The sequence below is a fragment of the Paenibacillus xylanivorans genome (genome assembly GCF_001280595.1).
Taxonomy (GTDB): domain Bacteria; phylum Bacillota; class Bacilli; order Paenibacillales; family Paenibacillaceae; genus Paenibacillus; species Paenibacillus xylanivorans.
In genome coordinates this window covers 143,455-201,125 of sequence record NZ_LITU01000078.1, presented here as the reverse complement: position 1 = coordinate 201,125, position 57,671 = coordinate 143,455, and the positions used below count along the sequence as shown (strand labels likewise).

The 57,671-nt window shown below is 44.6% G+C and carries 49 protein-coding genes and 1 pseudogene; 9 read left to right on the top strand and 41 right to left on the bottom strand.

Translation table 11 applies throughout. The features are described 5' to 3' along the window. Nucleotides 1–172: 172 nt before the first annotated feature. On the bottom strand, nt 173–349 hold the full coding sequence (locus AMS66_RS25640; protein ID WP_053783520.1) for an H-type small acid-soluble spore protein: 177 nt from the start codon (nt 347–349) through the stop codon (nt 173–175). Between the two features lie 2 nt (nt 350–351). Beyond that, nucleotides 352–648, bottom strand: a complete 297-nt coding sequence (locus AMS66_RS25635) for a hypothetical protein (protein ID WP_053783472.1) — start codon at nt 646–648, stop codon at nt 352–354. Nucleotides 649–845: 197 nt separating this feature from the next. Here AMS66_RS25635 and ku point away from each other — a divergent pair, with 197 nt between their 5' ends. The 5 genes from ku to ligD all read left to right on the top strand — a co-directional run bounded on the left by ku (nt 846) and on the right by ligD (nt 6,234). Beyond that, a complete protein-coding gene (gene ku, locus AMS66_RS25630; RefSeq protein WP_053783471.1) occupies nt 846–1,757 on the top strand; it encodes a non-homologous end joining protein Ku in 912 nt (303 codons plus the stop codon). Nucleotides 1,758–2,059: 302 nt separating this feature from the next. Beyond that, the gene (locus AMS66_RS25625) at nt 2,060–2,929 is read left to right on the top strand and encodes a VOC family protein (protein ID WP_053783470.1); all 870 of its coding nucleotides are present in this window, start codon (nt 2,060–2,062) and stop codon (nt 2,927–2,929) included. A gap of 210 nt (nt 2,930–3,139) precedes the next feature. Continuing rightward, the gene (locus AMS66_RS25620) at nt 3,140–4,237 is read left to right on the top strand and encodes a GerAB/ArcD/ProY family transporter (protein ID WP_053783469.1); all 1,098 of its coding nucleotides are present in this window, start codon (nt 3,140–3,142) and stop codon (nt 4,235–4,237) included. Nucleotides 4,238–4,296: 59 nt separating this feature from the next. Beyond that, nucleotides 4,297–5,262, top strand: coding sequence for an ATP-dependent DNA ligase (locus AMS66_RS25615; RefSeq protein ID WP_053783468.1), 966 nt, complete (start codon nt 4,297–4,299; stop codon nt 5,260–5,262). Between the two features lie 81 nt (nt 5,263–5,343). Further along, the gene (ligD, locus tag AMS66_RS25610; RefSeq protein WP_053783467.1) at nt 5,344–6,234 is read left to right on the top strand and encodes a non-homologous end-joining DNA ligase; all 891 of its coding nucleotides are present in this window, start codon (nt 5,344–5,346) and stop codon (nt 6,232–6,234) included. 58 nt (nt 6,235–6,292) lie between these two features. Here ligD and AMS66_RS25605 read toward each other — a convergent pair whose 3' ends face one another. Next, nucleotides 6,293–7,237 carry a YitT family protein gene (locus AMS66_RS25605; RefSeq protein ID WP_407944572.1) on the bottom strand — a complete coding sequence of 315 codons (945 nt, stop codon included), beginning with the start codon at nt 7,235–7,237 and terminating at the stop codon, nt 6,293–6,295. 311 nt (nt 7,238–7,548) lie between these two features. Then, nucleotides 7,549–8,988: a cardiolipin synthase gene (gene cls / locus AMS66_RS25600; protein WP_053783465.1), complete on the bottom strand. Its 1,440-nt coding sequence runs from the start codon at nt 8,986–8,988 to the stop codon at nt 7,549–7,551. A gap of 376 nt (nt 8,989–9,364) precedes the next feature. Between cls and AMS66_RS25595 the strand changes: the two genes are divergently transcribed. Continuing rightward, the gene (locus tag AMS66_RS25595) at nt 9,365–10,711 is read left to right on the top strand and encodes a hemolysin family protein (RefSeq protein ID WP_053783464.1); all 1,347 of its coding nucleotides are present in this window, start codon (nt 9,365–9,367) and stop codon (nt 10,709–10,711) included. A 139-nt stretch (nt 10,712–10,850) separates the two neighbouring features. Here the strand turns inward: AMS66_RS25595 and AMS66_RS25590 are convergent, their stop codons facing one another. The 27 genes from AMS66_RS25590 to AMS66_RS25460 all read right to left on the bottom strand — a co-directional run bounded on the left by AMS66_RS25590 (nt 10,851) and on the right by AMS66_RS25460 (nt 38,867). Further along, nucleotides 10,851–12,443: an alpha/beta hydrolase family protein gene (locus AMS66_RS25590; protein WP_236703629.1), complete on the bottom strand. Its 1,593-nt coding sequence runs from the start codon at nt 12,441–12,443 to the stop codon at nt 10,851–10,853. 49 nt (nt 12,444–12,492) lie between these two features. Further along, nucleotides 12,493–13,593 (bottom strand): DUF1648 domain-containing protein, encoded by a 1,101-nt coding sequence (locus AMS66_RS25585; RefSeq protein ID WP_053783463.1) that lies wholly within the window; start codon nt 13,591–13,593, stop codon nt 12,493–12,495. A gap of 21 nt (nt 13,594–13,614) precedes the next feature. Next, nucleotides 13,615–14,010, bottom strand: coding sequence for a GntR family transcriptional regulator (locus tag AMS66_RS25580; protein WP_053783462.1), 396 nt, complete (start codon nt 14,008–14,010; stop codon nt 13,615–13,617). Between the two features lie 316 nt (nt 14,011–14,326). Beyond that, entirely contained in the window at nt 14,327–15,400 is a 1,074-nt protein-coding gene (locus AMS66_RS25575) for an AI-2E family transporter (RefSeq protein WP_236703628.1), read from the bottom strand. Between the two features lie 220 nt (nt 15,401–15,620). After that, nucleotides 15,621–16,415: an ABC transporter permease gene (locus tag AMS66_RS25570; RefSeq protein WP_053783460.1), complete on the bottom strand. Its 795-nt coding sequence runs from the start codon at nt 16,413–16,415 to the stop codon at nt 15,621–15,623. After that, nucleotides 16,408–17,316 (bottom strand): ABC transporter ATP-binding protein, encoded by a 909-nt coding sequence (locus AMS66_RS25565; RefSeq protein ID WP_053783459.1) that lies wholly within the window; start codon nt 17,314–17,316, stop codon nt 16,408–16,410. Before AMS66_RS25565 ends, AMS66_RS25570 begins: the two co-directional genes overlap by 8 nt. 527 nt (nt 17,317–17,843) lie before the next feature. After that, on the bottom strand, nt 17,844–18,362 hold the full coding sequence (locus AMS66_RS25560) for a hypothetical protein (protein WP_053783458.1): 519 nt from the start codon (nt 18,360–18,362) through the stop codon (nt 17,844–17,846). A gap of 87 nt (nt 18,363–18,449) precedes the next feature. Continuing rightward, entirely contained in the window at nt 18,450–19,040 is a 591-nt protein-coding gene (locus AMS66_RS25555) for a VanZ family protein (RefSeq protein WP_053783457.1), read from the bottom strand. A 20-nt stretch (nt 19,041–19,060) separates the two neighbouring features. After that, the gene (locus AMS66_RS25550; RefSeq protein ID WP_053783456.1) at nt 19,061–19,978 is read right to left on the bottom strand and encodes an LCP family glycopolymer transferase; all 918 of its coding nucleotides are present in this window, start codon (nt 19,976–19,978) and stop codon (nt 19,061–19,063) included. A 39-nt stretch (nt 19,979–20,017) separates the two neighbouring features. Beyond that, nucleotides 20,018–21,349, bottom strand: a complete 1,332-nt coding sequence (locus AMS66_RS25545; RefSeq protein ID WP_053783455.1) for a UDP-glucose dehydrogenase family protein — start codon at nt 21,347–21,349, stop codon at nt 20,018–20,020. Beyond that, complete coding sequence (locus AMS66_RS25540) at nt 21,346–22,734, bottom strand: sugar phosphate nucleotidyltransferase (protein ID WP_053783454.1); 1,389 nt, start codon at nt 22,732–22,734, stop codon at nt 21,346–21,348. The genes AMS66_RS25545 and AMS66_RS25540 overlap by 4 nt, the downstream gene beginning before the upstream one ends. A gap of 48 nt (nt 22,735–22,782) precedes the next feature. Continuing rightward, entirely contained in the window at nt 22,783–23,748 is a 966-nt protein-coding gene (locus tag AMS66_RS25535) for a polysaccharide pyruvyl transferase family protein (RefSeq protein ID WP_236703627.1), read from the bottom strand. Further along, nucleotides 23,741–25,132 carry a lipopolysaccharide biosynthesis protein gene (locus AMS66_RS25530; RefSeq protein ID WP_053783452.1) on the bottom strand — a complete coding sequence of 464 codons (1,392 nt, stop codon included), beginning with the start codon at nt 25,130–25,132 and terminating at the stop codon, nt 23,741–23,743. The genes AMS66_RS25535 and AMS66_RS25530 overlap by 8 nt, the downstream gene beginning before the upstream one ends. Continuing rightward, on the bottom strand, nt 25,132–26,028 hold the full coding sequence (locus tag AMS66_RS25525; protein ID WP_053783451.1) for a glycosyltransferase: 897 nt from the start codon (nt 26,026–26,028) through the stop codon (nt 25,132–25,134). The genes AMS66_RS25530 and AMS66_RS25525 overlap by 1 nt, the downstream gene beginning before the upstream one ends. After that, the gene (locus AMS66_RS25520; protein ID WP_053783450.1) at nt 26,025–27,227 is read right to left on the bottom strand and encodes a glycosyltransferase family 4 protein; all 1,203 of its coding nucleotides are present in this window, start codon (nt 27,225–27,227) and stop codon (nt 26,025–26,027) included. The genes AMS66_RS25525 and AMS66_RS25520 overlap by 4 nt, the downstream gene beginning before the upstream one ends. A gap of 42 nt (nt 27,228–27,269) precedes the next feature. Continuing rightward, entirely contained in the window at nt 27,270–28,415 is a 1,146-nt protein-coding gene (locus AMS66_RS25515) for a glycosyltransferase family 4 protein (RefSeq protein WP_053783449.1), read from the bottom strand. A 39-nt stretch (nt 28,416–28,454) separates the two neighbouring features. Then, on the bottom strand, nt 28,455–29,537 hold the full coding sequence (locus tag AMS66_RS25510; protein ID WP_053783448.1) for a glycosyltransferase family 4 protein: 1,083 nt from the start codon (nt 29,535–29,537) through the stop codon (nt 28,455–28,457). Continuing rightward, the gene (locus AMS66_RS25505; RefSeq protein WP_236703625.1) at nt 29,530–30,684 is read right to left on the bottom strand and encodes a glycosyltransferase; all 1,155 of its coding nucleotides are present in this window, start codon (nt 30,682–30,684) and stop codon (nt 29,530–29,532) included. The genes AMS66_RS25510 and AMS66_RS25505 overlap by 8 nt, the downstream gene beginning before the upstream one ends. A gap of 5 nt (nt 30,685–30,689) precedes the next feature. Then, nucleotides 30,690–31,994: a hypothetical protein gene (locus AMS66_RS25500; protein ID WP_053783447.1), complete on the bottom strand. Its 1,305-nt coding sequence runs from the start codon at nt 31,992–31,994 to the stop codon at nt 30,690–30,692. A 1-nt stretch (nt 31,995) separates the two neighbouring features. Beyond that, a complete protein-coding gene (locus AMS66_RS25495) occupies nt 31,996–33,189 on the bottom strand; it encodes a glycosyltransferase family 4 protein (protein WP_053783446.1) in 1,194 nt (397 codons plus the stop codon). A gap of 25 nt (nt 33,190–33,214) precedes the next feature. Further along, nucleotides 33,215–34,177, bottom strand: coding sequence for an NAD-dependent epimerase/dehydratase family protein (locus AMS66_RS25490; RefSeq protein WP_053783445.1), 963 nt, complete (start codon nt 34,175–34,177; stop codon nt 33,215–33,217). Between the two features lie 33 nt (nt 34,178–34,210). Beyond that, nucleotides 34,211–34,879: a sugar transferase gene (locus AMS66_RS25485; RefSeq protein WP_201782223.1), complete on the bottom strand. Its 669-nt coding sequence runs from the start codon at nt 34,877–34,879 to the stop codon at nt 34,211–34,213. Next, nucleotides 34,876–35,784 (bottom strand): UTP--glucose-1-phosphate uridylyltransferase GalU, encoded by a 909-nt coding sequence (galU, locus tag AMS66_RS25480; protein ID WP_053783444.1) that lies wholly within the window; start codon nt 35,782–35,784, stop codon nt 34,876–34,878. The genes AMS66_RS25485 and galU overlap by 4 nt, the downstream gene beginning before the upstream one ends. Nucleotides 35,785–36,047: 263 nt before the next feature. Beyond that, complete coding sequence (locus AMS66_RS25475) at nt 36,048–36,731, bottom strand: CpsD/CapB family tyrosine-protein kinase (RefSeq protein WP_053783443.1); 684 nt, start codon at nt 36,729–36,731, stop codon at nt 36,048–36,050. After that, nucleotides 36,712–37,464 carry a YveK family protein gene (locus tag AMS66_RS25470; RefSeq protein WP_053783442.1) on the bottom strand — a complete coding sequence of 251 codons (753 nt, stop codon included), beginning with the start codon at nt 37,462–37,464 and terminating at the stop codon, nt 36,712–36,714. The genes AMS66_RS25475 and AMS66_RS25470 overlap by 20 nt, the downstream gene beginning before the upstream one ends. Nucleotides 37,465–37,523: 59 nt before the next feature. After that, the gene (locus AMS66_RS25465; protein WP_053783441.1) at nt 37,524–38,282 is read right to left on the bottom strand and encodes a tyrosine-protein phosphatase; all 759 of its coding nucleotides are present in this window, start codon (nt 38,280–38,282) and stop codon (nt 37,524–37,526) included. 150 nt (nt 38,283–38,432) lie between these two features. Then, nucleotides 38,433–38,867, bottom strand: coding sequence for a hypothetical protein (locus AMS66_RS25460; protein ID WP_053783440.1), 435 nt, complete (start codon nt 38,865–38,867; stop codon nt 38,433–38,435). Nucleotides 38,868–39,200: 333 nt separating this feature from the next. Here AMS66_RS25460 and AMS66_RS25455 point away from each other — a divergent pair, with 333 nt between their 5' ends. Then, entirely contained in the window at nt 39,201–39,569 is a 369-nt protein-coding gene (locus AMS66_RS25455; RefSeq protein WP_024632898.1) for a helix-turn-helix domain-containing protein, read from the top strand. A 103-nt stretch (nt 39,570–39,672) separates the two neighbouring features. On the opposite strand, the gene AMS66_RS32845 is transcribed toward AMS66_RS25455, so the two are convergent. The 4 genes from AMS66_RS32845 to AMS66_RS25440 form a co-directional block, all read right to left on the bottom strand. Next, nucleotides 39,673–39,828, bottom strand: coding sequence for a hypothetical protein (locus tag AMS66_RS32845; RefSeq protein ID WP_160319736.1), 156 nt, complete (start codon nt 39,826–39,828; stop codon nt 39,673–39,675). Nucleotides 39,829–40,049: 221 nt separating this feature from the next. Then, the gene (gltB, locus tag AMS66_RS25450) at nt 40,050–44,648 is read right to left on the bottom strand and encodes a glutamate synthase large subunit (protein ID WP_053783439.1); all 4,599 of its coding nucleotides are present in this window, start codon (nt 44,646–44,648) and stop codon (nt 40,050–40,052) included. Nucleotides 44,649–45,323: 675 nt separating this feature from the next. Further along, nucleotides 45,324–47,606, bottom strand: a complete 2,283-nt coding sequence (locus tag AMS66_RS25445) for a YhgE/Pip family protein (protein ID WP_053783438.1) — start codon at nt 47,604–47,606, stop codon at nt 45,324–45,326. Between the two features lie 206 nt (nt 47,607–47,812). After that, the gene (locus tag AMS66_RS25440; protein ID WP_053783437.1) at nt 47,813–48,394 is read right to left on the bottom strand and encodes a TetR/AcrR family transcriptional regulator; all 582 of its coding nucleotides are present in this window, start codon (nt 48,392–48,394) and stop codon (nt 47,813–47,815) included. A gap of 359 nt (nt 48,395–48,753) precedes the next feature. Between AMS66_RS25440 and AMS66_RS25435 the strand changes: the two genes are divergently transcribed. Next, nucleotides 48,754–49,974: an MGDG synthase family glycosyltransferase gene (locus AMS66_RS25435; RefSeq protein ID WP_053783436.1), complete on the top strand. Its 1,221-nt coding sequence runs from the start codon at nt 48,754–48,756 to the stop codon at nt 49,972–49,974. Nucleotides 49,975–50,251: 277 nt separating this feature from the next. Here the strand turns inward: AMS66_RS25435 and AMS66_RS25430 are convergent, their stop codons facing one another. Both AMS66_RS25430 and thpR read right to left on the bottom strand, forming a co-directional pair. Further along, entirely contained in the window at nt 50,252–51,109 is an 858-nt protein-coding gene (locus AMS66_RS25430; RefSeq protein WP_053783435.1) for a cell wall hydrolase, read from the bottom strand. Nucleotides 51,110–51,239: 130 nt separating this feature from the next. After that, the gene (thpR, locus tag AMS66_RS25425) at nt 51,240–51,842 is read right to left on the bottom strand and encodes an RNA 2',3'-cyclic phosphodiesterase (protein ID WP_053783434.1); all 603 of its coding nucleotides are present in this window, start codon (nt 51,840–51,842) and stop codon (nt 51,240–51,242) included. Nucleotides 51,843–52,031: 189 nt separating this feature from the next. Between thpR and AMS66_RS25415 the strand changes: the two genes are divergently transcribed. Beyond that, the gene (locus AMS66_RS25415) at nt 52,032–52,988 is read left to right on the top strand and encodes a D-2-hydroxyacid dehydrogenase (protein WP_053783432.1); all 957 of its coding nucleotides are present in this window, start codon (nt 52,032–52,034) and stop codon (nt 52,986–52,988) included. 135 nt (nt 52,989–53,123) lie between these two features. Here AMS66_RS25415 and AMS66_RS25410 read toward each other — a convergent pair whose 3' ends face one another. From AMS66_RS25410 to AMS66_RS34160, 4 genes and pseudogenes are all read right to left on the bottom strand, one after another. Further along, on the bottom strand, nt 53,124–54,101 hold the full coding sequence (locus tag AMS66_RS25410; RefSeq protein WP_053783431.1) for a TRM11 family SAM-dependent methyltransferase: 978 nt from the start codon (nt 54,099–54,101) through the stop codon (nt 53,124–53,126). Nucleotides 54,102–54,141: 40 nt separating this feature from the next. Then, nucleotides 54,142–55,854, bottom strand: coding sequence for a methyl-accepting chemotaxis protein (locus AMS66_RS25405; RefSeq protein ID WP_053783430.1), 1,713 nt, complete (start codon nt 55,852–55,854; stop codon nt 54,142–54,144). A gap of 363 nt (nt 55,855–56,217) precedes the next feature. Further along, nucleotides 56,218–57,216, bottom strand: coding sequence for an MsnO8 family LLM class oxidoreductase (locus AMS66_RS25400; protein ID WP_236703624.1), 999 nt, complete (start codon nt 57,214–57,216; stop codon nt 56,218–56,220). A 30-nt stretch (nt 57,217–57,246) separates the two neighbouring features. Beyond that, a pseudogene (locus AMS66_RS34160) lies at nt 57,247–57,671 on the bottom strand (deoxyguanosinetriphosphate triphosphohydrolase family protein); the annotation flags it as partial.

Here is a 57,671-nt window from a genome sequence, read left to right as displayed (position 1 = left end):
AGCCGCCTGAGTTCACTTTGAACCTTATTATATCGGTCCCATTCTTCCCCCGCAACATCGAAGGAACAGAAGAAGGTCAGAAGCCAAGCCAACATTCACACGAATGACAAATAAACCGGCCCCTGACGGCACCGGCCTTTCTTGGACATCCCACAGCATGTCCTTTCGCCTTCTATTCTTCCAAACGATCTACACGCACAGTCTGGGTATTCCCCGGTCTGCTGCCTACCTGCACCGTTGCCATGCCATTGGCTTCATCCACATTTTCGATCCAGACCGGATCTCCTTCCAATGTAACTGCAATCGTATCTTTGGAATCATAAATGGCTTTCGCGCGTTTCACATCCAACATTATTCATACTCCCCTTCCGGATCATCATGCGATTCCCGCACCATGCTATCTGTCGTACTTTCACCGATATAACCGTTATCTTCCGTGACTTGTCCACCGCCCAGACCCTCATTCACCATCCGGTCAATGTCCAGCATGAAAGACTCCCTGTCAAGCGGCAGCTCTTCTGATGTGACAGCCTCCCAGTTAACCGCTGTTGCAGGTGTATGAAAACCTTCAGACCCTTCCGACTTGGCACGAGGATACGGAGAGAACGTATGGGCATGAGCTTCAGCTTCGTCTCGTTTGTTCTTCATAGGAGTACCTCCTGACGTGATAGTTGATAACTAACATCATCCTCTTTCAAAACCAGCGTTTTACATCGCAGATCTTAAGGATGTTTCTGTTATCATCCCCCACTCTTTGTGAAGCATACCGCTTCCGAGGAAATACGGTTATCCCGCCCGTGAAATGCCCATACTATTCATAAAATGTTCTCGGAAAGGAGCCGTTTATGCATACGGTCTGGAAAGGTGCCATTAGCTTTGGTCTGGTTCATGTTCCTGTCAAAATGTTTTCGGCTACCGAAGACAAAGACATCTCCATGCGTTATATTCACAAAGTCTGCGGCAGCCCACTTGCTTATGTACGTAAATGTCCTTCCTGCGAAGTTGAGGTTCAATGGGAAGAGATCACCAAAGGATATGAGTATGAGAAAGGCAAATTCGTCTTGTTCGAGAAGGACGAACTTGAGGCGTTAAATGATTCCAGCAGCAAAACCATTACCATTCTGGATTTTGTGGATTTAACAGAGATTGATCCGATTTATTTTCAAAAAACGTATTACCTCTCCCCCGATCAAGCCGGTGGAAATGCATATCAGCTGTTAATGACTGCCATGCGCGATACAGGCAAGATTGGCATCGCCAAAATATCCATTCGTTCCAAAAGCAGTTTGGCTGCGATCCGTGTACTGGACGATTGCCTCTCCATGGAAACCATTTTCTATCCGGACGAGATCCGTCCCGTCTCTCAGGTTCCCAACCTGCCCGAGGTTCTGAACGTAAACGAGAAGGAATTGACGATGGCAAAACTGCTGATTGATCAATTATCTACTCCTTTTGAACCCGGTAAATATACAGACGACTACCGTGCCAAACTGCTGGATCTGATCAATCACAAAGTTGCAGGTGAAGAAATCAAGATCGCTCCAGCCAAACCGGAAGCCAATGTCATGGATTTAATGGCAGCACTGCAAGCAAGTATAGAAGCTGTGAAGCCCATTCCAACCGATCCCGGAACCACCACAGCCAAACCCAAGAAACGTGCTCCCAAGAAAACTTCGGTACAAGCGACAGCTGGGGGAGAAACAGAGACTCCTGCTCCTACCAAAAGAAAGAAGGCTGCGTCTAAGCCCAAGGCGTAAGCGGCAAGCAGCAAAGAGTTTCGCTTTGCCTCAACATCAACATTGGAGATCCGGCCCTGAAGCCGGATTTTTTTTAGTCCATCATTGCAGTAATACTCACACCAAAATGATCACACCAAAACCGAAAATACAATTGACGAAAGTTGATTTATATTTTATATTAACTTATGAAAAGTAACTTATTTATGAATGTACAGTTGAGCCTCATATCAACATGAGCAAGACATTACAATAGCTCTATTACATTGCCTAGGACAGAATCTAAACAATCCAACTAAACTTGTTTTCAGGAGGAACTCATTATGACTACTACTTATCAAATTCCTGCTACAACCCATCTGGGTGAAGTAAGTCTGCGAATCAGCAATTTGGAACGATCCATTCAATTTTACACCGAGGTTGTCGGGCTGAAACTGCTTGAACGCAGTGAAAAAATCGCTACATTGACAGCCGATGGAAAGCAGTCCCTTCTGCGCCTTGAGAAGTTAACCGATGCAGTGACGATGCCTGTTCGCTCCACTTCAGGCCTATATCACTTCGCCATCCTGCTGCCTGACCGCAAATCACTGGGCCTTGCCCTCCGTAATCTGGCTGAATCCGGCATCGAAATTGGTCAGGGTGATCATCTGGTCAGTGAAGCATTCTACATTTCCGACCCGGATCAGAACGGTATCGAAATCTATGCAGATCGTGCCCGGGACACCTGGAAACGGGATGCAGACAATAACTACATTATGTCAAGTGATCCCATTGATGTAGATAGCCTGTTCGCTCTGGCCGCAAACGAGCCATGGCAAGGTCTGCCTGCCGGAACAGTCATTGGTCATGTTCATTTCCATGTACGCAGTCTGGAAGAGTCACGTCGTTTCTATACGGGAGTGCTTGGTTTTGATATCGTTGGTAACTTCGCCAACATGTCCGCCCTGTTTGTGTCCGCAGGCGGTTATCACCATCACATCCGGCTAAACATTTGGGCTGGTGCAGGTGCACCTGTAAATCCGGACAATGCGACGGGAATTGACTACTTCACCATCATTTATGACGGAAAAGAACAATTGGAACAAGCCGTAGAACAACTGCGTCAATCGAATACTTCTATTGAACAGCAAGGTAAAGACTGGTTTACTGTAGATCCACAGAATATTCGCATTCGCTTGACCACTACGAGCTGACACGGGAATCCGTGACGTGAATGCTGTGCGTAGAGTACTCTAACTAGCCCGAACACAAATTTCCTCTCTTCATCTGGGGAAATTAGTTGTCCGGGCTTTTTTGCCCACCTTTTTTATGTTGATATATGCCTTTATCCATTTCCTAATAAAATTGGTGTAATTGGTGCATCCTAACCAAATATCTAGATCGACATGCGAAGGAGAACCCACATGATTGAAAAGGGGCATTTAACTGTAAGACAACTGGGCTCCCTGATGTTCTTATGCACGATTGGTGAACAGATTATCGTCTTCCCCTCGATGATCACATCGTATGCGCATCAGGATGCATGGTTGTCCGCATTATTGGGCGTTGCTGGAGGAGCCGGGGTCTTGTCCATCATGCTCGTTGTATACAAACTGCAGCCCCGAATGAATCTGATTCAACATGCACTGCATACTCTTGGGCCCTGGATCGGGGCTTTGATCAGCTGTTTTTATCTATTCTATTTTCTAATGGGTACCTCCGCGTTCATAAGAGAAATTGGGGACTTCATGACGACACAGATCCTGCCTGAATCCCCGCTCCTAATTGTGAATTTGCTCTTTGTTTCTACCCTTGCTTTGGGACTCCTTTCTGGTCTGGAACCTATCGGCAGGAGTGCCGAGATATTTCTTCCCCTGATCGTGCTGTTCCTGCTCATTCTGACTGTCTGTCTGTTCCCACATTCACATCTGGACAACATCAAGCCCGTTCTCGCGGAAGGCTTTCTAAATCCCTTTAAAGGCTTTGTCGCTGTGCTTACCTATCCTTATTGTGAATTGTGCATCTTTCTTATGCTCTTTCCTTATGCCAAAAAGGAAGCACATTGGGAAAAGGATATCCTTCTGGCAGCCATCATAGGAGGATTGATGCTTACCCTAACGCTAACCATCTGTCTGCTGGTCATGGGTCCATTTATGACGCAGCACCATTGGTTCGCAGCATTTAATCTGTCGCTGAAGATCAATATAGGCAACTTTTTGCAGCGCATTGAGGCATTTATGGCTTCCGTCTGGATTATTGCCGTCTTTTTCAAAAGCATTCTGTTCTTCTATAGCTTTGTACTCGGAATCACCCATCTCTTCAAATTGTCCAGCTATCGTCCACTCATTTTTCCTTGTGCCATGTTGATTCTGGCCATGTCCATTGTTCTAGCTCCCAACGAAAATTTCTATCTCAAAGTTGTTATTCCGTATTGGATTGATTGGGACCTGACCTGTGGCATCGGGATTCCTTTGCTGCTCATTATGGTACATAAACTAAAGACACGACTGCGGAAGGGTTAAACTTGCACTAGGGGATCAACCTCCATACACATTTGATAGAGGAAAGGAGTTTTCAATACATGTTCAATCCCCTGGTTCCTTTTGAACCTATTTCCCGAGATGTGATTCCTATCGGGCCAAACTGGATTGCCCAAATCAAATGGGATGGGGTCCGCATGCTTGCTTACGAGGACGGACAGGGAATTCAGTTGATTAATCGCAGATTACACAACCGAACTGCACAATATCCTGAGTTGGTCCAGCCACGCAATCTGTGCTCCGTCCCTTCTTATATTTTGGATGGAGAGATTATTGCCCTTGACCCGGATACGGGAAAACCGTCCTTCTATCACGTGCTGCGGCGAGATCGCATGAGCAGACCGGATGGCATTGCCCAAGCTGTAAACCAGATTCCGGTGACTTATATGGTATTTGATATTCTTTTCTGCGATGGGGTATGGGTCACAGATCAGCCTCTTGCAGAACGCCAACGTTTGCTGCATCAAGTTCTGAATGCTGCTCCCCATGTTCAGGAGGTGACCAACACGCCAGATCCAGACGCCCTGCTCACTGTGATGAGACAGCACCAGATGGAGGGAATTGTATGTAAAGACCTTTCCAGTACCTATGGAATCAACGGTAAGGATCAACGCTGGCAGAAGGTCAAAATTTTCCACGATCTATATGCGATGATTGGCGGGGTCACCTACCGCAGCGGTATCGTCAATGCAATCGCAGTCGGTGTATACGATGGGCCTAACTTTGTCTATATTGGTCATGTCGGCACTGGTAAACTGAACTCGGACTCCTGGCGTGAACTAACCGAGGAAGTACAGTCTCTCATTCGCCAGGACAGACCGTTTTATAATGTACCCGAGAGAAGCGCGGAGACGACATGGATCGAACCACAGATCGGTGTCAAAGTGCAATTCATGGAACTTACCCATCATCGAACACTACGCCATCCCAGTATCCAGACTTTTGCTTCAGTAACACATGAGGAGTGTCAGATCAGCCAGATCAGTCATCTTGTTCCTGAACAATAGACCACTTTTTCCATCCGCCTGAGATAGTAAGAGGGCTTTCCATTTATAAATCATACTTGTTCACCACAGGAGGTGTTCTTCATGGCCCGCACGATAAAAGGCACCATAACCATTAATGGAATGGAACTTACCGTGACCAATCCGGACAAGCTGTTATGGCCGGAAGCAGGTGTAACCAAGGCCATCTATTTACAAAAGTTGGCTGCACTGGCTCCCTATCTACTTACTTACACCCGAAATCGACTGCTCACCACGATACGTTATCCACATGGTGCAGGCGGTGAGTTTTTTTATCAGAAAAATGCACCAGAGCCCGTTCCCGAATTTGTACGAACGGAGATGCATGACGGGATACGATATGTGGTGATGAACGACCTGCTTGATCTGCTATGGCTTGGCAATTTGGCCGCGCTGGAGTTTCATCCTTCCTTGCATGCCATAGGCAGCCACCTGCCTTGCGAGTGGATGATTGATCTCGATCCTTCACAGGAAGAAGAGCCTCGCATCATGCAGGCAGCCCTGATCGTGGGGGAAACGCTGACCTCGCTGGGTCTGAGATCGGTACCGAAAACCTCCGGTGCCACAGGTATCCAGATTATTGTTCCGATCCGCCAAGGTGTAACCTTCGATGAATTAAGGGACATCGGTTATTTTGTAGGCAAATACGTGACTCAAAAACATCCGAATCTATTTACACTGGAACGACTAAAAAAAGACCGGGGGGACCGTATTTATTTTGATTACCTTCAGCATTACGGTGGCAAAACGCTCGCAGCTCCCTACACTCCCCGCGCCAAACCAGGCGGTACGGTGTCTACTCCGCTCACATGGGATGAGGTTCGGAACAACGTATCGATTAAGGATTACCACTTGATGAACATCGTGGAACGCCTGATACAGACCGGGGATCTGATCGCAGCTGTTGAACCCCAACCTGTTGAACTGATTATCCAGCATTTAAAACAAAAATAGCCGGTACCCTCAAACCAAGGGTACCGGCTATTTTTTCGTTTACGCGCGATGAGATTCGCTAATGTATACCTTTTTTCTTGAAACGTCCGCCCTTCACATCGTGGATGTTACCAATCGCCACAAAGGCATGTGGGTCCCAATCTTCAACAATGGACTTCAACTTAGCTTCTTCCAAACGGGTAATAACGACAAAGATAATTTTCTTCTCGTCTCCGCTGAAGCCGCCCTCTCCATCCAGGAAAGTGACACCACGGCCAAGACGGTCGGTCAAGGCTGACCCAATATCACGATACTTCTCGCTAATAATCCATACCGATTTGGATTGATCCAATCCTTCATTCACAATATCAATCATCTTCATTGCAATATAATAAGCAATCATGGAATACAGGGCGTTTGGCCAGCCAAATACAAAACCTGCACCAGCAAAAATAAATACGTTAATGAACAGTACGATCTGACCTACGGACAATGGTGACTTCTCGCTAAGCAGAATAGCAACAATCTCCGTACCATCCAGTGAACCGCCAGAACGAATGACGAGACCAACACCAACACCCAAGATCAATCCGCCAAATACCGCTCCAAGCAGTGGTTCACCTGGCGTCAGTGCAGGAACATGGTGTAACAATGACGTTCCAATGGACATCACAACGATCCCGAGCAGTGTAGATAACGCAAACGTTTTACCAATTTGTTTATACCCCAGAATCAGGAAAGGCAAGTTAAGCAAGGTTAGGAAAATTCCGAGTGGCAGATGTGTAAGCTCTGACACCATAATCGAGATCCCTGTTATTCCCCCATCAATAACGCCATTTGGCACGAGAAATACTTCGAGTGACACAGCCATCAGTGCAGCACCGACCAGAATCATCACAATGCGCTGCAGAAGCTTCAATGAAAACACCGAGCTCTTAACATTGCGGTCCGGCTTGGATGTTAGTTCTTTAACCGATACATTGGACATGGTATCCCCCCCGTTTTGATCAATATGTGAATCCATTTCATAAATCATTTAAGTACCTAAGAGGAACCCTGCATACAGAGGAACAACACCGTTCCAAAGCTCTATGCACCCCGTTATAAAAGCACCTAAAGGCTATATGAAATGTATTCAAGGTTGTCTTAATTCCGGTTGACACTTCCAAAAGAGAGCAAAAGGGAGCCTGTTTTCCCGCAGACTCCCCTCCTTCGCCAAGACATAATTTATATAAACATTATATCATAAAAGATCAAATTTGAGCAAAATAGTTAGCAAAAAGAAGATAAATTCACAAAAAGTGAACTTATCTTGATAAATCCGCCCTATAACGGCTAAAGCAGCGGAGAAAGCATGCGAGAAAGCATTTCTGCCCCTTTTTGCCACCGTGAACGCTGCTGAAACACCTTCACCTCAATCTGACTGCATTGGTCCAGATCACGTTCAAAGTCTTCGGTCAGTCTCTCCATAGATGACATCTCGAACAATACGGCAGTCAACTCGAAATTGCAGAAAAAACTGCGCATATCCATATTGGCTGTGCCTACCGTCGCAAGCAAATCATCCACAATCAAGACCTTGGCATGCACAAAACCTTTGCGATATTGATAAAACTTCACTCCCGCACGCAACAATTCTTCCACATAGGACATAGAAGCCAGATGCACAAGCCGGGAATCCGATTGATACGGAATGATGATTTTCACATCCACCCCACTGACTGCAGCCGTCTTGATCGCTTCGTACAATGCGGGATCGGGAATGAAATAGGGTGTTGTGATGTATATGCGTTCGCATGCCACAGAAATCGCCCCAAAGCACATTTCCTGAATGGCATCCCAGTCCTGATCCGGTCCACTGGCCAGAATCTGAATCCGCTCATTCCCGCTGCAAATATGTGGCGGGAACAGTTCTGTCAGTTGAGGCTCAGTAATCTGCTCGCCGGAAGCGAGCTTCCAGTCGTTCAAGAACGTATTTTGCAGGAAATATACGGCATCCCCCTCGATCTGTACATGGGTATCACGCCAGAATCCAACCTCCGGATATTGTCCGAGATAATCATCTCCTATATTAATACCACCCACAAATCCAATCCTTCCATCCACCACAACAATTTTACGGTGATTCCGGTAGTTCACCCTTCGGTCAATCGTTGCAATGAGCGGTGGCAGAAAATAATGAAACTCCACTCCTGCATCCTGAAATTTGCGGATAAAGCTCCAACTCATCTTGTGACTGCCGAGTCCATCGCAAATCAACCGCACTTTGACGCCTTCTTTCGCCTTGCGAATCATCACGTCCTGAAATTTTGTACTGATGACATCATCCCGAAAAATATAAAATTCAACATGCAGATGGTGCTTTGCCTGCTCCATTGCCCTCAACATGGCTTCAAATGTCTCTTCACCATTCGTAAGTACTTGACTCCGGTTGCAGCCTGTAATTGGGCTCTCAGACAGGTGTGACAGCATGTTGAACAAACGGTGCTGGTGGGTGTATCGACTGCCCGACATCTGATCAGCATGCTCAACAATATGAGCCTGCTCCCAGATCGTTTCCCGTATTTCCCGAAAGATACGCGAACCGCCCTTACGTACCTTCTTGCGTTTGTTGTAGTCCTGGGCGACAAAATAATACACGACAAAGCCAATCAAGGGTACACAGAATAAAATAAAAAGCCATGCCACAGCTTTCGCCGGATTGCGGAATTCCAGCAACAGAATAGTGGCTGCCTGAAAAGTAAATACGAGCAATATAATGACCAGCCAAAACATTCGGCTTCCTCCTCATGGCAAGGTGTAACCCTGCCGTTCTCTCTCACTGTACAAGCTTTGACGATAAAGCCTTTAGCTAATCATTAGATACCCAATGTATGCCCTGTTCGTAACGTTTGCTTAGATAAAATTTTACATACAAAGCTGATCGGCAAAGGCACCAAGCCATTTCAGTCCATAATTTGATGTTGTATATTCTGACTGTGTTCCCTTCTACATATGATTCTTTCAAGTCAGCGGATCGGCACTCCATCGCCATTTCGCACACTTCGCCTTCCAGACTCTTCCTCTTTTCTTGATCGGAAGGTGGTCTTCTTACGTAAAATTAGATATAATATTCGTTAAAAACTTATTACTTAAAGGAGAAGACTAGTTAATGGACAGTGAGAGGTATGCGTTAAATTTAGTATTGGTTGCGATTTTGATAGGATTTTCGGCGTTTTTTGTTGCGGTGGAATTCGCATTGGTGAGGATTCGTCCAAGCCGGATCGACCAAATGATTGCAGAAGGAAACAAGCGTGCCCTGGCTGTCAAACAAGCCGTTGCCAACCTGGACGGATATTTGTCCGCCTGCCAGTTGGGTATCACGATTACATCTCTGGGACTGGGCTGGCTGGGTGAACCAACGGTTGAGAAAATTCTCCACCCTGTGTTCGAAAGCATGAGCATGCCTGAGACAGTTTCTTCATTCTTGTCGTTTGTTATTGCGTTTGTTGCCATCACGTATTTGCATGTGGTCGTTGGTGAACTTGCCCCTAAAACGATTGCGATTCGCAAAGCCGAAGCCGTTGCTCTGCTGACGTCTACACCTATCATCTGGTTTAACCGAATTATGTATCCTTTTATCTGGCTGTTAAACAGCTCAGCGAATCAACTGGTCAAGTTGTTCGGAATCAAACCTGCATCCGAGCATGAAGATGCGCATTCGGAAGAAGAATTACAGTTTATTATCAATGAAAGCTTTGAGAGTGGAAAAATCAATCAGGCCGAATTTGGATATGTAAGCCGGATTTTTGCTTTTGATGAAATGCTTGCCAAAGAAATCATGGTACCCCGGACTGATATGGTCTGCCTTTATGTGAATAGATCGAACGAGGAAAATCTGGATATTATCCGTCAAGAACAATATACCCGTTTTCCAGTTGTCAATGAAAGCAAAGACGATATTATCGGTATCATTAATACCAAACAATTTTTCCTGGAATTATACGGAAACGAAGAACCCGTCGATCTATCTTCCCTGATTCAGCCTGTATCGGCTGTTCACGAAACAACTCCGGTTAAGGATCTGCTGAAGAAGATGCAGAAAGATGGCGTGCACATTGCCGTGCTGGTCGATGAGTATGGAGGTACTTCCGGAATCGTAACGATTGAAGATGTGCTTGAACAGATCGTCGGTGAAATCCGGGATGAGTTCGACGCAGATGAAGTGGAAGAAATTCAGGTCATTAATGAGAACTATGTGATTATGGATGGCAAGGTATCCTTGTCCAAGGTAAATGACATGTTTATGTCCCACCTGGATGCAGATGAATGGGACACGATCGGTGGATGGCTCTATAGTCATCGTCCAGAGATGAATGAACAGGAAGAATATGAGTTCGAGAATCTGACCTTTGTTTTGCTGGAAAAAGATAAGAATCGTTTCTACAAAGTCGCTGTAGTTCCGAAGGAACCACTGACTATGTCCGACTACGCCGATGAAGATGAGAAAGAGGCCTAATTGAGCTAAATAAAGCAACTTCAATCTATAATAAGAAGAGCACTTGCCTATATAGGTAAGTGCTCTTCTTATTATTTCCCACTCAATATGTCACTTTCCATGTGATCACTCAACAAGAATGGAACTCACCGTCCCGTTTTTAGTTTGAATTTAATACCCACTTCGCAATATCATCGATAATGGCTTTGGAGACATTAGATGGCTCAGCGTACTCTTGACCAATCGAAAGTCCATCATAGCTAGATAAAATATGGTTTACCTTTGGATAGCTATTGTACGTTACATTGGAATGACCTTGAAGAGCCAATTTCCAGTTTTGGAATTGATTCATAGACACTTGCACATCATTTTCGCCTTGTATAACAAGCATAGGAGTATTTTGTGTTTTAGCCAGTTCCGCAGGCACATAATCTCTCTGCTCAAACCACCAATAAGCAGGTTGAAGTGGAAACGCCTCAGGAAGATGATCTACAGAATATTTAGGATCTTTAACTATTGCAGCAACATTTTTATAAAAATCTGCTTGTCCTTTCATGATCTCCGTGTCTAAACCAAGCTGCTTCATCCGATCTATCAATTCGTCCTGCTGCTCGGTAAGCACATCTACAAAGCTACTACTTGGTGCAGCAAGTAGTATTCTTCCTGCAATATCATGTTGTTTATCCTCAGCAATGATTAACGGTAAGGCAAACCCGCCTTGACTATGTCCAGCCACAAAAATCGCTGTAGAATCAATATGTGTATTCTTTTTAAGTAATTCTACTGCATCGGTTACCTGATCTACGCTTTCTTGTTTCAATGTAAATTTAGGCTGTGAAGCAACCTTATAGGTATGCTCATACGTGACCTTATCGTATCTTAATACAGCAACTCCTTGTGAAGCTAAACCTACCGCAAGATCGCGAAATGGCTTTGCACCACCAATGGCAGCATCTTGATTGCTAGCCCCGGATCCGTGTACCAGAATTACAACTGGGAAAGGCCCCTCTCCCTTGGGCAAAGTTAGTGTCCCTGGTAAAGCTAAATCACCCTGCCCAACCGTAATGTCTTGTTCTGTATAGGCAGAGGGGTCGTCGTAGCTTGGTTTTTGATAAACATTTGGAGTAGCGGCGGCAATATACAAGTCATCCACAAGTCCGTTATGATTCATTCTGACCGTAATATTTAAACGAGTAAGTTCTGTCTTATAAGTATAGGTCACATTGCGATGCACTGAGTTATTCTCTACGTGTTTAGCTATGGCTTTATTTGTAATTTTGCCATTTTGACCTTCTAATGCTGCCCATAGCTTACTCAACAACGTGGGTGACAACACTCCGCTAACAGAGGTATGAACATACTTCGCAGCTTCCTTGCCATTGCCCTCACTAATAAGTGAAATGAATATATCCTCAGGTGCTGCCTTCAGTGTCTCGGTAAGAAATCCCCCATCCATAAAGGTAACTCCTTTCGTTAACTGAACAGGATTGTCTAAGGGTACGACTTGCCCATTCACCATCGCCTGTTTCTCCCCTACCTTGACAACAATAGCAAGCTCATTTTTTCGTATTGTGATATGTCCTGTTTTTTGTTGCCAAGATACCTCTGCCCCATTCTTTTCTGCAATCTCACGAATAGGAACTAGATTTTCACTACCAGCGGGTTTTTCAGCAGCTGCTGAGATGGATGCCACCGGTAGGATGAGACATGCAGAAATAAGAGAAAGTAATAGCTTTTTCCAATGGTTCATCATAATAACTCCTCCTAATCAATTTTTATTATATGCATAGATATATGAGCATTTATTGGCTCAGGACTCTACTTATAACAACAATAGCAATGATGAATAACAACAGGACCCAAGATAGTGGACGAGCGAAGTTAATAGTCCAGCCTATTCCATAACGCTTTTCTACGGTAAAAGAAGGATCATTGGCATTGAAGTAAATAAAACCAAGCTTCCAATTATCATCGTCATTCACAGGCTGCTCCATGGATCTTTCGCGATCCTCTTGATGATTCCGAATTTTCCCACCGCCTTGTCTGCCTGTGAGAGACAGCCATACAGCGCCTATAACGATCACGACAGGGATAATGAAGCTAATACCTGTTAACAAGACCAGATTCAGGACAAACATATTCATCTGAATGAAGGCAAATAAAATGGTAAGAAGCAACCCTGCTATCATCGTAAATAGGGACCATTTACGGCGGAATTGAATATTTTTAGCAGCAAATTGGGCTGGATCAGAAGTGGTAAGCTGTTGTTTGCTTGTTTTAATACTCCAGTTCACCAACATCATAAGTGCAATGATTCCTAGCTGTACAAGATTAATAGCCAATACCGAAAGGTAGGTTTTAGGCACACTGGAAGTGACATTGCCCTGAAGATCATATTTTATTGGAATGACGTTAGGTAGTGACTTATAATTCAAGATTGAAATGATCGCAATGGCTACAATAATAGCAATGTGAATGAGAAACCAATAGTTGGAATAGGTGAGTTTATTTTGGCGGAAGGTGGTATCGATTTTAACCCTTTGAGGTGCTTCTACAGTTGTAAGTGTTCCCTTTATCTTTTTCATCTTGAAATGAAATAATATATTTAGTGCTGCCCAGAACACAATGAATATCATTGTGAAAACACCGGTGATCATTGCGGTAGACTCTTCATTAGCAGATCGGAGTAAATACAGACAGACAAGTATAACCATCCCGTTTCCGATCAGACTTACTGTAGCAAACGTAATCCGTAGCTTACGTAAGATTGGTGTGTAGTAATTATATTCACTTATCGTAACCCCAAAGCTAATTCTTTCCCTTGTCACATATGGTGTAAAGGATAGAAGTAGGGCTAATGGAGCAAAGATTAAAATGATAGGTAATATACTAAATACTTGCATACATAACACTCCCTTGATTCTTTATTCTTTGTTGTCACCCATCTTTACATCATCATACATTTGGTCTAATACCGCAGATAGTTCCTCTTTGGTCATTCCGCGACATATCGCTTCGGCAATAATCGGTCTTAATTCTCTCTGCTGCTTTTTCAAAAAATCATCCGTTAAATCAGGCATTCCATCAGGGTTCACTACGACTCCCTTTTGTCTATGAATTAGAATGTATCCATCTTGCTTGAGTAGTGTATAAGCCTTGTTGACCGTATGAAGGTTAACACCAATATCTGCTGCCAAATTCCGAACCGAAGGTAACGCCTCACCTAGCTGTAACTCGCCACTAGCAATGCCTTCAATAATTTGATAAACAAGTTGCGAATAGATGGGAAGTTCGGATTGCATATCCAGTTGAATAATCAAGAGTTCACCTTCTCTTCGTCTTCTGTTATATATCAAGTATAACAGATAGAACATGAATGGGCAATAAGTATGGAAATAATAAAGTGTGTGTACAAGGGGGATTGATTCAGGAGTTTATATCACGAGTATATGAGTTATTTTGGCTCACCCACATTTTGTGTCGTTTATTATGAATAAAGCCGCATATCCATCGCGAGGGCATGTTTACCTGACCCTTCACCATTGATATGCGGCTTATCCCCTGATGAGTTTATCTATGTGATTCAAGAGCAAACATTAGTGGAGGCACATGACAGAGTTGTATTTCAAATTCCATTCAAAGTTCAGTCTTATCTTCGACAATCCGATAATGGATTTTGCGAACGATAATTTTCAGGATCATATATAACGGAATAACGATAATCATACCCAGGATGTTTCCCAGGTCCGCACCCACGAGCAATAAGATAACGGTAGTCAGTGGATGAATATCGAGCTGCTTGCCATAGACGTAAGGTGAGATCAGGTTATCCTGAATTTGCTGTGCAATCACAATGATGACCAGTGACCAGATGGCCATCGAAGGTGATTCAATAAACCCGACAATGACAACCGGAATAGCAGCGAGCAAAGCCCCCACATAAGGGATAAAGTTCAGAATAATGGATACGGCGGTTAGCAGTAACGCATAAGGCAAACCCAAGATGAGAAAACCAATGTACATCAGAATGCCCAGAGCTACATTAACAATGACACGTCCTACAATATAGCTGCTTAAAGCTTCATCGATTTCATGGACCGTCTCTTCTCCATCCTTACGGTAACGTCTCGGGAGCAACAGTGTGAGATTGGTTCCGAATTTGCTACCTTCCTTGAGCATGTAATACAGCATGATCGGGAACGTCGCCAGAATGATAACCAGATTGGATACGACCGAGAATAACCCGGATACATAATCAGTTACCTGGGCAATCCCTTGACTCAGAAAATCGGAGAAGCGCGAGAACAGGTCGGAATCCTCAGGTAGATACTTTGAAAGGAAACCGCTTCTTTCGAATTCAGCCAACTGATCACTGAGCGAAGTAACCAGTACCGGGGCATTCTCCACAAAATTCAACAGTTGCTCACGCAGTGAAGGCCATACAAGCACACTGAATCCTGCCAGGATCAGCGCGATCACCACGTAAATGATAAGGACTGACAGTGCACGCTTCATTTTGTGCCGTTCCATATAGTCGACGAGCGGACGCAGCAAATAATAGAAGAAACCGGCAATCAGCAGCGGAATGATGATGATGTGAATCAGCGAGGTCAGGGGGCTGAAAATAAAGTTGACTTTATCCCCCAAATACACGATGAGCAGCAGCAAAATAATCGCTGTGCATACACGGTAAAACTTGTTGTTTATCAAGAAACGTGATCCCTCCATACGCTGCTCTGCCAAATACGACTGCGGCGATAATATGTATGTATTGCAACTTACTTCAGCTTAGGCAGCGTGTTCCATTCCAAGCCGCATTCTCATGTATTATTATATGTACCCTTAAATGCTAGTCATGCCACAGCGGATGCTGAATATACTCTCTTTTCCACACTGAAGGAGAAATTGGGCAAAAAAAAGAGGCAGGCGATTAGCCTGCCACATCTCTTTTGTTGAATACAACCCATGAGATCACCATGAAAATGACATAATATACAGCTAGCACGGCAACAGAAAAACCAAGTGTCATGCCTGCATTGCCTCCACCAAGTAATCCAAAGTCCGTTTCTGAACCCATGTATCGACTGAGGTCCATGTTATTGAACAGAACATACTTGGCCCATTCGTAACGAACGGGATTGAAGATTAATGAGAACAAATTCTGTGTAAACATGATAAATAGAGACAAACCGATTGCCAGAGCTCCCGAACGAAACACGGAGGAGACCATAAAAGCAATAGCGAGTGTAATAAACAAGTCCACGTACAGATATCCCCATAGTGCAAATGCATGTGATGCAGAAGCACCGCTTCCATCCTGAGTTACGGAATGGGAGAACAGCATATACGACATTACGGTTGCCAGAATAACAACGAGTAACGTACTCAGAATACTGAATCCAATCACGGTCAAATATTTGGATGCCAGTATTTTGCTGCGTGACCACGGACGAATCAGCAGTAGTTTAATAGTTCCCCACGTGAATTCTCCGGCCACCGCTTCAGCAGCAATGACCACACAGAAGATGGTATTCAGGAAAAAGACGACCTGAACGGTTGTAATCGCTGCTTGCCAGTAGGGAACCTCACTGGACCCCATGCCTTCATTAAGCAGAACCGGCATCAACAATGCGATCAATGCCAGAATGGATAACATAATCCAGGTACGCGGACGACGGAAAATTTTCATATTTTCATTCATAATGAGATTGCCAAAATTACCCAATGCTGCCGCCCCCAGTCACCTGCAAAAATTGTTCTTCCAGCGTATGGGTTACATTACGGATACCGTATACCTGAAACCCTTCACTGACCAGCCTCGCATTCAAGTCCGGAATCTGCTCACGGGATAAACGAATCACAATGGCATTCCCCTGAACTGTAGCTTCGCTAATTAGTTCAGCTGCACGTGATGCATCATTTACCTCAAAAGCAACTTCAGCAAGTACATCCGCTCCCGCCTCAGCTCTGAGATTTCTCACATCAATCAATTTGCCATTTTGGATAATCGCAACGGTATCACACATCAATTCCATCTCCGACAGCAAGTGGCTGGATACAAAGACTGTGATGCCTTCCTCCTGACAGAGCTGACGCAAATAATCCCTAAGTTCCCGTATTCCCTGTGGATCAAGTCCGTTGGTGGGCTCATCCAATACCAATAGCTTGGGTTTATGTAATATGGCTTGGGCAACGCCCAAACGCTGACGCATACCCAGAGAATAGGTCTTTACCTTATCATGAATACGGGCTGTAAGCCCTACACGTTCAATTGTCTCGGCAATACGTTCTTTCGTAATGCCAGGCGACATTCTGGCAAAGTGAACGAGATTCTGGTATCCGGTCAGAAACTTGTACATTTCCGGATTCTCGACAATTGCCCCTACCTGAGCTACCGCTTGCTCAAATTCATTCTTTACACTGTGTCCCGAGATGATGATATCTCCTTTACTAATGGACATCAGTCCCACCATCATTCGAATCGTTGTTGTTTTCCCCGCCCCATTGGGTCCTAAAAAACCAAAAACCTGCCCCGGAGAAATATCCAGAGTCAGGTCACTGACCAATGATCGGGAGGAGATGATTTTACTGACGCCCTGAAGACGGACGACCGGCTCCTGCTGCATTCCATTTCCTCCTTCATCGACGGACATTCACATCATGCCCGTTTCTCATATGAACACAGTGTATCATAATCTTTAGTATATTGTCCCGCAAACTGGGATCTCCCCTGACGTTTCGTATGAACTACACACGCTTCACAGCATCCAAGCGGCATCTCACTCCGATAAAATCCGGTGCGAAATACGTGATTGCCTCCACAGTCCTCTTCCTTTAGTTCGACAGAGCCCCTAGCGACCGACACAATCATCCCACAACTGACACAGTAAAAGCGGTCCGTTTCGATCAATGATATTCCTTCCCCTCACAAGGAGCATTGAAGTCCCTGTTATTTGTCGTTAGACGCTGAATTTTGATACATTTTGTATCTAACTCGTAATTTACTTGACACCGGGACTAATGTCAACCCCTTACAGGTTTAAAAAGAAATGAAATGCAAAAAAAGCTCTATAAATGCGACTAAAGTCTCGCATTCATAGAGCCTTTTCAAGTTCAAATGATACAATCCGGTTCATAGTATGGGTTAATACTATCAATCAGTTTTGTCATGCTCGGTCTCGTTGTCCCCATTCTTCGGATAATACCAAAGCAGCGTCCAATCGTCCCCATCCTTTACGATATAACAATCCTGCACGATTTTAAATTGACCAAAGGTTCCCGTAAACTTCTGGGTAACACCAATGCGATACGCCTCTGCAAATGGCTTAACGCCATCAATTACCGTAACGTCAAACTCCCGTTCCGGCTTCTCCATCTCCAGATCAAAGGTTTCCACCCCAAAGTGCTGCATGAAAATATGCGCTCTGGATTGTAAATAGGCGCTTTTTGGAAAGCGTTCTTTCATTAATGGGTGAAACAACTCCCATGAACTGCCGAAGTCACCCGTCTGCTCATATTTGTAAAACTCTTCGGCAAGAGCAGCAGCTTCGTCTGGTGCATCCGCAAGAAACAGATATGGGATGGTTCTGCCGATGAGCCACAACAGCAGCAATACAAGTGCTATGAATCCGATCTTTTTAAGTAATGCATTCCGGTTCCTTCTTCGCAGCATGCCCCGTCCCCCTTGTCCTACTTCCATACTTATGATGGATAGCAGGCAAGTAGAAGCTGGAACTAACGAGCAGCATTTCCTGGGAAATCACTTTCTTTTGATTGAAGATCCTCTTGGAGACCTGAATCTTCTGAAAACGGCATTAGCCCCCATATATAGGGCAATTCCGCCACATCCGCCAAGCAGATCCACGCCAACATCACGGATCGAACTCGTCCGGTTAGGGCTGAACTGCTGAATATATTCATCAATGGAGGCGATCATTGCTACTACGGTCAGGGCAGCACCGATACAAGCCAATATTCGCATTTTCCTGTATCTCAGCCCACCATAGATAAGTATCGCCAACACAGCATATACAAATAAATGTGCACTCTTCCGAAATATAAACTCAACAAAATCATAAGGTCGTTGTCTTAAGGAATAATCAAGCTCACCGTATGTGAATTGCACATCAGGTAATGCAAATCCAATCTTCACTTTTTCAGACCACTTATGCAGCCAAGGCTGGATGGTCTGCTGCTGATACGATTGTGTCGAAAAGTGCCAGATCACCAGAACCCAGGCCGCAATCAGCAGCAGTGACAAGATATAAACATAAGGTCGTTGTTTTCGTCTATGTTTATGTCTTCGTTTCCCGTACTCCTCCTCCATAAGCAAGGCTCTCACCACTTTCATAAGCCTTTCATTGTTTCTGTTTATTTCTCCAAATGTTCTTCAATTATTCCGTGAATGCGATCCCTTTCCTGCTGATCCACGATGTAATAATAAATCCCATTAATTTTTTCGCCTTTACCCTGGATCTCCACTGTATCTACATTCTCCAAATCATTACGATAATCGAGGAGGAGTTCCTTCATTTCATCAAAAGTAACATCCGTTCTAACATGAGTACCTAGTTCATCAAGCATATTTTGGATATTAAGTACACTGGAGAATTGCATCGTATTCTTAAGCATCTGCTTCAGAACCTCACGCTGTCGATCATTACGACCCAAATCTCCTTTTGGGTCATCATAGCGCATTCTTGAAAAACCGAGCGCAGCAACACCATCCAGATGAATATTCCCTTGGTCATAACGCTGTCCCTCATAATCAAATGCAAAAGGATTGTTTACATCCACACCGCCGACCAGGTCAATGATTTTGGAAAACCCCTCCATATCCACTTTCATATAATAATGAATGGGGACTCCCAAAAATTGCTCGACAGTGTTTACCGACATGTCCACGCCTCCGAAGGCATAAGCATGATTGATCTTATCTACAGTATTGTGTCCCACAATGTCTGTCCGTGTATCCCTTGGAACATTAAACATGAGCACTTGTTTTTTCCCGGGGTTCACACTCAGTACGATAATCGTATCCGAGCGCCCTCGATCATTCGGACGCTCATCCACGCCAAGAATAAGCGCATTAAAAGGCTCTTTGCTGTTGATGTCCACCGGTAGCCCACCTCTGGTATCTGTGACCGAGACGGGCTTTACAGGATTTCGGGGCTCATATATTTGGTCAGCGGTTGATTTAACAGATTGGTAGAGATACATGGCATACCCAAACACAACAACTACAAAAAAGGAAACAATCCAAATGGTAACTTTCATCCACTTTTTCATGGGTTCGTCCTCACTCACATTCAAGATGATGAATAGCAGTTAAATAATGGCTGCCGCTTTCCCTTCCAGCTTCGTCAAACCTGGACGACCAACAGAATAATATTGAAGATTAGATGCCTGAACCTGTTCAGCACTATACAAATTACGACCATCAATCATAATTGGATCCTTCATGATTTCGGCAAGTTCTGTCAAATCAATATGAGCAAATTCCTTCCATTCGGTTAACACACACAAGGCGTCTGCTCCTTCAGCAGCTTGAAGTGGATTTTCTTCCCACGAAATAGAGGCCACATCTACCTCTTTACGGAAATTCGCAGTCGCAATGGGATCATAGGCCTTGATTACTGCTCCAGCATCACTTAAATGCTGAATAATATCGATCGCTGGAGCATCACGCACGTCATCTGTATCCGGTTTAAAAGCCAGTCCCCAGACTGCAATTGTTTTTCCTTTTAAAGATCCCAGCGCCTCTTCCAGTTTGTGAATGACTTGGAAGCGTTGATCCTGATTTACTTGGACAACGGATTTTAACAGTCTGAAATCATAATCGACCATACCTGCGATCTGAATTAATGCCTGTGTATCTTTGGGGAAGCATGAGCCTCCATAACCAATGCCTGCTTTCAAAAAGGAAGCTCCAATACGCTTGTCGTAGCCCATGCCTTCGGCTACCCGAGTAACGTCAGCCCCTACTTTTTCACATATATTCGAGATTTCATTGATGAATGAGATTTTAGTTGCGAGAAATGCATTGGAGGCATATTTAATCATTTCGGCTGATCGAATATCCGTAATGATCAGATTCTCCGTCAACGGCCGATGAAGCTTCTTTAGTGTTTTAATCGCACGATCACTGTTTGTTCCAATGACAATCCGGTCAGGATTCAACGTATCTTTGACCGCTGATCCTTCCCGCAGGAACTCGGGAACAGAAGCCACATCGAAAGGCTGAGATGAAATACTGCTAATCAGCTCGCGAACACGATCATTGGTGCCTACAGGAACGGTGCTTTTGGTCACGATAATTTTGTAGCTCTCAATGTGACTTCCAATCTCTATAGCTACTTGCTCCACATAGCTCAGGTTGGCTTCGCCGCTCGGAAGAGATGGAGTGCCTACAGCGATAAAGATAATATCCGACTGGCTAATTGCTTCAGCAATATTGGAGGTGAAGGATAGCCTGCCTGCTTGCATGTTGGAAACCATCAACTCTTTGAGGCCAGGCTCATAAATGGGAACGTTACCCTCGTTGAGCATCTCTACTTTGGCCCCATTGTTGTCCACACAGATGACCTGATTGCCGATCTCCGAAAAGCATACTCCCGATACAAGACCTACATACCCTGTTCCAATCACCGCAATATTCATCTTGTTTCCCCCCAATTCACGCAATTTTGGATAATATCTGTCCATTCCATCTCTATTCGCACGATATCCTCTTCCACCAGTTCACTGCCCATCTGAACTTCAATGATTTCAAGTTCGGTTACGGCTTTTACACTGTGTTTACTACCTGCCAGAATGGAAATGACATCCCCTTGATTAAGCAATCTCAGTTCACCATCTAGAATCAGTTCGCCTTGACCCGAAACAACTGTCCATACTTCATTTCGTTTGAGATGGTATTGATAAGAAAAATTCTTATCCGCCCCAACAATAATCCGTTTGGTTAATACCTCTTCTCCTCTGGCATTACGCGTGTAATCAAGCACTTTGTAACAACCCCAGCGGCGTTCCTCATACATAGGACGTTGAGTATCATCCTTAAGAATCTCTTTAATCTGTGGACTTGCCTCTTTCTCACTGACCAGAATTCCATCCGGACTGGTCGCAACAATAAGATTGGATACTCCCAGCACACACACCGGAATATTCAACTCATTGATCAGATGTGTGTTTACCGAGCTGTTCGTCATTACACCTTTGCCCACAATATGGGTACTCATCTCGTCCGTCAGCGTATTCCATGTGCCGAGATCTTTCCAATATCCCTCATAAGGTGTAACCACAATGTGACTAGCTTTTTCGACTACTTGATAATCAAAGCTAATTTTCTGTAATCTTCCGTATTGTTTGAGCATCTCTTCATACTGTATTGGAAGTTCAAGTGAGATCAGCAGATTAATCAGATAGTTCAGCTTGAATGCAAAAACCCCGCAATTCCAAAGGGCAGATTGCTCTATCATCTCTGCCGCTTCAGTCTCACAGGGTTTTTCTTGAAAACGTGATACTTTGGCGTAATGGTTGTGTTTTTCGGCTTCATGTTGATCTGGAATAATGTATCCGTATTTCTCTGAAGGATACGTGGGTTTTACCCCAATTAATGCGAGCTCAGCACCAGACTCATCCAATACTCCTTCAAGCTCCGTAACTTTATAGAAAAAGGACTCCTCCACATATGGGTCAACAGGAAGTACAGCAACGGTTTCGTTCAGACTGACACCCTGTACCGAGTACAGATAGACAGCCGCCAAGGCAATCGCGGGAAAGGTATCTCTACGTTCCGGCTCTACGACAAGATCAACCTCATCGCCCAGTTGACTCCGTAAAATCTCCACCTGTGGCTTACTCGTTGCAATCGTGGCCTGTTCGCTTAATCCCGTATGCTGCAGTTGCCTCCATACCCGTTGAACCATGGATTCCGTCTGCCCTTCAGGGCCCTCCAGTACTTTCAAGAACTGCTTCGATCTCGTATCGTTGGATAAGGGCCATAACCTCTTGCCTGATCCTCCGGAGAGAAGTACGATTCTCATGGTTATCACTCCACTCTCTATATTTTACACACATTGAGCCCGGTTTTTTTATACTGTTGCGGTTGTTTCCATATACTTAGGTGTAGGTGGAGAGATCGTTTTTGAGGAGGTATCCATGTTTGCCGTGTTAACTTCATGAGTCCATATCCGATAATATCCCGAGTTTTTCCCGTAGGAGTTATCAATTAGCACATTGGGTTTTGCCATAAGGCAGGATAAGATGTGTCCGTGTAATCTGGAAGAATGAATCATGCGATAGTCTGCGAAACAACGAATAGCCTTGTTCACCAGATAATCACTATATTTCATCCATAAGAACTGTGAAATGGCTCGTGACGCCCGTTTTTTTAGTCCTTTACTAATGTAATAAATAAGTTTCTTTTCATATCTGTTATATAATGTTGGCCAATCCTGATTATCGCCTTGTACTTCCATTTGTGTTTGTTCTGAATTTTTTTCAATATCGGTTCTATAAAAATTGAGTCTCTCTTTGCTTGGGTTATTCTTTACTTCTATTGGCCAAAGCTGATGCGCCATATCTGGAAGAAGAGCAACATGACAATTTATAAAATACGTAGATGCCAACTGATAAGATGGCTCATCTCGTACATATAAATGGAGATTCGTATGTTTATTAAAAATTGCTGCTGTTTTAAGAATATTGCTTTCCTCTTTATAGAAGATAGTCTGAGGCAAAATTACTATTTTGTGTCGAGGATAATTCTGAACAAGTGTTTCTCTCACCTTCTGGTGAGCATCATACAAATCTCCGAAATTCCCTCCCCCACTAAGAACAATAATGTGGTCTTCTGGGATATGAATGTTTTCATAAAAATCATGAACGCTGTATCTTGCAGAAACGTGAATGTGGTTGCTCTTAAAAAAAGCCTCTGCTCCTTTCATAATTAATATATCGCCGCCGTTACTATAAACCGGATAATCAATATAATAAATTTTGGAATTAGAAGGTATGATCTCCAGTATGGATTCAAGCCGCTTTTTCAACTCATCCATGGGATGAATCCTTTGCACGTTTGCGTTTGGCATCTTTTCCGGCTCCTTTGAGTATATTTTTCTCTCTCAATCTTTCCTTTAGAAAAGTAATATCTTCCTTGTTGTACAGCATCTTATGCATAGGCATTTTGAAAATAATGGATACCGATGCAAGTGACATCAACATGCGTACAAAAGAACCGAGCAATAGTGCTAACCCTATTCCGTATAAGCCCAGTAGTGGAGTGAGCACAAAGAATAAAGTAATAGTCACTGCCAATGCTACAATCTGCCGGAGTACGATTACACCAGGTCTTCCCAACGCATTGAATGCCGAAGCCAGAATCCAGGATCCTCCGCCAACAATGCATTCCATCGATAACAAATAAAACACACCGCTAGCTTCAAGAAATTCCGGTCCGAACAGTATTCCAATAAAAAAACGACCAATCAGCATACTAGGTATGATGATGATCGTCATAAGAACCATACTTATACGGAAGGCTCTACCTACAAGAGTCAGTACCTTCTGCTGCTCCATGCCTGCGACCTTCGGAAAGATCACATTCGTTATCGCAGTCTGAACTACGTTAAACATTCTGGAGAGGGCAAAAACAACCGAATACAACCCAAAATCTTTGGGTGTAAGTAAAGCCAAAATAATTATTTTATCGAAATGATTATACAAAGTACCAAGCAGCTCCACACCGTATACTCGAATACCATAACTGAATAGATGAATACAGGTTCTAAATTGACCCACCAGCTTGCTTGCTGAACTGAATATTTGCTGCCTCATGGCATACATGTAACAGATTAATACAAATATATTAGCTGCAAAACTAACAATGATTGCTCTTTCCACCGTCAATATGCCTGTTATCCACAGCAACACCAGACCAACAAGATTAAATAAGGGAGCAAACAGCCTCGATAGATTATAAATATGGAATTTATCCGTTCCTTGGGCGGCAGCTGCAAGCACTCCCATAAACAACATCACAGGAACCATGGATACGGTATACCAGCGCGCAATGGAAACGACCGATTCCGAATAACCGGAGAGCCAGAAAGAGATGCCAAACCAACTTACAATTCCAGCTATCAAGCTGATAGGAATTTGAACCGCAAAACTCATGCTGATGTATGTTGGTAATTGATTTATGTTCTTTTTCACATTGTAGATTAACGATGTTGGCAGACCAAATGCAGCTAGACCAGATATAAAGGCGGGCCAGAACAATACAGCAGCAAGTTCACCTTTACCGGTTGCCCCGAACATTCGGGCTGTAATAATAGAAGTGAGAGTCGTCACAGCCATAATAAGAATATTGGCAACACTGGTCATAAAAATGGTCTGCACCATGCTAAGCTGCCTTGGCTTTTTGGTAATTGCCATGTTCATCAGGTGTTCAGTCCTCTGCTGTTCCGGAAAGACCCTACGATCGTTCCGTTACGATAAGATATTTTTACAAGCTGGCTCATAACCTTCTGTACATTATTCATACATAACAAAATAAGCAATCCTGCCTGTGCAATTCGTAAAATGTGCTTAAACAAACCCCAACTACTTTTATTATATCTTGTTGCATCACTAATTCCCTGCCAGTACATCCTTCGTAACAACCATCGCTTATTTAATCTGCTTTTGGAGATTTTGTGTTGCACTGAACCATATGGAGTGTAATATATTTTGTATTTCTCCCGTATTCTACTGATTAGTTCACTTTCTTCGCTTGAAAGCAAATTGTTTCCAACCCGCCCCAGATCTTCTCGAAAAGGCTCGATGTTATCAAATACACTTTTACGGAAGGAAACATTAGCTCCAAAAGGGAAATATGGAGGCTTCATCTCAACTACCATATCGGAAAAATCCATCAGTGTGTATAAACCTATAATCTCGTCAGGTATCCAATCCGGTTTTCCACCTTCCCAAATAGGATCTATTTTCCCACCGACACATCCAATTTGATCATCAAGTTCAAAAACTTTTATCACTTCTTGAATCCATGATGGGGACGCCAATGCATCATCGTCCAGAAACATAATAAATTCACCATTAGCTTCTCTTATCGCACGATTCCTAGCATAAGAGAGACCCAGCCGACTCTCCAGAATATAACGCACATTTTCGGGCCAGTTTGTATCATGAAATAACTCTTTCGTATTATCTTTGGAATTATTATCAATAACCAGCACTTCAAATTCAATATTGATGTCTTTTTGAGCAAGAACACTATGGACAGCTTCGACAGTGTCGACAGCTCTATTGTGTGTACAGATGACTACCGATGCTCTCATAATTCCACCTCTATACTTTGTTTTCGTTTAATTTTTGTAGTGAAACTTCCGGTTTGGTTCAGGTAATCTTCATAGCACTCTAAATATTTATGGGACATCTTCCTCCAATCGTTAAGAAGAGCAACTTTTCTTGAGGACTGGCCCATTTCAGTCAAGCATGCTTTATCCTGTAATAAAGAATTAAGAATAGTAGTCAACTGTGTCACATCATTTGGATCATCCAATACAATTCCCGCTAGTGCCTTTTCGTTACTTCCTTTTATGATTTCAGTTACGCCCGATTCCTCCGTAATAACGACAGGTATCCCTGAAGCAAGAGCTTCGAGTACAACTAGACTGCAAGCCTCATAACGTGAAGGGAAGATAAACAGATCCACATTGCGCATGATATGTCCCATATCCTTCCGATAACCCAAAAAATGAACCTGATCTTCAATATTCAGATCCTTAGCCATTTGAGGATAAATGCTTCTGTTAGTAGAACCAGCTACAACAAGAGATAGCTCAGGCACGGATACCATTGACTTTAGCACGGTGTCCAGGTTCTTTCTTGGACTACTGATATCACCAGCAAAAAGACCTACAACCCGGCTGGGGTCGATATCCATTTTGCTCTTCTTCCCAGCTTCACTGGGATAAAATTCACGCACATCCACTCCATTATGAATGACTTGCACCTTATCATGCTTAATGCCCAATTTAATAAGTTCATTCTTCACTTTCTCGGAAACAGCAATAATCTTACCACTTTTGCGAAAAGCGTACCGTTCGAGATACGCATTCACAAGAGTGTAAAGACCAAAATACCAACGTTTCCAAGAGCGATGTACGCGAAAACTATGTACGGGGGATTTAATCCATGTGCTGTGTACAAAGTGAACAGCATTGATGTCCCCTTTAGCCCAGGTGATAAATCCATTGACCATGACAAGATCAACCTGTTTTGTCTTTCTTAGCTTGCGAATATGAATCGCACTCTTAAAGGCAAAGATTTGATAGCGCAATAGCTGCGGTAACTTGAGAGAAGGAAATACCTTAATCCATGTAGCGCCTCTATTCTCAAGTAATTGTGGCTCCACTTCATTGGCAATCAAGATAACTTCATGGCCTTGTCTCAAAGCCTCAACTACAACCTCATAGTTGACTCTGCCTTGTCCCTCTCCTTTAACCACCCTATGGGTAACAATACATATTTTCATCCTTAATCCTCCTAGATTCGGACATGAAGATTGTGGATATAATCAGGCTAATTGCTTCAAGAGCTGACCTCGATGCGACCACAGGCAATGATTGATAACCCAGTCATAACCGTTATTTCCCATCGTTCTGGCCAGTCCCTCATCCATAATCAATTCTTCAATTCGATTGGCGATTTCCTTCTCATCCAGAGGATCTACGAGATAACCGGTTATTTCGTCCTTTACCGCATCAGGAATCCCACCACTATTGCCCGCAATCACTGGCAATCTGTAGTAGTTGGCTTCAAGGAATACAATTCCGAAACCTTCAACATCACCTTTTTCCTTAATATCACGGCTAGGCATGACAAATAGATCAGAACATTCATATATCTGATGCAGCTCATGATCAGTGATGCCGCCTGTAAAAACGACTACAGAATCTAACCCGTACTGCCTCACCAGACGTTCCAATTCCCCTCTGTGCGGACCATCTCCACATATTAGATACTTCAGATTAGGAATACGCTCGATCACATGACTAATAGCTTTTAGAGTGACATCATGTCCTTTGCGCTCAACCAAACGCGAGACAGTTATCATCACTTTTTTGCCATGCAGATCATAATTATCCCGGATATCCTCATTGAAATCAGAACCAGCAATTAGTTTGCTTACGTTTAATCCCGGTGGAATAATGACAATCTTCATCTCCGGAATGCCGAGCTCCACCAACTTTGACTTGGTATACTGACTATTGGCAATCACCTTTTCAGACCGCCTCAAAATGAACAACAAGAGTGGAAACAACCTGCTATTCACCATCCCCATAACATCCAGGCCATGAACATAAGGGAAATATTTAACCCCAAAAAAAGTTTTCATAAACGGGCCTGCGATGCCTACTGGAAATATGTTGACAAAGTGTATTTCGTCCGTCTTATTGCGCCATTTCAAAATAATAAGTTGGAAGACTAGGATAAGCTGGGATAATATGAGCAGAAGCTTATTGGAATCCCAAAAGATTCGCTTCCGGATAATCTCGAAATCGGTCTTCTGGTCAAATTGTTCTGACGCTGCAACATCCTTTATTTTATTCGTTAGAACCGTGGTCTCTTCTGCTGGAATCTGTGATATAAGTCCATAAGCGTAATCATGAATCCCTCCTTTTTCGGGCGGGAAATCAATAGCAACAAATACCTTATTCATACATTTTATCTCCCTTGAGAGGTCTTATGGAAAGAGTATCTACATCGTGTTCATAATGATGTTCACCGTGTCTTTAGCACATTTGTTCCAGGAAAACAGACCCGAGTGATCTTTTCCTTTATAAGACATTTGCTTGCTCAATTCCGGATTTGATGTAATTTCAATCAATTGTGAAGCTGCTTCTTTCGGACTATCCGGATTAAAATACAAAACAGCATCCCCACATACTTCTGGAATGGATGCACGAGAAGATACAATAACCGGGCAACCTGACGCCATTGCTTCCAAAGGCGGCAAGCCGAAGCCTTCATACAAGGAAGGGAATATAAACCCAGCCGCATCCTCGTAAAGCGCCTTTAATTCCTCATCTGTAACATAGCCCACCCAATTAACAGCATCGGATTTGGCCCATGTCTGTTCACCAAAAACTTTACTGTTTTTAGACCCAACAATAACAACGTTCAGATTGTGAGCTTCGATCTCAGGTAAAACTTCAAAAATCAAGTTGAAGTTTTTATAGGGATTCATCGTACTCACGGCCAAGACATAAGGTGATTGAATACCATATTTTTCGATCGTTCCTGCAGCCGCCTTTTTTCGATGAATGTGATCAATACCCAGATGAGTGACCACGAGCTTGTGCTCCGCTATTTTACAGTGCTGCATCAGTTCTCCTTTGGAAAAGTGAGATACAGTAATAATCTTCTTGGACGTTTTCCCCAGTCGAACCATCAAAAATTTGTACCAAGCACGGAAAGCAAAAGAAAAAGCCTTCGGGTAATTGAAGACAGCAGCATCATGGATGGTTACAATCTGATTTTTGTTGAAAGCCGGACCCGTGTTACACAAGTTGATTAACAATCCTCCCTTGGCATAAAAGGGAAGTTCAAGTTGCTCCCAAAGATGTCCTTTCAACTTACCAACCGCTTTGTGGCGTATATGCTTGAATGCTGGTTCGTTAATTATATTGGAGGGAGATAATAAGCAAAATTCATAACGGTTTCCGTCAATTTCACCCCGATCAATCAATTGATCAATTTCTTTCACAAGCTCCAGTGCATATCGCTGAACTCCGGTTATGGTCTGGGTCAAAAAACGAGCATTAATATATATTTTAATCATGTGCATCTCCAGCTCTCTTCGAAAATTCTAAGCGACTCGTCACGGGTATTTCCTGAACAGAAGTTCCTGTAAATGCCTCATAATAGAGCCCCACAATCTCTTCGTTCATCCGAGCAGCGTTAAATTTATCCTTATAGATGGCATAACCTGCCTCACCCATTGTTACCAATTCTGCCTTGTCTAGGTTCTTCAGGATGTTCAACAGTTCATGAGAATGTTCAATATCAAAAATATATCCACTTTCCCCATGCTGAATTAGTTCTGGTAAAGCTCCGCGACTACTTCCGATAACAGGTTTCCGGTTCTTCATAGCCTCGATAGCAACAAGTCCGAAACCTTCCCATCTGGATGGCATGATGACCGCATCACATTGCTGATAATATAGATCAATTTCCGCATTGTTCACCCAGCCAAGACGAATAATGTTTTCGGAAAATTCCCATACCTTGTCTTCAAGTACGGTGTCTCCGATAACATACAAGCGAATGTGTTGCTGCAATTCCGGATATTTTTTAAACATATCCAGTACAATATCAAGCCCTTTTTGTCGGTCATACCTACCCACGAATAACAACTGAATGATATCCGTCTCCACTGAAGATTTGCTTAAGGGAATCAAGTTACTAACTTCGCGTTCACGTATACCGTTATAGACAAGTTTGGACTTAGAAGCGGATAAACCCAAACGTAAAGATTGTTCCAGTTCATACTTGGAAATATTAACAATGACATCCGTTTTATATTCCATAAGCTTTTCTATTAAAAAATAACCTTTTCTGTACAACGGTTTGGTGTCCATTAGAAAAGCCCAGCCATGGGAGCAATAAAAAACGCTGGCTTCTTGTGGAAAAATAAAAAATAAGCCCCTTGCTAGAATACCCGCAAATGAGCTATGAATATGAATAATATCTGGTTGAATAGACTTAATGGCTTGGTGAATTTGTCTCATGGCCGCGAAAAAGTATTTGGGGTGACGTGTATACTCATAACGCAGAATGTGATCCGGCTCCAAATCAAAATCAGAAGCCGAATTATAGTCACTCATCAGCAGATAAACATCGAAAAATTCACGTTGGTATCCAACAACTTCATTAAGATAGGTCGCCATTCCACCAACGACGTATTCGCCGATGTGTAAAATCCTCAATCTTCTCACCCCACTTTCTGTGATATTTCCCCTGAATTACGAGACTGATCAATAGCCATGCCAATGAGCATCCAGAAGAAAACGTTGGCAGGAAACAACTCAAGTACATTCGTTGTAAGACTCGCAGCTGCCACTCCCGCGCCAAGTGCAAGTGCCATCTGAGCCAGACGCAAAGGGCTCGAGTCAGTTGACGTATTCATTTTCTTTACAAGCGAGACAACAATCCACATAAATAAAACGATAAAATAAATGATTCCGATCCAACCTGTCTGTTCGTATAAGGAAAAATACTGATTGTCTACCGCAAAATTACTAGAGTTCACACCGATCATATACGTTCTCCGGCTTGCAGCCCCTACCGAACCAATCCCATTGCCAATCGCTCCATTCATCGTAAACGGAGAAGTAAGACTGTTCCCCCATGTCTGTAATCGATCCAATAAGGAAGAACTGGAAAGCAAATTTTTAGATTCCAGCATTCTGCTCCCGAAGAACACAGCTGCTGGGAGCAACATGAAAGTAACGGCAAGTAGCAGTGTGTTTTTTTTGCTATATTTTCGAATCTGGAGAAAAAACATAATTATTTGATATACAAGCCACAGTAACAGTGCTGATCGAATGGTCGACAATAGCAAGAAGCTGATTGTCAGCAATTGAATGATTACTCGAAAAAAACGATGATTCAATGCCATTTTAGTTCGTTCTGCAATCAAGCCTGTTATAAGCAAAGCATACGCATAGCCGTCAGGTGAATAGGTTATAGATGACAGGCGAGGTACACCTTCTAAATAGTTTTTAATGTTCACTCCATAGATAAAACCAAGCGAAATCAACTTTTCAATCCCAAGTGAGTACTGAACCAGCCAACCAACGATTAATAAAATAAATATAATCAGGTTTGTTCTGGCAAACGCATAGATGCCTTGACATTGGGAGATGAGCATCCCGGTAAACATCATAATTAACGGTAAAAATGTTATTTTAATCCCATATATAAGTGTTACAACACTTGCACCCAGCAACAGATTTAACGCACCTAGTGCAATAACTGACCCCAATATGAATAGAAAAGGCCTAATGAATAAAGTCTGGCTTCGGTATACTTTCCTTAAAGCAAAGATCGCGACCAACGCCATGCCTAAGTCCTTTAGTGAACGAATGATGATGTTATCGACATAAATAGAGACCAAACCATAGATGGACAAATAGATCAGCAATATATGGACGGTTGTATTGAATAGTGAATACTGTGATTCTGGCTTCACATAGACATACGAATGGGGTCTGGAATTCAAGGAAGTAATTTGCATTTTACCCTCCACGCCTGATTAACTTATCGTATATATTGATATGTTCTTTAAGAAGATAGGCTTCATTAAAAGTCTGGCTATGCGCATAACATTGTTGTTTCAATTGAACCTTATCCTGTTCGGGTAAATGATAATATTGAAGAATTCCTTGAGCAATAGCCTCTGAATTGTAGGCAGGAAATGAAAACTTCCCCGGTTCAACCAAAATTTCTGGCATGCCTCCCACACGTGATGCGTATACAGGTGTGCCTACCTGATAGGATTCGATCACTACTCTTCCAAAAGGCTCAGCCCACGTGGAGGGAACAACGGTAATATCCATCTCTTTCATCTGTGGGGCAATCTGAGATTTATCCAGTTTCCCTCTGAAAATAATGCGTGGTTCTGACCTTGCTAACTGTTTCAAATGATGCAGCAGTGGACCATCCCCAAAAATATGCAGGTTGCCCACAATATCCTGTCCAAGACTTTTTACCGCATCAATTAGATATTGAACACCCTTTACTTCCGTTAATTGCCCAAAATAACCGATATTCAATGGCTGATGATGGTGAATCTCTTTCTGTGCATACAACTGCTGAACATTGTTATTCTCCTCTACAATGTTATGAATGACATGTTTGGAGGACCGTTCGAAGAAACCAAGCGTTGTATGACTCCCAAGGATATGATTGGATATACCAATTACCGAAGATATCATTCGGCTGTATCTTCTTGATATTCGTCTATATAACCTGGAGTAGGCAGATATTTTGATCGGGTCAATTAATGAAAAGTCACGTAGCGTATGCACGACTGGAATATTCAATTCATGTGCAGCCTTCCAGATCGCCAGGCTCAAACCAGGGATATTCTGGGTATGAATAATAGCAGGTTGTACTCTGGCTAAATACGCCTTGATGTATCGATATTGCTTAACATTAAAGATATCCTGGACTCTCCACATAATCTTATTGGCAGCGGACGTTTCTTGTACGGAGTTCCCGATCCAATACCGATTGTTATAGGGCAGCCGCGAGATTTCAATCCTGTTAATCAACTCTGTACGTACTTCCCCTTTCTCGTGTCCACCTACAGTAATGACTTTGACATCATAATGACGATTCATCGTCTGCGCCAGAATTTGTGTTGATATCTCTGCGCCCCCAATGATATGGGGTGGATACAAACTGTGAGCAATTAATACTTTTTCCATTCTTCTCAACTCACTTTAATCAGCTTCATGGGGTTTCCTGCAGCATCGCCCGGTAATGGCCGATCGTAAGTTTTAAACCTTCTTCTAAGCCAATCTCAGGTTCCCAATTTAAAATTTCTCGAGCCTTGTCAATTACCGGACGTCTTACCTTAGGGTCATCTTCTGGCAAAGGTAAAAAAACGAGATTGCTGTCTGATTGCGTAAGCTCTTTAACCAAACGAGCAACTTCAAGTACGCTATATTCCGTGGGATTACCAATGTTGATAATTTCCCCATTTGCACTATCTACAGCCATCAGTTGTTGTAGTCCTCGAATGTTATCATCCACATAACAGAACGAGCGTGTTTGTGATCCGTCGCCGTACACCGTAATATCCTGCCCTGTCAGAGCCTGTGTTACAAAGTTAGAAATGACACGACCGTCATCGTTTCGTAGTCCTGAGGAATACGTATTAAAAATACGTGCTACCTTCACGGGAACACTGTGTTTCGTGTAGTATTCATAACAAAACACTTCACCCAAACGCTTGGCCTCATCATAACAGGCTCTAGGCCCCCAAGTGTTCACGTTACCTCGATAACTCTCAGGCTGCGGATGCACTTCAGGATCTCCATAAGCTTCACTCGTACTCGAAAATAGGAACTTTGCTCCTTTGGTACGAGCGAGCTCCAACAAATGATAGGTTCCTCGAGTGTTCACCCAGATCGTTCCGATCGAATCTGCCTGATAGAACTTGGGTGAAGCGGGTGAAGCCAGATGATAGACTTCATCTACTGGCTGATCTACCAGAAAATCCAATGAGTCGGGTAGCGTAACATCAGCTTCACGGAAAAAAAAGAGGGGGCTGTTAGCCACCTCTTGCAGATTTTTAGAAACGCCTGTTGAAAGGTTATCTATTCCTGTAACCTGATGTCCTTGATCAATTAATGATTTGACTAGATGTGAGCCTAGGAAACCGGCTGCGCCAGTCACTACAACATGTTTCAATGCGATCACGCTCCATATTATCTAAAGAGTTGGTTAAAATGTATTACTTTTGATCATAACGCCCACGGTTTTAAAAATGATAATGATATCCATCTTCATAGAGACGTTGGAGATATAGTGAAAATCATATTGCAGATTATGGTGAATCGGTTCCTTGCGAACATCACTTACTTGCCATAATCCAGTAATCCCTGGTTTCACCAGAAAACGTCTGCGCTCCAGATCCGTGTAGCTTTCTTCTACGATTCGCTTCATTTCAGGTCTGGGACCTATGAAGCTCATGTCACCCTTGATAATATTAAGCAATTGTGGCAGCTCATCCAGGCTAGTTTTACGAAGTAATCTACCCAGCCGTGTAATTCTCGGATCATTGCTTGTCGTTGGAGATACGCCATATTTCGGCGCATCCGTACGCATCGTTCTGAATTTATAAATACTAAATTTAACTCCGTTTTTCCCATAACGTTCTTGTCTGAATATTACAGGTCCTTTGGAATCAAGCTTAATCATAATTGCTGCAACAAGCATGACCGGTGATGTAATCAGCAACAGCACAGCTGCAATAATAAAATCGATAAACGGTTTTATTACGTCAGCATATCCGCCAACACGCTGGGAGTAAGGCTGTTCCAATACTGCCGAAGTGCCATCCTTGGCAAGGGCTTCTCCACTCCCAAAGTATTCCGGTCTTGAAAGTTTCACAGACTATCCCCTCCTGCTACAAGCATTTGGTTCAATTGTTCCTTCATCAGAATCTCTTCTATCGCCATTAGGACCGGCGCACGCAATTCTTTGTTTTTGAGAGCAAAATCAAGTGTGGTCAGGATGTAGCCCAGCTTCTCACCGACGTCAAACCGGGAGCCTTCAAAATCATAAGCACTAATTCCTTCATCCCGATTCAGCATTTGCAGCGCATCCGTGAGTTGAATCTCACCACCCGCACCCACATTTTGTTCTTCCAGATACTCAAATACTTTAGGTGTCAAAATATAACGGCCCATAATAGCCAAGTTGGAAGGTGCTGTACCCAACGGGGGTTTTTCAACCATGCTGTTTACAGAGGATAAGCGTCCCTCTGTATGCAGGGGATCAATAATTCCGTAGCGGTAGGTTTCACTTGGACTCACCGTTTTCACACCGAGTACAGATTGTTTGACCTTCTCATATTGCTGAATTAACTGCTTCGTGCACGGTACTTCAGAAACCACAATATCATCGCCGAGCAATACAGCAAACGGTTCATTGCCAATAAAGTTTCGAGCACACCATACCGCATGCCCGAGTCCCAGCGCTTCCTTCTGCCTTATGTAATGAATATCAACGTTGGAGGACTTCCGGACTTCTTCCAGTAAGCTGAGCTTTCCTTTTTCGAGCAGATTTTGCTCCAGTTCAAACGCACTATCGAAATGATCTTCAATCGCCCGTTTTCCCTTGCCCGTTACGATAATAATGTCCTCAATTCCGGAAGCTACAGCTTCTTCCACGATGTATTGAATGGTCGGTTTGTCCACAATAGGGAGCATTTCTTTAGGCATTGCCTTTGTAGCGGGTAAAAATCGCGTTCCCAAACCGGCTGCGGGAATGATTGCTTTCCTCACTTTAGTCATAAATACCACCCTATCCATTATTATTTTTTTATGTTTAAAAGCATGAGTTGGATCATTTATTAAAATCCATGAAATCATGAAATAAATTGATGCAATTCTTACTTTTAATTTCATAAAAGGGCATTAAACCCAACCTCACATCACACCCTTGACGATATACGTCTAAGGTACACTACCCACAGTGTGACCGAGTGCCTACCTTGATAAAGGTATAGTAGACATCACCTTGACGACATTATTTGTGGATCAAATGTGTGCATTTGTTAAGCATTTTCCCCATAGTACGCATTCCGACTCTTGGGCACCTGTACATTGTTCAAGACAGCTCCGAGGATACGTGCGTTCACATGTTCAAGATGGGCTTTTGCCTTTTTAACCAGATCCTTCTTCACCTTGCCCGCGCTCACGACAAGAATGACACCATCACACAATGAACTAATAATTAAAGCGTCCGTAACTGCAAGAACAGGAGGTGTATCAAATAAAATCACATCGTATTCTTCCTTCAAATCTTCAAGCAGAGCTGTCATTTTACGAGATCCAATCATCTCTGAAGGATTAGGAGGTATAGGGCCAGAGGACAGGACATGCAGCCCTTCCACTCCGGTTTCTCGTAGTACTTCCGTAACTTTATATTGACTTGACAATACACTAGTCAACCCTACATGGTTGGGAACATTAAACATGCGATGCACAGTAGGTTTACGTAAGTCCGTATCCATAAGCAGAACCTTTTTCCCCTCCTGCGCGTAGGTAACTGCCAGATTGCCTATTGTTGTCGTTTTCCCTTCACCGGATAATGCCGAAGCAATCATGATCGTTTGAATCTGACTATCAATCGATGAGAATTGGATATTGGTTCTTAACTTCCGATATGCTTCAGATGATGTAGACTTGGGATTAGCCATAGTAACGAGGCTCCCTTTATCATTGGTTAACCGTGGCATACTGGCCATCACCTACCTGTTTTTGAGATGTTGTTGTTTGCTTGGAAAAACGGGCGTCTTCTTTTCGGATTCTCGAGATGACGGCTAGTGCAGGTATACCCAGTTCTTTTTCTAATTCATCCTCTGTTTTCAACGTATCGTCCAGGTATTCCAACAGGAATACAAACCCTACAGACAACAGAAGTCCCACAAGGAAACTGATTAAGATGTTTATAACAGGATTTACATTAATGGGTTTAGAGGAATCCGTAGGCTTGGCTTCACTCAGAATCGTTACGTTGTCCACTTTCATAATTACGGGGATTTGGGATTTAAACACTTTGGCAACAGCGTTTACCGTTTTCGCTGCTTTTTCAGAAGATAAGCCAGTGGCGGTCAAACTCATAACCTGGGATTCATTCGCGGTGGTTACCCGTAGGCTCTGTCCCAATTCATTACCGTTCATGCCAAGATCGGGGTATGTAGCTGCTACTTTATCGAGGATTGCCGAAGATTTGATTATTTCAATATACGAATTAATCACTTTAATGTTGGTTTGAATTGAACTAATATCGAGGTTCGGAATACCTTGAGCGTTATAAGCCTGGTTCACGATTAATTTGGCATTCGCCTCGTAAATAGGTACAGTCAAAAAATAATTTTTAACACCTGCCCCTATACAAGCAACTGCTACAAAGCCAATAATGATCCAAATTCGTTTGCGTAATATTTGCATATACTCTTTTAGCTCCATACTGTATTCCTCCCATTCAAGTCAGCAAATTATGATGAAGATCGTTTCCTCTTAGTTGGTTACCAGAACAACAATCTACGCTTCATAATTACGGGTTCTTCCGGCTCTATGATTTGATTGTTCCATACCGAGCACGCATTGTTTTGCAAATTTTGAACCAGACTTCTTCCAAATCTGCGTTCAAGCAGGTGATATGCGGCTTTCATTGAAAATGTTCTATCTTCCATATTATGGGCATCCGATGAAATGAAATGAAATCCGTTTTCTTTGCAAAAATGGAAACACCATTTCTGAACTTTTCGCCCGAAAAGTCCTATGACCGATTGAGCCGTAATTTGACATAGAGCACCTTGCCCAAGATATTCAACCAATAAATCGGGATTGTTCTGGATTGGACGGTTTCGTTCGGGATGAGCAATAATAGGAATGATACCCGCTAACTTAAGTTCTTGGAGTATCCCGGGGAACTGCGAGGGGATATGACCAAAGGGCAATTCCAGCAACATGTAACGGCTCCCGGCGAGTGTGCAGCACTTTCCTGCGTATAAGTCTGCAATCAGGTTGTCATGCACCCTGATCTCCTGTCCGGGACGGATCTCCAAGCGAATGTTGAGTTTGCGAAGTTCTGCATGTAGCAGTTCCACTGCCTGATTGACCACGTTGGGTTTATTGTTGTACTGCCCGTTCAGGTGATGCGGAGTAGCAATGATCGAGGTAATTCCTGAGGCTGCCGCTTTCTCAGCCATCGCAATGGACTGTTCCATATGAACAGGGCCATCATCCAGACCGGATAAAATGTGGCAGTGCATTTCAACCATATCCAAACTTCCTCAATGTATGATCCCCCTCGCCCCTTTATTCATTGCGCAAATGCTTTTGGTGTTAAAGAACTAATGCATAACGCTATGAAATATAGTAAAATGGCGTTAAGTACATGCTTGTTCAGAATATGTTTAGAATGTGTACAACTATATGGTAAAATCAATATAATGATAGGTTTCCTGCAAGTTAGGTTGTTCCGATGCCTTCTCATACTGAAACCGGGAAATGGTCGGAAACTGAACTTCTCGAATCATTGTATTTAACTGTCCCGTTATATATAGTGTCTGCTCTTGCTGAATATGCAAGTTTGAATGATACAATGTGAGCTCACCGAAGGGCTGTTTCCATTGCAACCTTGCGTGGAGTCGTACACATACATGGCTATCTTCTACATCCAAACCAATCAGCATCTCTGATGATATCGGCAAGTCCAGGTCGCTCAGGAAGGTGATCGCTCGTGTGTCCATACCAAGCAACAGAACTGGGCGTCTTTTGCGGTCTACCAATTTGCCATGAAACTCCTGAATGTACATATGGACATTTAATTTGAGATCTGCCCATTCCTGAATCATTGAATTCATGGCTTCATTCCTTTAGAATGGATTAGCTTGCAAGAGTTGCCTATACTCCTTCTCACAGGTATATTGGCTAGGCAACGTGGTCATACTTTAAAATATCCCAAATGATACACTTTGTAACTCCATACGTCCAATTTACGATACAATTTGTATCATGTCAAGCAGTATTTGGACATGGTTCTTTTGATTTACGACAATATGAGATGTCCTTAGACAGACCTATATACAACTAGGACTAATAAGGCGTTACGATGATGCAGGAAAGCTGCCCTGATCAAACACTTGGCTCAGGATTGTTTCAATATATATTTGATGGCGTTCAGGGGGAAATAGCATATGAGCTACGGAAATCGCATTGCTGAATTAAGGGAACAGCGGGGACTTACTCAAGAAGAACTTGCGAGCTCCATTCATATTACAAGAGCTGCTCTCTCCCACTACGAGAAAAACCGACGCAAACCGGATTTCGAAGTGTTAACGAGACTTGCTGACATCTTTGGCGTATCCATTGATTATCTCATTGGAAGGACGAAACAAAGTGATGTCGTGATGGATGAGGACGTAAGGGAATTTGTCGACGCCCTTGAATTATCAGATAAGGAAGTGTTGGAACGCTTCGGCCTGATGATTGATGGCAAACCCTTAACAGAAGAAGAGGCACGTCGTTTTATTGCTTTTGTCCGCATGGAACGCAGTATGGATTAAACCCGCAAAGAAGACCCAGTACCGAGAAATATCATTCTCCGGTTTCTGGGCTTTTTTTATGTCTTGATTTTCCTCCATCTATTCTATGCTTGTTAATGTGTTGTCAAGCGCGCTTGTTGTTGTCGGAGGATGCGAAATGGTTCCAACGCTCCGGGTCGATTCCACATTGCAGTAAAACTTTCATGATGTCCATCTGGGTTGCTTCGACTGGTTTACCTTTCGGCTTACGATCGCCCCTGTTTGGTTGCTTCATATTCATTCCGCTAACCTCTCTTATCTTTATACTTTCCCTGCACTCCAAAACTAGCCTTATTATACTTGAGAAAGTTCCTCAATGTTGTCGTCTCATGGCGATAGCGTTTTTTGTACGGGTTCTAATTTTGTCGAAAACCAAATAGGAGCTCTACAGCGCCTCATTGGCCGCCATAAAGCTCCTATTATTCTTAATACAACCCGTTCATGCACTCGAACTGGAATATATTAACCTCCTGCACGTGCAAGTTCACGCATGTTGGCTTCAAAAGCAGCCAGCAAAGCAGCCTCTCCGGTCAGGCCCGTTGCCTGAATCCGTTCGATTTGCTCGGTCATTCGTTTGAAGTCCTTCGGAATAACCCGAACAAATTGCTCTACAGATTGCTGCCAGTTATCCAGAATGCGCTGACCCGCCGCACTGCCTGTATTCGCAACGTGGCGTTGAATCATGCCCCGCAGATCTGCACTCTCAGAGACATCTTCGATACGCTCCAAAAGTACCATTTCCAGATTACAACGTTTCAGGAATGTGCCTTTTGGATCATACACATAAGCAATACCGCCGGACATCCCGGCTGCAAAGTTACGACCTGTATCACCCAGAACGACGACACGTCCACCCGTCATGTACTCACAACCATGGTCACCTACACCTTCAACAACCACTTTGGCACCCGAGTTCCGTACAGCAAACCGCTCCCCGGCGATACCACGAATATAGGCTTCACCACTGGTTGCCCCATATAGAGCGGTGTTACCAATGATGATGTTATCTTCGGCATCAAATGTGGCTTTTGGTGAAGGCATGACGATCAGTTTACCTCCGGACAACCCTTTACCTACATAGTCATTGGAATCCCCTTCAACGGTCAATGTCATACCTTTAGGTACAAAGGCCCCAAAGCTTTGTCCAGCAGAGCCGACAAATTTGAATTGAACCGTATCTTCCGGCAATCCTGCAATTCCATATTTGCGCGTAATTTCGCTACCCAAAATGGTACCTACTGCACGGTTTACGTTGGTAATTGGAAGCACCGCTTCAACCGGTTGACCGGATTCAAGCGCAGGTTGTGCCAATGGGAGCAACTGCTGCATATCCAGCGTTTCTTCCAATTGGTGGTTTTGATGCTGTGTACGGTAACGTGCAGAGCCTTCCGGCATTTCAGGCACATGCAGTAATACGGACAGATCTACACCTTTCTTCTTCCAGTGGTCTACTGCCTCTACTGTTTCAAGACAATCAGTACGGCCCACCATTTCCTGAATGGTACGGAAGCCAAGATCTGCCATGATTTCACGAACATCTTCAGCAACAAAACGCATGAAGTTGACGACATGAGCAGGATCTCCCGTGTAATTTTTACGCAATTCAGGGTTTTGTGTCGCTACACCTACTGGACATGTATCCATCTGGCAGACACGCATCATGATACAGCCGAGTGCAACGAGTGGTGCTGTAGAGAATCCATACTCCTCAGCTCCGAGTAAAGCAGCGATGGCCAAGTCACGACCATTCAGCATTTTACCGTCTGTTTCCAGAACGACACGGTCACGCAGATTGTTCAGCATCAACGTTTGATGCGTCTCCGCAAGACCCAGCTCCCAAGGCATTCCTGCGTGGCGAATCGAGCCTTGCGGGGATGCACCTGTACCACCGTCATAACCGCTGACGAGGATGATATCGGCACGACCTTTGGCTACGCCAGCCGCGATCGTTCCAACGCCGACTTCGGATACCAATTTAACGTTAATCTCTGCACGTGGATTGGCATTTTTCAAGTCATAGATCAACTCAGCCAGATCCTCAATCGAGTAGATATCATGGTGCGGTGGCGGAGAGATCAGACCTACACCCGGTGTTGATCCACGAACCTCAGCAACCCAAGGGTATACCTTACGTCCAGGCAGCTGTCCACCTTCACCCGGTTTTGCTCCCTGTGCCATCTTGATCTGAATCTCGTCGGCATTGACCAGATAGTTGGATGTTACACCAAAACGTCCGGATGCCACCTGTTTGATCGCACTGCGACGAGAATCACCGTTACTATCTTTAATGAAGCGAGCCGGATCTTCTCCGCCCTCACCTGTATTGGATTTACCACCAACACGGTTCATCGCAATAGCGAGATCTTCGTGTGCCTCTTTGCTGATTGAACCGAAGGACATTGCCCCTGTTTTGAAACGGCGCATAATGTCTTCCACGGATTCCACTTCTTCCAAAGAAATCGCAGGGCCGACCGGTTTCAGTTTCAGCATGGAGCGAATGGTCAGCAACTGATCATTTTCGCCTTGCACAAGTTTGGAATACTTTTTATACAGTTTGTAATCGCCAGTACGTACTGCATGTTGCAGTGTATGGATCGTTTGCGGATTGAACAGATGCTCTTCTCCGTCGTTACGCCATTGGTATTCCCCGCCAGAATCCAGTACTTTGTCATTGCCATCTTTGTCCGTAAAGGCACGGTTGTGATGAGTCAATGCTTCGGCAGCCACTTCTTCCAGACCAATCCCGCCAATTCGGGAAGGTGTCCAAGTAAAGTAACGGTCAACGAAATCCGTTTTCAGACCCACTGCTTCGAAAATCTGTGCACCGCGATAGGATTGAATCGTTGAGATCCCCATCTTGGACAGGACTTTAATAACCCCTTTGGTCGCAGCCTTGATATAGTTCTTCACAGCCTTATCATGAGAGATACCGCGCAGCAGCCCTTGCTGAATCATGTCATCCAACGTTTCAAACGCCAGATACGGGTTCACGGCACTTACGCCGTAGCCCAGCAGCAATGCGTAGTGATGAATATCACGCGGTTCTGCTGATTCGAGCATGATACTAACTTTGGTTCTCGTCCCCTGACGAATCAGATGGTGATGCAAACCTGCTACAGCCAGCAATGCAGGAATAGCGGCATTCTCAGCGTCCACGCCACGGTCAGACAGGATCAAAATGTTATGACCTTTGTCGATGACACGGTCCGCAGCTTCGAAGAGCAGTTCCATCGCTTTGCGAAGTCCTTCTGCGCCCTCTTTTGCTGTAAAGAAGATCGGAATCGTCATCGAGCGGAAGCCCGGACGACGAACGTGGCGAATCTTCGCAAAATCCTCATTAGACAGTACCGGTGTATCCAAACGAATCTGACGACAGCTCTCCGGTTCAGGATTCAACAGGTTACGCTCCGGCCCGATCGTTGTTGCCGTAGACGTTACAATCTCTTCACGAATCGCATCGATCGGTGGATTGGTAACTTGTGCAAACATCTGCTTAAAATAGTTGTACAGACGTTGCGGACGATCCGACAGAACCGCCAGCGGTGCATCATAACCCATGGAACCTGTAGCTTCCATACCTGTAGAAGCCATAGGCTCCAACACTTTGCGCAATTCTTCAAATGTATATCCATAAGCCAGCTGAAGCTGGGTCACGTTATCATGTTTTGGATCAGGCAGTTCCGGTGCATCGGGAAGCTCATTCAGATCCATCAGATGCTCATCGAGCCAATCCTGATACGGATTCTCGGCTGCAATGAGAGCCTTCACTTCCTCATCCGCGATGATACGTCCTTGTTGTGTATCGACAAGCAGCATACGTCCTGGACGCAGGCGGTCTTTATAGAGGATTTCTTCAGGAGCAATATCAAGTACCCCAACCTCAGAAGATAAAATAATACGGTCATCCTTCGTTACATAGTAACGTGCAGGACGCAGACCATTCCGGTCAAGTGTTGCACCAATCTGCAAACCGTCGGTAAAGGCCATTGCTGCCGGTCCATCCCAAGGCTCCATCATTGTGCTGTGGTATTCATAGAATGCCTTTTTGGCAGGGTCCATTCCCTCATCTGTACTCCAAGGTTCAGGAACCATCATCATCGCCACATGTGGCAACGAACGGCCACTCAGATACAGGAACTCCAGTGTGTTATCAAACATCGCTGTATCCGAACCATCCGGATTGATAACCGGTTTTACTTTTGAGATGTCGTTACCGAACAATTCGCTCTCGAACAGCGACTGCCGGGCATGCATCCAGTTCACGTTACCACGCATCGTATTGATCTCACCGTTGTGGATCATGAAGCGATACGGGTGGGCACGTTCCCAGCTTGGGAATGTATTCGTACTGAAACGGGAGTGAACCAGCGCTATCGCTGATTCCACGAGATCTTCCTGAAGATCCAGATAGAACTGTCCTACCTGTTCAGTTGTCAGCATGCCTTTGTAGACAATTTTGCGACAGGACAGGCTTGGCAGGTAGAACGAACCACCTTCTGCTTCATCCGCCGAGTAACGAATAGCCAACTCAGCACGTCTGCGAATGATGTACAACTTCCGTTCAAATCCCAATTCATCCTTAACTTCTGCCGATCTTCCAATGAACACCTGACGTACATAAGGCTTCGCTGCAAGCGCAGAACGTCCCAGCATCTCATCAAACGTAGGCACGTCACGGAAACCCAGGAATGTCTGGCCTTCTTCTTCGATGATCTTCTTAAGGCTCTCTTCATGCGCACTGCGAATGACAGGGTCCTGTGAAAGGAACAACATCCCTACGCCATAGAAACCCTGTTCAGGTAATGCAAAACCAAGACGGTCCGCTTCCTGCGCAAAATAGCGATGTGGAATCTGGATCAAGATACCGGCTCCGTCACCGGAATTCGGCTCACTGCCCTGTCCTCCGCGGTGTTCCATGTTACTGAGCATGGTCAGTGCCTGACTAACGATGTCGTGTGAAGGTACTCCTTTGATGTTGGCAACAAAACCCATTCCGCATGCGTCTTTTTCGAACTGTGGGTCGTACAGACCCTGTTTAGGAGGTAATCCGATGTGTCTCATGGAACGCAACCTTTCTATAATGAAGTATTTCGGAAAGATCAAGAACATAGGCAACAAGCAACAATGAATCGGGAGGAGCGGGCGTTTTCGATATGAACAATCGCCTGCTAGATGAACGAGGGCGACAGCAATAAGAGCTGTCAATCTTATAAGTGCTGCTATTGCGATAGAGGCCATCCATGAGATGAGCTGATCCGGATCATCCGGCAAACAGCTTGGTATAACAACACGCAACCGCTGGCACGGTCACTGATATGGAGCGACGTTTTTTGATATAGTTCTATTATTTTAACACCGACCTAACATCAGCGCAATTTAAACTTTTTAATACCTCTGATAAGAAATGTTTTGCAGTACAGCTTTAGTGTGATGATGCTAAAATTCATCTCTTTTTCGAATAATTATACACATTTTATGTCAGAGTACAACTAATTTTAATTGCTGACAAAAGAAAATCATTCCATATGTGGCCTGCGTTTATCCATAGTTCGTCCAATTTCTCATGCCATATTCCAGCGATTATCTACTTCCCTATACATTTGTATACAAAAAGAGTCTGCAACCCATTTTCAGGTCACAGACTCTTTGCACTATTTGACTACTATATTGCATAATTTTGATACTTGAGTTCAATGTTTATTTTCAATATTTTGTCCTGTTCCGAGCCAATTCAGCTTATGCCGTCACAACTTGACCGGATTCAGCCACTTCGACTTCTTTTTTGCGACGTCTGCCGTTCCAAAGAAAGAAAGCCAATGTCAGCAGCACAGATACACCTGCATAGATTGCCAGAATGCCGACCTGATGCCACATCACATCGAAATTGCCACTTGATACAACTGCTTTGAAGCCCATGATGCTGTGCGTCATTGGCAACCAAGGGCTAAATGCCTGTAGCCATGACGGAATCAGCTCTACTGGGAAGGTTCCCGCACTTGCTGCAAGTTGGAAGACCAATAATAGGATGACAACATAACGCCCTGGCAAGTCAAGCCAGGTTACGAGAGCCTGAACAATAAACATAAAGGTCAGTCCCGTGAAGATCGTGAACAGATAGAACAGCGGTACGCTGTGTGTTTCCAGACCAAGACCGTACAACATGAAGCTTGCCACGATCACGGATTGAATAATGCTCACAAATCCGAATACGAGAGTACGGCTCACAAAACGGTTCCACCCGGTTGCGCCCGGTACGGAAGTTTCCCGCATTTTCAAAACAATCGTTGAAATCAGCGATCCAACAAACAAACCGATGGACAGGAAGAACGGTGTCAAACCTGTACCGTAATTACTTACGTTCTCTGTTGTGTTCTCGGACGTATTCACAGGCTCGGCGAACATGTTCACCACATCGTCTGTCTTTTTGACTTCTGACGTTTTCTGAGCCGCATCATTCAGCTTGGTAGCCAGTTCGCTTGAGCCATCTTTTAGCTCAGTTAAACCGTCCGCCAGCTTGCCTGCACCGTCACCGAGTTGTTTGGAGCCGTCCGTGAGTGAACTCACGCCACCGCTCAGCTTACCTACACCCGTTTGCAGGGCTGTGGTTCCCGAGCCCAGTTGCTTGGCTCCATCTGCGAGCAATGTACCACCACTTGCAGCTTCGCCCAACTTGCCGCTAAACTGCTTCAGACCATCGGAGAGCTTCGCTCCGCCCTGGCTAAGCTGTCCAGCGCCCGCCAGCAATTGCTGCTGGCCATCCACCAACTGATTCGCACCCGTCAGAAGCTGCTCTTGGCCTCCATGCAGCTCGGACGCACCTGCTGCCAGTTGCTGATTGCCCTGGTGCAGTTGATCTGCACCTTGCGCGAGCTTCTGTTCGCTCTCATGCAGTTGCTTACTGCCTTCGGCAACTGCTGAACTGGCTGCCAGCAGCTTCTGTACATCCTCACTAGCTGCCAGTTCAGGGTTGGATGCAGCAAGCTGCTTCAACCCGTCAGCAACGCTCTGAGCACCGTCAGCAACCTTGCTGCTGCCATCTACTGCCGATTGCAGGCCAGTGGCCAATGTGCCGCTGCCTTGCACTGCGCTTTGCAGACCCTCAGACAGCTTCGCACTGCCCTGCTCAGACGATTGCAGACCCGCTTTCAGCTTGCCTGCTCCATCCACGGAAGACTTCAGTCCGGTTTCCAGCTTGGCACTGCCGTCCTTCAACTGGTCTGCACCGCTCTGAAGCTGGCTTGTTGCCGCCGTTTGAAGCTGCTGCAAACCGGATACCAGGTTCGATGTTCCACTTTCAAGTTTGGTTGCACCCGTGTGCAGTGCATTGACACCATCACTTAATGGAGACAAGCCATCCTGAAGCTCCAATGTTCCGGATGCCAGCTTCGCCAGATTATCTTTGAGCTTCACAGCTCCATCATCCAGCTTGCCTGCGCCGGTATTCAAATCTCCTGCGCCGTCGCCAGCTTCAGCCAATCCGTCCGATACTTCGGAAAACTTGTCGAGCAGTGTCTCCGCATAAGATTCCGTTACTTTGGCCGAAACCTTCGCTTTCAGATCCTTGATGGCCGTCTTGCCAATCTGCGCACCCACGAAGCTGTAATTTCCATTCGGTTCGTAGATCAGATCAGCCGGCTCTGGCTTGTCATCAAGCAACGTGGTTGCCTGGGATGAAAAGTTTTCCGGGATCGTAATTTGCATATAATACTTGTCGTTTTCCATGCCTTCTTTGGCTTGGCTGGCACTGACAAAGTCCCATTTAAAATCTGCATTCTTCTTCAGTTCATCGACAAGGTCACTACCGACATGCAATGATTTGCCCTCCAGCTCTGCACCTTTATCAAGGTTAACAACTGCCACCGGCATTTCATCGACATGACCATATGGGTCCCAGTAAGCAGCCAAATAGATACCGCTATATAGAATCGGAATAAACAAAATGGCAATAACGGGGATCAACACCTTTGGGTTTCTCACGGCCGATCCCACATCCTTGAAAAACACGGATAAAGATTTCATGTTATTTTCTCCCCTTGTTCTCTCTGCTCTATGAGCAGAATAACCAAAATGAAATTAATTTGTTTTGTTACGAAAAATTACCGAAACACGAAGTGACCACTTTCCTCAAACGGTCACTTCAGGGCAAAAAAACAAACCTGTCTCTCGACAAGCCTCACTGCCTGCATGCTTATAATTAACCCATATTATAGTAGAATAAATTCGGGTTACGTTGCGGCAGCAATTCCTTCCATTAAGAAAAGGCGAAAGTAATCCTTGATTTCCTCTTTGCTCAGCGGCTCGTGTTGCTTGCTCCAATCTGAGGTGAGGGCAATGTACAAACGAATCATCATAAAGGCTACTACCTGTGGATCACAGTCACGAATCTCTCCGTTGCTCCTTGCCTTCTCTAGCTCCTGTGCCAGAAAATCAGAGATGACTTTCTCCACTTTCTCCAAACCTTCCTTGGCCTGAAGAGTTCCAAAATCCTTAAGCTCCTGGGACAATTTAACCAGCAAATCGTGATCACGGCGAAACTCCAGCAATGAATCAAGCACACGAAACAGATTATCAAAAAAAGCACTTTCCTGATGAACTTCACGATGAGCAATATTTTTCATTTCCTGAATGACTTCCACCAAAATCTGATCAAACAATTGTTCCTTATTCGTAAAGAACGTATAGATCGTTCCCTTGCCAACGTTCGCAATCTTCGCTACCTGATCCATCGTGGTTGCCTTGTATCCAAACATGGCAAAAGACTGCGCGGCTGCATGAATGACCTGCTGTCTCCTGTCAATCGGAGCCATCATATCCCCTCCTCATTTTTGTTGATCGTTCTCTTTAAATGACCAAAAATACAATTCGGTCATTCGGTCAAAACCAAGATTACCACTCTCACCATCAGATTGCAACCCTAACATTAAAAATTTGTGTTAATTTTTTTTAACCGAAATGCAGTGGAAACTGCTTCTATCGTCGTCTATAGTGTATGATGACTCCAATAACACGGATAAAGACGAAGTTTCGATGTATCAGAACATTAACTATAGTGTAAATATGTAACGAATGAACATGATTTTCCGCTTCGCTGTATATTCATGTAGTAATGCAACGTGCGGTATGACTATGAGATGTTAAATTTAAATTGATGAATAAAGGTGAACTCATGCGAAAACCAAGAGTGCTCTTGTTATCCGAAGGTTTCGGCACCGGTCACACCCAGGCCGCCCATGCGCTCGCAAGCGGCATTAAGAAAGTCAGTCCACATGTGCATAGTCGGGTCATTGAGCTTGGTAAATTTTTAAATCCAACTATGGCTCCGCTAATTCTGTCCGCTTACCGGAAAACGCTAACGGTTCAGCCCAAGCTGGTCAGTCTGCTGTATCGGACGCAATACAACAAATCACTAAACGGATTTACCAAACTGGCCTTGCACCGGATTTTCTATACACAGACGGCTCAAGTCGTATCCCAATTAAAACCCGATGCCGTGATCTGTACCCATCCTTTTCCGAATGCGGTCATCTCCCGGCTGAAACGCCAGGGACTCAATATTCCACTGTATACGCTCGTCACAGACTACGACGTACATGCAACGTGGATTAATCCCGAGGTTAACAAATATCTGGTATCTACGCCACAGGTAAAGGCTCTGCTTGAAATCAGGGGTGTTGAGCCCTCCAGAATCCAAATCACCGGCATTCCTGTACATCCTGACTTCTGGGAAGCTGGAGACAAGGTAAGCCTCCGACAGGAAATGGGGCTTCAGAACATGCCGACTGCTCTGCTCATGGGTGGCGGATGGGGACTTTCCTTTGATGAGGAGCATATGAAGGCTCTCGCCTCCTGGGCGGATCGGGTACAGCTGCTGTTCTGTCTGGGAAGCAATGAGAAAATGATTGCCAAGTTGAAGGAAATGCCCTGCTTCCAGCATCCGAATATACGCATTCTAGGGTATACCCGCGAGGTTAGCAAACTGATGGACGTATCCGATGTGCTCATTACGAAGCCCGGTGGCATGACTTGTACGGAAGCATTGGCTAAAGGCTTGCCGATGTTATTCGTGCCTCCATTGCCGGGGCAGGAAGAAGAAAACTGTGAATATTTTGTACAAGCCGGATACGGCCAGGTCATTCACTCTGCTGACGTTATTACCAATCGCTTCAAGCACCTAAGTGAGCAGGTCTATGCACCACGTTATGCTGAAAGCCAGCTGAAATCAGTTCACAAACCTGGGAGCAGAAACACCTATGATCCAACATGTTGTGCCCAGGCTGTCCATGATTTATTGTTCCCGGCTACAGCCGAAGTCACATCCGCACCCAAGGAGCGCTTCACAGCCGGAATTGGGGCAACTTCGCTGTCAGGTACCCGAATACCATTCTAGCAGCTCTGTGACCCCTTCCAGCCCTTCTACGAGGGCATTCTATCTCTTAAGGACATGCATAAAGAAGGTTCCCCTCCATTGATTCGGAAGGGAACCTTCTTTTATTTCAATCATATATCCGTATGACTTGCTGCAAAAAAGGGTAATTTAAATAACAAACCCTCATCACCAATTAAATTAAAAACGACGAAATAAAACTACATTACAGGGCTTTTCAAGGTCTACGTAACCAATACATAGTTAACTACCCTGCCTGTTTGCAGAATTTACAGATCAATTACTTATAAAAAGTATGATGCCCAATCGTTTTTACTTTTTTCTGGGAGCGAGCCACTGTAAGATCATCCGCAAGCGTCAATGACAAGAAATAATACGTATCATCAGCGACTTCCTTTTTCCCATTCAACGCTGCATTGACTGCCTTGATACTGTCCTCATTGGGAGTAACACGTTTCAAGCGCCCGTTCGCTACAGGACTGAATTGAGATTTCTGGTAGATTACTTTATAAATGGTATCGGGAAAATTGGCTGACCGCAGCCGGTTTAAGACAACATTGGCAACTGCCACTTTGCCTTCGTACGGTTCACCTTCCGCCTCTGCCATGACGATTTTTTGCAGCAGAAGCAGCTCTTTATCGGACACACTGTATGACCAGGTTGCAAGTTTTGAGTCTTCCTGGTTCAGAAGTTTGGTCCGTGTAAAGTAAAGTTTTTGGGGGGGAGTGGTAATTGCAGCTACCGCTTTGGCATGCTCTACCTTGGCCAATTTCAGAGCAGCCTCTTTCTTCGCTTTAGCCGCTGCCGCAGCTCGGGCCACATGTTTAGCCTTAGCTTCTTTCTGTTCCTGCTCTTCCTGAGCAGCCGTCAGCCAGTTCTTGGCTGGGAGCGAATTGGTCCAGTTATCAGCCTGGATAGACGCATCAGTAGATAGACTTGTCCCGTCTTTCATCATTCGCCTGTCTTCGCTAAAAGAATTTTCGCTATTTTCTGCAGAAGCCGCGAGTTCGGTCATCTGTTTGCTATCACTTGCCTCATTCCACTTTCCAGTCGCCTGAACGACATTAGCCCCCACTATACATACAAGCAGCACAGATAACATCGGTGCCACCCAACGATTCTTGCTTATAATATCCATTCGAAGATTCCTCCTGTCGAAACAATTCCCTAATCTAAGTAACCACAAAAAAAGAATTTGAATAACGATGGCTAATATTACATAGGGAATAACGTAATGTCAATGTGATTTTATGTCATATCAATGAGTTTCAGGAAAAAGAAAACGTATCCACGACCTCATACATCGGCGTCTGACCTGGCTGTGTCACATAAAGCACAAAATCTTGTACCATCCAAGAATTAACACCTAGAAATTGTGCAGGAAGCACTTTAAATATTCCTTTATCTTCATTTCCTGGGTCCCCACCCAGAAATTTACGTGCAATCGTGATATGAGGAGAATAAGGTCTTAATTCAGCCTCGAATCCAAGGGAAGAAGTTGCGTCCACGATCCGTTTTTGCAGAAGATGAAGTTGATCGATATCTCCTTCAACACCCTTCCACAGCACCTTTGGTGCCTCTTCCAGACCAAACGTTCCCCATCCGGATAATTGCAGCTCAAAAGGCTGGAATAAGGCCGTTGCCGAGCGCAGCGCTTTCCGAAGATGTCCAATGTCACTAACAAGGGTATCTCCCAGAAATTGCAATGTAATATGATAATCTCTATAATCGGTCCATTTCCGAAAATCAAGCTTTCCTTGCACCTGTTCTGCAGACATCCGAAGTGAATTCTGAATATGTGCTGGCACCCGAAGTGCAATAAATAATCGTTCCCGCCGGGATGGAAGATCCGTATATGAATAGTTATTCATGGTATACACCTCTTCTAAAGTTCATTTTATTATTTCACAGTCGTCTCTATGGTTTCAAGCTGGTTAAGTATAGAGTGACACAATTTTTGGGATTTGCACATGAGGCTGTATTCCTGCCTTTTACGCACATCGTCTTCTTTTCTGCTAAACTAATACCACAACTTATTTGAATTCAGGAGGCCACTAACTATGGGTAAAATTGTATGTTTTCCATCCTTGTCGACGAAGCAACAACAACGTATTTTGGATGCAGCGCCAGGTTATACACTTACGGTTGGCAAAGCCAAGGAGATTGACGCATCGGAGTTAAAAGAAGCCGAAATTGTCGTAGGCTGGTCTCCTCTCGTAACCGAGCATGTGCTGAAAGAAAACAGTCCTCTGAAATGGGTTCAAGTCTGGTCCGCAGGGGTGGACAACCTTCCATTCTCGGATTTGGAACAAAAAGGAATTATGCTAACCAGTGCTAATGGCGTACACGCCATTCCCATTACCGAAATTATTCTGGGCATGATGTTGTCCCACAGCCGCTGGCTCAGACAAGCGATGCTGTACCAGCAACAGGCGGAGTGGAAATCACCAGGCAAACCGCTCCCGGAATTGCATGGCAAAACTGCGGTTATCGTCGGTGTCGGAGAGATTGGATCAGAAACCGCGCGCATTCTCAAAGTACTGGGTATGAACGTCATTGGGGTTCGACGCTCCGGAAAAGACGTTCCGAATGTAGACCAAATGTACACTATGTCCGGCCTACACGAAGCACTGAGTCAAGGCGATTACGTCATCAATATTTTGCCCCTTACGGATGAAACCCACCATATTTATAATCAGACTGCATTTGAGCATTTCAAATCCGGTTCCTGTTTCGTCAATGTGGGACGTGGTCCATGCGTGAATACGGAAGCTCTGCTGGGTGCACTGGACAGTGGACAGATTGCCTTTGCTGCACTTGACGTATTTGAGGAGGAGCCACTACCTGCCGATCATCGACTGTGGGGCAAGGATAACGTCTTGATTACGCCGCATATTGCAGGCAGCACAGAGCAATACACCGAACGGGCACTTGATATTTTTATACAAAATTTGGAATCCTATGTTGCCGGAAAAAAGCTTCCGCTTAATCTGGTGAATTATAGTCATAAATACTAAAAATGCTTGATGTTCTTATGTGAAATTGTACAAATCCATGTGAGGTAGTTTCCCTACGAAAATCAAAAACCTCCATACCGGAAAATGGATTTTTCCGGTATGGAGGTTTTTTCTATTATTTTCAGTACAGTCGTTCTAAGTACATAGCCAAATGTGACGTATAAACGTGCCTTTGTTCACCGTTCGATACTGATCGATGTTCCATCCGGCATCCAGAATGTGCCCCTCCACCCATTCGGTGGAAACGATAACCGCTCGACCTGCAAGCCTCTTCAAACTCGTTAACATGGCAAGTTGTTCCTCATCCGGAAGAACCGAGCACAGATTGTAAGGCATGTCGAGGATGGCTGCATCGTACGATCCTTCCAGATCATTCATATCCCCGAGTGTAATTCTGGCTGAATCATAACCATAATGAGGAAGATTAATTCGCGCGCCTTGCACAGCCAAAGGGTTCAAATCATTCCCTTTTGCCTCAATCCCCATCGACAACGCCTCAATAACAACGGTTCCCATTCCACAGCACGGATCAAGCAACTGATGTCCCTCCACTTGAGGAATAGCAATATTGACCAACGCTCTGGCTAACGTAACACCAAGGCCTGTGGAATAATTTTGCGGCTTCTGATGATGGGTTTGCCAAGAACGATCCGCCTCTGTCCATTGACCGAGGAGCCATTTCCCATTCGCATGGATTAGTCCGAAAGTCACCTCAGGCTGTTTCATCATGGCTTTTCCTCTAATACACATGCCCAGCTCTTTTTCCAGCAGACGGGAATGCGCATAATCCGGCATGTCATCGCCCTCTTTCAGGCAGACAACCTTAAACGTTTCACCAGAAGACAGATCGATTTGTGAAGCGGCATGCTTCAGATCTTCTACCGTATCCGCTTCGGCCATCACATCCAGTCTGCCTCGGACAAACGGACTTCTACCTGGTGGAATGCATAGATTGGAGCGAACAAAAGCATGATTGCCTGAATGAATATCTGTACCAGGAACGAGCATCGTTTCCAACTCCAGTTCACATAGGGCACGTTCATTCTCATGGCAAGCAAAGGTATATACGTAACTTCTGACAACTGAATCTTTGTTGTTTGTAGAGCTCACCATGGTAGCCGTCCTTCATGTTTCTTCTATTATAAGAAGAGGTTTATATTTTTAATTTTTCAATGGAAACAAGCAGGTCTTCGGACAAATCTTTCAAGGTTTGAATATTGCCGCTAATCGTTTCCATTGAACTCACCTGTTCCTCAGCCGACGCTGACACTTCCTCTACACTGGCCGCGGATTCCTCCGATACTGTCGAAATTTGTTGACTGAAATCATTCATGCGTCCGCTCGCCTCCTGCATGCTCTCCAGACCATCCGTCATTGTACCAATGACCTGAACCATGCCCTCTACCGACTCACTAATGGTACGGAACAGATTGCCGGAATTGCGTACTTGCTGCTGCCCGCGCTCCGTCTCCAGTACACCTGTTCGCAATTCCTCAACCACACCCTGGGAACCCTTCTGAATATCCTCTGTGATGACGGTAATCTCTTCCACTGAAGTCCGAACGGCTTCGGACAATTTACGCACTTCTGCTGCAACGACTGCAAATCCGCGACCACTCTCTCCTGCACGGGCAGCTTCAATGGAAGCATTCAATGCAAGCAGGTTGGTTTGGCGCGCAATGTCATGAATGACTTGAACCAACTGCGATATGTCTTCGTTTTTGCGATCCAGCTGTTCCATCTTGTTCATGGAAGATGAAACTACGCCAGCAATCTGCTGCATCTGGTTCACGGATTGCTCCATGGACTCGCGACCGGTCAGTCCTTGTTTCAGAACGAGGTCTGACATCTGGCGAAGCTGGTTTCCCTGCTCCGAATGTTGCTGAATATGTTCGTTCAATCCCTGGACGGTGCGGGCAGATTCAACAGCCGTTTCCGCCTGACTCTCTGCTGCTTTTGCCGACTCTTCCATCGTTATCGCAATTTGACGACTGCCAATCTTAACCTCTTCAGAGGAAATGGCCAATTCGCTGCTTTGGCGGTTGACGGCTTCAGCGATCCGTCTGACATTCAATACCATGGAGGTCAGATTACCTTTCATGTCGTTCACGGCTTTGGCAAGTACACCAACTTCGTCTTCATGTTTGGTATGTATGTCCTGGACATTTAATTGACCTTCCGCAATCAGTTTCACGGCACTGATGACCCGAAGCAGCGGTTTTACGACTTGTGAACGGATGATCGGGATCGCAATCGCCGTAATAATAATCATCACTAGAACACCAATGATGATAATGATTCGGCCATCCTGGACGGATCTGATCGTCTGCGCAGCAGAGATGCTGGACTGTTCCTGATTGTATTCCACCAGATAATCCAGATCGACTTGCATGGCATCGAAGGAATCGGCCCCTTTTTCGGACACTTCCTTGGCCAATTGTTCCTGGCCTTCATCACTCAGCTTAATGGATTGTGTGTTAATCTTGAGGTACGCTGCCCACTTCGTTTTGAATGCATCCCAATGTTCCTTTTCTTCCGTTGTCTTTTCCTGTTGATCGTATATTTTAATTGCCTGGGCCGTTTCACGAATATACTTGGTACGTTCTTCAGCGAGGCTCGCTTTGTCCCCAGCCTGTGCATCATAATGGCGATAACTCAATGACAAAATATGTTCTGTCGTATAGTTCAAACGGTTAATCTGTTGGAGTGAGGGCATCCAGTTATTAGTGATCTCATTCGTGTTTCTTTCCATCGAGTTCATTCGTGTAACAATCGTGACACTAAGAAGAATTAAACAGAGGATTAATAAATAGAACGCGATGCTGATACGCAGACCGATACTCTTGATCCTGAATCTGCTGAACATATGATTTCCCCCTTGTGCCCATCTTCGGCCACTTCCATATTTTAGGTGCTTTTGTCGTTGTTTTACCCTTCTTTTGGCATCTTGCAAACTACTCTTTTCTATATTATATCTATAGGAAAAGAGACGTAAAGTACTATAACATTCTTTTGTTTTAGTCATGCTTTATTTTGTAAAATCTTGTGATTATTTCACATTACCTGTTGAATGGAATCGAACGATGTAAAAATTTAAACTAAAATGAAACAAAAAAGAGCTGCAGCATACGGCAAATATCCGATCTGCAGCTCTCAAGATTTGAATCCATGCAGAGGGCGGGTATGGAACCAGCCCTTCTTTGTATCATAACAACTAACCAGCCATCCCTTATGCGTTCGCCAGTAACTTGTAAGAAGCCAACCTTCTCTCGTAATCCGGCCCGGTTGTCACCACAAGAAGCCGATCCGTGTCCAGTCTGTGGCACACCTGCTGCAGCTGATTCCAGACTTGTGCAGGTGTACCGGCGTGATGCCGTTGTACTTCATTTCCATTGGCATCGGCCGTATCGTCGTTGGTGCGGATACTCGTGTTGGCGATGTCAGACTGGGGCGAATGCTCTTTCCCTCCGGCTTTGCGTCTCTCCGCCATCTCGTGGCTCCAGGACAACGCCTCTTCCTGCGTCTCCGCACACAGAACACCGACAGCAACCATAACCTCCGGCTCTTTCCTGTTAGCGCTGGGGATGAACCCCTCCCGATAACGCCGCACGGCCTCTGTACCATCCGCGTCACTCATGAATTGTCCGAATACATACCCCATGCCAAAACGGGCGGCAAACTCGGCACTCTTTACGTTGGTACCCAGCATCCATAAGGATAACGGAAGCGCCGGAATCGGTCGGGCCGTCACCGGATGTTCTTCATAGGTGTAACGGTCTTCCAGCAGTTCGGTCAGTGCTGCGAGTGATTCAGGCAGCTTGGACACATGTTGCAAGTAATTGCCACTCAAGGCCATCGTCGCATGGGGGCCACCCCCAGGAGCACGTCCCAAGCCTAATTCAATCCGTCCCGGATAAAGCGCCGCCAACAGTCGGAACGACTCCGCTACTTTAAGCGGGCTATAGTGCGGTAATAGCACGGCACCCGAGCCAAGCTGGATCGTGTTCGTTCGCGCGCCAATATGGGCAAGCAACACTTCCGGCGATGCTGATGCCAGTTCATCCATGTCATGGTGCTCTGACGTCCAGTACCTCGAATATCCCCACTCTTCAGCATGCTGCGCAAGTGTAACAGATTGTTGAAGCGCCTGTTCTGCTGTGGCGCCGTTCAACCTTGGAACAAGGTCAAGTACGCCCAGATTGTATTTTCCACTGATGTTCGCACCCAAGCGTCTCATCTCCCTTCGTCTCGCTTATCTCTAGTCCAGATCGTAGATGGAACCGACCTTGAGACCGTAAAGTTCATTGTAAATTTTCTCGGCAAAAGCATCCGTCATCCCGGCAATATAATCAATCACCATGTGCTCCCAGGTCCAGATCGGGTTCGCTTTCGCCTGATCCTTCTCATAACGTTGCAGCCAATCAGACGGAATAATGGATTTGGACGTTTCCGGATCAAGGAAAGCATCCCACAGACGCTTAATCATCCATTCACTGCGCTTTTGCAACCTCTGCACACGCAGGTCACGAATCATGGTCACCCAGGCAAAGCTCTTAAGCACACTCACCGTACGTAGCATATCGAGGTCCTCGGCACCTTCACGGACAAACGTTACCTTCTTCCAGTCCCCGTTATCAATAACCCCCAGGCTAGCGACAAAAAGGCTGACCCAGTAAGCCTTGA

Coding starts and splice junctions, on each gene's coding strand:
- AMS66_RS25455 (WP_024632898.1), top strand. CDS start 39,201: ATGAGCTACGGAAATCGCATTGCTGAATTAAGGGAACAGCGGGGACTT.
- AMS66_RS25525 (WP_053783451.1), bottom strand. CDS start 26,028: ATGAGAGCATCGGTAGTCATCTGTACACACAATAGAGCTGTCGACACT.
- gltB (WP_053783439.1), bottom strand. CDS start 44,648: ATGAGACACATCGGATTACCTCCTAAACAGGGTCTGTACGACCCACAG.
- galU (WP_053783444.1), bottom strand. CDS start 35,784: ATGACTAAAGTGAGGAAAGCAATCATTCCCGCAGCCGGTTTGGGAACG.
- AMS66_RS25515 (WP_053783449.1), bottom strand. CDS start 28,415: ATGAATAAGGTATTTGTTGCTATTGATTTCCCGCCCGAAAAAGGAGGG.
- thpR (WP_053783434.1), bottom strand. CDS start 51,842: ATGAATAACTATTCATATACGGATCTTCCATCCCGGCGGGAACGATTA.
- AMS66_RS25460 (WP_053783440.1), bottom strand. CDS start 38,867: ATGAATTCAATGATTCAGGAATGGGCAGATCTCAAATTAAATGTCCAT.
- AMS66_RS25405 (WP_053783430.1), bottom strand. CDS start 55,854: ATGTTCAGCAGATTCAGGATCAAGAGTATCGGTCTGCGTATCAGCATC.
- AMS66_RS25585 (WP_053783463.1), bottom strand. CDS start 13,593: ATGCAAGTATTTAGTATATTACCTATCATTTTAATCTTTGCTCCATTA.
- AMS66_RS25625 (WP_053783470.1), top strand. CDS start 2,060: ATGACTACTACTTATCAAATTCCTGCTACAACCCATCTGGGTGAAGTA.
- AMS66_RS25475 (WP_053783443.1), bottom strand. CDS start 36,731: ATGCCACGGTTAACCAATGATAAAGGGAGCCTCGTTACTATGGCTAAT.
- AMS66_RS25590 (WP_236703629.1), bottom strand. CDS start 12,443: ATGATGAACCATTGGAAAAAGCTATTACTTTCTCTTATTTCTGCATGT.
- AMS66_RS25620 (WP_053783469.1), top strand. CDS start 3,140: ATGATTGAAAAGGGGCATTTAACTGTAAGACAACTGGGCTCCCTGATG.
- AMS66_RS25495 (WP_053783446.1), bottom strand. CDS start 33,189: ATGGAAAAAGTATTAATTGCTCACAGTTTGTATCCACCCCATATCATT.
- AMS66_RS25565 (WP_053783459.1), bottom strand. CDS start 17,316: ATGCAGCAGGAGCCGGTCGTCCGTCTTCAGGGCGTCAGTAAAATCATC.
- AMS66_RS25605 (WP_407944572.1), bottom strand. CDS start 7,237: ATGGATTCACATATTGATCAAAACGGGGGGGATACCATGTCCAATGTA.
- AMS66_RS25430 (WP_053783435.1), bottom strand. CDS start 51,109: ATGGATATTATAAGCAAGAATCGTTGGGTGGCACCGATGTTATCTGTG.
- AMS66_RS25540 (WP_053783454.1), bottom strand. CDS start 22,734: ATGAGAATCGTACTTCTCTCCGGAGGATCAGGCAAGAGGTTATGGCCC.
- cls (WP_053783465.1), bottom strand. CDS start 8,988: ATGTTTTGGCTGGTCATTATATTGCTCGTATTTACTTTTCAGGCAGCC.
- AMS66_RS25595 (WP_053783464.1), top strand. CDS start 9,365: ATGGACAGTGAGAGGTATGCGTTAAATTTAGTATTGGTTGCGATTTTG.
- ku (WP_053783471.1), top strand. CDS start 846: ATGCATACGGTCTGGAAAGGTGCCATTAGCTTTGGTCTGGTTCATGTT.
- AMS66_RS25555 (WP_053783457.1), bottom strand. CDS start 19,040: ATGAAAGTGGTGAGAGCCTTGCTTATGGAGGAGGAGTACGGGAAACGA.
- AMS66_RS25550 (WP_053783456.1), bottom strand. CDS start 19,978: ATGAAAAAGTGGATGAAAGTTACCATTTGGATTGTTTCCTTTTTTGTA.
- AMS66_RS25435 (WP_053783436.1), top strand. CDS start 48,754: ATGCGAAAACCAAGAGTGCTCTTGTTATCCGAAGGTTTCGGCACCGGT.
- ligD (WP_053783467.1), top strand. CDS start 5,344: ATGGCCCGCACGATAAAAGGCACCATAACCATTAATGGAATGGAACTT.
- AMS66_RS25410 (WP_053783431.1), bottom strand. CDS start 54,101: ATGGTGAGCTCTACAAACAACAAAGATTCAGTTGTCAGAAGTTACGTA.
- AMS66_RS25440 (WP_053783437.1), bottom strand. CDS start 48,394: ATGGCTCCGATTGACAGGAGACAGCAGGTCATTCATGCAGCCGCGCAG.
- AMS66_RS25470 (WP_053783442.1), bottom strand. CDS start 37,464: ATGGAGCTAAAAGAGTATATGCAAATATTACGCAAACGAATTTGGATC.
- AMS66_RS25445 (WP_053783438.1), bottom strand. CDS start 47,606: ATGAAATCTTTATCCGTGTTTTTCAAGGATGTGGGATCGGCCGTGAGA.
- AMS66_RS25465 (WP_053783441.1), bottom strand. CDS start 38,282: ATGGTTGAAATGCACTGCCACATTTTATCCGGTCTGGATGATGGCCCT.
- AMS66_RS32845 (WP_160319736.1), bottom strand. CDS start 39,828: ATGAATATGAAGCAACCAAACAGGGGCGATCGTAAGCCGAAAGGTAAA.
- AMS66_RS25635 (WP_053783472.1), bottom strand. CDS start 648: ATGAAGAACAAACGAGACGAAGCTGAAGCTCATGCCCATACGTTCTCT.
- AMS66_RS25535 (WP_236703627.1), bottom strand. CDS start 23,748: ATGGATGAGTTGAAAAAGCGGCTTGAATCCATACTGGAGATCATACCT.
- AMS66_RS25560 (WP_053783458.1), bottom strand. CDS start 18,362: ATGCTGCGAAGAAGGAACCGGAATGCATTACTTAAAAAGATCGGATTC.
- AMS66_RS25415 (WP_053783432.1), top strand. CDS start 52,032: ATGGGTAAAATTGTATGTTTTCCATCCTTGTCGACGAAGCAACAACAA.
- AMS66_RS25510 (WP_053783448.1), bottom strand. CDS start 29,537: ATGATTAAAATATATATTAATGCTCGTTTTTTGACCCAGACCATAACC.
- AMS66_RS25520 (WP_053783450.1), bottom strand. CDS start 27,227: ATGAAAATATGTATTGTTACCCATAGGGTGGTTAAAGGAGAGGGACAA.
- AMS66_RS25530 (WP_053783452.1), bottom strand. CDS start 25,132: ATGAACATGGCAATTACCAAAAAGCCAAGGCAGCTTAGCATGGTGCAG.
- AMS66_RS25545 (WP_053783455.1), bottom strand. CDS start 21,349: ATGAATATTGCGGTGATTGGAACAGGGTATGTAGGTCTTGTATCGGGA.
- AMS66_RS25615 (WP_053783468.1), top strand. CDS start 4,297: ATGTTCAATCCCCTGGTTCCTTTTGAACCTATTTCCCGAGATGTGATT.
- AMS66_RS25500 (WP_053783447.1), bottom strand. CDS start 31,994: ATGCAAATTACTTCCTTGAATTCCAGACCCCATTCGTATGTCTATGTG.